Below are 57,671 nucleotides of genomic sequence, written 5' to 3'. Positions count from 1 at the left end.
AATAACATTTCAAAAACATACGGAACTACACAAGTCTTAAATCTAGAAGAATTAAAAATTCCTAGCGGACAATCTTTTGGGTTAGTAGGAAATAATGGAGCAGGAAAAACGACGCTATTTAATCTGCTGTTAGATTTAATTAGACCAACTACAGGAGAAATTATAAATAATGAAGTTACTGTAAATAAAAGTGAAAATTGGAAGACGTTTACAGGGTCGTTTATAGATGAAACTTTTTTAATAGGGTACTTAACACCTGAAGAGTATTTTGATTTTGTTGGAGACTTACGTGGAATGAATAAAGCTGATGTAAAAGCTTTCTTAGCTCAATTTGATGAGTTTTTTAATGATGAAATTTTAGGAAAGAAAAAGTATTTACGAAGTTTAAGTAAAGGAAATCAGAAAAAGGTAGGTATTGTTGCTGCAATGATGGGGAATCCGCAAGTGATAATTTTAGACGAACCTTTCGCTAATTTAGACCCTACAACACAAATTCGATTAAAAAAAATAATTAAAAGACTAACAGAAAATAATGATGTAACCGTACTAGTTTCTAGTCACGATTTAAGTCATGTAACTGAGGTTTGCGAACGTATTGTAGTTTTAGATAAAGGAAATATTGTAAAGGACATAAATACATCGCAAGAAACCCTACAAGAATTAGAAAGCTATTTTTCTGCATAAAACAAGGTGAAAATCATCTTATAATTATTATTTTTACCTCTTTACGTACAAAAAACACAATTATTACGTTGTTGTACTGTAAAAGTAATAGTATATGAAAAAAGGGGTAAAGATAATAGTATTCAGTGTTTTAGCAGCTATCGTGTATTCGTGTAGTGTTAAAAAGGATGCTTTTTTAAATAGAAATTACCATGCTGTTACCACCAAATACAATGTGCTTTTTAACGGGGAGCAAGCGTATTTAAAAGGACTTGAAGAAATTCAAGAAAAGCACGAAGACAATTTCTGGAAGCGCTTGCAAATAGAGCCTATAACTTTTAATGAAAGTAAATTAACTACAAAAGTACTAACCCCAGGTACAGGTTTTAAAGCAGATGAAGAAGAAGAAAATAAAAATCTAACTCCCTTTGAAAAGGCAGAGGAAAAAGCAATAAAAGCAGTTCAAACTCATTCAATGAACATTAATGGCTATGAAAGAAATAGTCAGATAGACGATGCTTATTTATTATTAGGAAAATCAAGATACTACACACAACGTTTCATTCCTGCATTAGAAGCTTTTAACTATGTAATAGTTAACTATCCAAAGGCTGATTTAAACTATGAAACAAAAATATGGAGAGCGAAAACCAATATTCGTTTAGGGAATGAAAAAAGAGCCATAGAAACATTAATGCTGTTGTTAGATGTTTTAGATGAGAAAGAAAAAATAAACAAATCTGTAAAAGAGCAAGCTTACACAGCTATGGCTATGGCTTATGAACAAACAGATACCATCCAAAAAATGGTAGATTATCTAAAGTTAGCTACTAGAACACATTATAACAGAGAACAATCAGCTCGAAATATGTTTGTGTTAGGTCAGGTTTACAGCGAATTAGACAGAAAAGACTCAGCAAGAATGGTGTTTCGAAAATTATCAGAATTTAAAAGAGCACCAGACAAGTTCCGTATTCGAGCAAATATAGAACTTGCTAAAAATACACCAAATGATTCAACATCAATATTAATGTTGGCGAGGTTAAGAAAACTGATTAAAAATTCTGATAACCGTAAGTTTTTAAACGAATTATACTATCAGGCAGGAGTAATTCAAGAAGGAAGAAATAACCCTGAAGCTGCTACAGAATATTATAAAAAGTCTTTACAAGCAAAGCATAATAACAATTATCAAAAAACATATGCGTATGAACGCTTGGCAAACATGGCTTTTGAAAAAGAGAATTATTTGTTAGCAGGCTCGTATTACGATAGTGTAATGCAAGTGGTTTCTAAAGAGTTTGATCAAGAAAAAAGAATCCGTAGAATTCGAAGAAAAAATAAAGGACTTACAACTCTAAGAAAGTACGAGGAAACTGTTAAAAATAACGACAGTATTCTTGGTTTGGTGGCAATGACACCAGATGAAAGAACTTCTTTTTTTGAAACATATATTGAAAAAATAAAAAAAGAGGACGAAGAAAAAAGACAACAAATACTCAATGCTCAAAACTTTGGAAGTGGTTTTGGTGGAGGAACATCTATAAATAATACCGCAAATAAAGGGAAGTGGTATTTTTATAACACACAGGCCTTAGGGTTCGGAAGAGCGGAGTTTCAAAAAATATGGGGAACACGTCCTTTGGAAGATAACTGGCGATTATCAGATAAATCTATCAGTGTTGCAGATAATGTGTCAAATGACACTGATGCAAACAAGGTAAATAAGAGATATGAACTTTCAACATATCTTGATGCTATACCTACAGATGAAAATGTAATTAATGAGCTAGTAAAAGAACGCAACGACGCACTATATCAACTAGGTTTAATTTATAAGGAGCAGTTCACAAATGAAACACTAGCTATTAAGAATCTAGAGCGTTTAAAAGAAGTAAGTACAGATGATAAATTAGAATTGCCAATAAGTTATCATTTGTATCAGATATATAAAAACCAAGGAGAGGTAGCTAAGGCAAATGAATACAAGAATGTTATCTTGAAAAAGTATCCAGAAACAAGTTTTGCTCAAATAATTTTAAATCCTGAGAAAAAACTTGTGGAAGAGAAAAAAGAAGATGAGGTTTTAAATAAATATAAAGAAATATATTATTTATATAAAGAAAATAAGTTTGAAGAGGTTGTTAATGAGGTAGATAATTTTTCAACGACCCTAAAAAATTCAAATTTAATCCCTAAATTTGCGCTCCTAAAAGCCTTGGCTATAGGTAAATATCAAGATAAAGATACCTATAAAAAAGCATTAGAGTTTGTTGCAATTAGTTATGCAACTACGCAAGAAGGTAAGAAAGCAAAAGAAATCATAGAACAATTAAATAAAACATAAACACCCTTAAATTCCCCGAATATGTTTGGTAAAGAGAGTAAAAAAACAGGAGAAAATAAAGTTGCAGAGAGAAACATTATAGGAAAAAACACTAAAATTACTGGAGAAATCATTTCTGAAGGAGATTTTAGAATCGACGGAACCTTAGAAGGAACTATAGAAACTAATGGTAGAGTAATTATTGGTAGTACTGGTTTAATTAAAGGAAAAGTAGAGTGTACTAACGCTGATGTGGAAGGAGAGTTTTCAGGAGAGTTATTTGTATCAAATACATTAACAGTAAAATCTTCAGCAAACATTACAGGAGATGTAGTTATAGGAAAGCTATCTGTAGAACCAGGAGCAGAATTCAACGCTACTTGTGCCATGAAAGGAGCGGTAAAAGAATTAAACAAGAATGAGCAAGGACTCAAAGAAAAATCCGCTTAATAAATACATACGATTCACAGGAATCGCACTTCAAATGGGACTAACTATTTACCTAGGAAGTTTACTAGGTGAATGGTTAGACCAAAAATACCCAAACGACAATCAACTTTACGTAAAAATTTGTACACTTGTAGCGGTTTTCGGAGCCATGCTTTCGGTAATTATACAAGTAACCAATCTAACAAAAAACGATGATTAAACGAATTTTAATTTTTACTGTAGTTGTAGTTGTATTAGCTACTTTAGGATTCTTTATTAATAATTACTTCATAGAGAAAAACGCTGTAAGTTTATCTTTTTCGTTACTATCAGTGTATACATTTAATTTAGTAGCTTCGTTAGTAATTTATATTGCAGTTGAAATAGTAATAAGCTATTTACCTAATGAAACAGGTTATTTATACCTTGGTTTAATGTTGGTGAAGTTTGGAGTGTTTATTTTATTATATCAAGATTCCATTTTTTCTGAAACAGGTTTAACTAAACCTGAAAAAGTTTCAATACTACTTCCTATTCTTATTTTTTTGTTAGTAGAAGCTATTGGTGTTTCAAAGTTGTTGAATAATAGATAGTTTGCTGTTTTTTGATGTCTTTGGAAGGCTTAGGAAAACTAAATAAAAAAACCGTTTGTAGTTTTAATTTATTGTGTACCTTTGCACGGAAATTTAGAGACCATAATTCTATATTTAGTAAGGTATGATGATAGCAAAAAAACCTATCTATTTTTTAACGGTACTAGCAATAGTATTTAGTTCATTTACAGCATTCGCTGGAGGAGGTGATACTTCAAACGGAGGTCAAATTAATACACGAGAGCAAATTGATGGATATATTAAACATCACTTAGCTGATTCACATGATTTCACATTGTTTTCGTATACAAATGATGCAGGAGAGCGTAAGCATGTTGGTTTTCCTTTGCCAGTAATCGTTTGGACAAGTCAAGGATTAAAAACATTTATGTCTTCAGAATTTCACCACAATGATGACGGTCACGTTGTTTTAGAAAAAGGTGGAGTAAAACTTACTAAAATTCACAGTAAAATATACGAGTTAAACGAAGGAGAAACAGCTGTTTCTTTTGATGAAGCTCATCATGCTACTAATGCACACAGAGTATTAGACTTTTCTATAACTAAGAGTGTGTTTGGTATGTTGTTCGCAGGTTTGTTAATGTTGTTAGGTTTTGGGTCTTTAGCTAAAAGCTATAAGAAAGGAGCAATCCCAACGGGAGTTGGACGTGTGTTAGAGCCTTTAGTACTTTACGTAAGAGATGAAATAGCACGACCAAACATAGGTGAGAAAAAGTATATGAAGTTTATGCCTTACTTATTAACGGTATTCTTCTTTATTTGGATATTAAACTTGTTAGGATTAACTCCGTTAGGATTTAACGTTACAGGACAAATTGCAGTAACAGTGTGTTTAGCATTGTTTACTTTAGTAATTTATTTAACAAATGGTAGTAAAGATTTCTGGGCTCACACATTATGGATGCCAGGTGTTCCAGTAATTCTAAGACCAATATTAGCAGTAATCGAATTGATTGGTTTTATTTTAATTAAACCTTTCTCATTATTAGTGCGTTTATTTGCAAACATTACTGCGGGTCACTTTGTGGTAATGAGCTTAATAGCATTAATGATTACATTAAAAAATCAGTTCGGATCTGTAGGTTCAACAAGTATTTCATTATTGTTAGCATTATTTATTACAGTAATTGAAATTTTAGTAGCGTTCTTACAAGCATTTATTTTTACAATGTTATCGTCATTATTTATTGGTATGGCGGTTGAAGAGCACGAACATCATTAATTTAGAATAAGAATTTGTTTAATTATATATAAATCAATTAGTATGTACAATTTAATTGGAGCAGGATTAATCGTTATCGGAGGAGGATTAGGATTAGGTAAAATTGGTGGTAGCGCAATGGAAGCTATCGCTCGTCAACCAGAAGCAGCTGGTAAAATCCAAACAGCGATGATCATTATCGGAGCATTATTAGAAGGATTAGCATTTGGTGCTTTAATCTTAGGAAAATAATTCCGAAACAAAACAGAAGTAAAACATTTTCCTGTAACGATTGGTTGCAGGAAATGTTTTCAAATTAAACAAAAAACAAAACAGTAAAAAGATTAAATTTCAGATACAATGGATCAGTTAATAAATGATTTTTCTCCAGGGCTATTTGCTATGCAAGCATTAATATTAGTAATCTTACTAGTTTTATTGTTCAAGTTTGCATGGAAACCAATTATGGCTGCTTTAACAGAACGTGAAGAAGGTATTCAAAATGCATTAGATCAAGCAGAAAATGCTCGTAAAGAAATGCAAAATTTACAAGCTGATAACGAGCGTTTATTAAAAGAAGCAAGAGCTGAGAGAGATGCGATGATGAAAGAAGCTCGTGAGATTAAAGATAAAATCATTGCTGATGCAAAGCAAGAAGCTGAAGAGCAAACATCTACTATGGTAGAGAATGCTAAAGCTACTATTAAGCAAGAGCAACAAGCAGCAATCGCTGAGTTAAAGAAGAAAGTAGGAGACTTATCTATCGAAATAGCTCAAAAGGTTGTAAGAAAAGAATTAGCTTCACAAGACGATCAATTAAAGCTTGTTGAAGGAATGTTAGAAGAGGTTACTTTAAACTAATCAGTAGATGAAAGAAGCAAGAGCAGCATTACGTTACGCAAAAGCAATTTTAAAATTAGCTAAAGATTCAGGTAATGAAACTTTAGTAAACGATAACATGAAGTTAATCGTAGATACAATTGCTGAGAGCGCTGATTTAGATGTTATGCTTAAAAGTCCTGTAATCAAAGCTGCAGATAAGAGTAAAGTTTTAAATGCACTTTTTGGTGATAAAGTAGATAACATTGTAAAAGGGTTATTTAACTTATTAGAGGAAAATAAGCGTATGGTGATGTTAGAGCCTATTGCTAAGCAATATGCTGTTATATATGATCACTATAAGAACATGAAAGTTGCTAGAGTTACTACAGCAGTAGCTTTAACAAAAGAGTTAGAAGATAAAATACAAGCTAAAATTGTAGCCCTTACAGGAAACAATGCTAGTATTGAGAATATAGTAAATCCTGATATATTAGGAGGATTTATCTTACGAGTTGGAGATGTGCAATACGATGCAAGTATCTCTAGCCAATTTAATGAGTTAAGGAGAGAGTTTGACAACGGTCATTACATTCCAAAAATTTAATTATACATCAAAAGAAATAAGATGGCAGCAATTAAACCAGCTGAAGTATCAGCAATTTTAAAGGAACAATTAACAAATTTTGAGTCTAAGGCTTCATTAAACGAAGTAGGGACAGTATTACAAGTAGGTGATGGTATTGCACGTGTTTATGGATTATCTAACGTACAATACGGAGAATTAGTAGAATTCGATAACGGATTAGAAGGTATCGTATTAAACTTAGAAGAAGATAATGCAGGTGTTGTATTATTAGGAGCTTCTACTTCAGTAAGAGAAGGATCTACTGTGAAACGTACAGAAAGAATTGCTTCTTTAAAAGCTGGAGAAGGAATCGTAGGACGTGTTGTTAACACTTTAGGACAACCAATAGATGGTAAAGGACCAATTCAAGGTGAAACTTTTGAAATGCCTTTAGAGCGTAAAGCACCAGGGGTTATCTTCCGTGAGCCTGTAACTGAGCCAATGCAAACAGGTATCAAATCTATTGATGCAATGATTCCAGTAGGACGTGGTCAACGTGAGTTAATCATTGGAGACCGTCAAACAGGTAAATCAACCGTTGCTATTGATACTATCTTAAATCAGAAAGAATTTTATGATGCAGGACAACCAGTGTACTGTATCTACGTAGCTATCGGTCAAAAAGCTTCAACAGTAGCAGCTATTGCTAACATGTTAGAAGAAAAAGGAGCGTTAGCTTATACAACTATCGTTGCTGCAAATGCATCTGATCCTGCACCAATGCAAGTATATGCACCATTCGCAGGAGCTGCAATTGGAGAATATTTCCGTGATACTGGTAGACCAGCTTTAATTGTTTATGATGATTTATCTAAGCAAGCAGTAGCTTACCGTGAGGTGTCTTTATTATTAAGAAGACCACCAGGACGTGAGGCTTACCCAGGGGATGTATTCTACTTACACTCAAGATTATTAGAGCGTGCTGCTAAGGTAATTGCTGATGATTCTATCGCAAAAGAGATGAATGATTTACCAGAGTCATTAAAATCTAAAGTAAAAGGAGGAGGTTCTTTAACAGCTTTACCAATTATTGAAACACAAGCAGGAGACGTTTCAGCATATATTCCAACAAACGTAATTTCGATTACTGATGGTCAGATATTCTTAGAGTCTGATTTATTCAACTCAGGGGTTCGTCCAGCGATTAACGTAGGTATCTCTGTATCACGTGTAGGAGGTTCTGCTCAGATTAAATCAATGAAAAAAGTATCTGGTACTTTAAAGTTAGATCAAGCTCAGTACCGTGAATTAGAAGCATTCGCTAAGTTTGGTTCTGATTTAGATGCTGCTACTTTAAATGTAATTGAAAAAGGTAAGCGTAACGTAGAGATCTTAAAGCAAGCTCAAAACGATCCTTATACTGTAGAAGATCAGGTAGCTATTATCTATGCAGGTTCTAAGAACTTGTTAAAAGATGTACCTGTAAACAAGGTGAAAGAATTCGAAAAAGATTATTTAGAGTACTTAAATGCTAAGCATAGAGATACTTTAGATACTTTAAAAGCAGGAAAGTTAACTGATGAAGTAATTGATACTTTAAGAGACGCTGCTAAAGAAGTTTCAGCTAAATTTTCAGGTTAATAAAAACAAAAAAGGCATCCCCGCATAACAATGCGGGGGTTTTATAAATTTTAAGTTCAATTAAATGGCAAACTTAAAAGAAATACGTAACAGAATTACTTCGATTAAATCAACAATGCAGATTACCTCTGCCATGAAAATGGTATCGGCTGCAAAGTTGAAAAAAGCTCAAGATGCAATTACAGCAATGCGTCCGTATTCATCTAAGCTTACCGAATTATTACAAAGCTTAAGTGCTACATTAGATAGCGATGCAGGTGGAGTATATTCAACAGAAAGAGAAGTAAACAAAGTATTGTTAGTTACTGTAACTTCAAATAGAGGTTTATGTGGAGGTTTTAACTCATCTATTATTAAAGAAACGGTTAAAACTATCAACGAGAAATACAATGATGCTGCTGTTGATTTATTGACTATTGGTAAAAAAGGAAACGATATTTTATCAAAAGACTATACAGTTATCGAGAATAGAAGTAATATTTTTGATGACTTAACTTTTGATAATGTTGCTGAAATAGCTGAACAGTTAATGAATTTATTCGTGGATGGTTCTTATGATAAAATAGAAATCATATACAACAGATTTAAAAACGCAGCGACTCAAATACCACAGGTAGAGCAATTCTTACCAATTCAACCTGTAGAAGGAGAATCAAAAGCTAATTTAGATTACATTTTTGAGCCTTCTAAAGAAGAAATCATTTTAGAGTTAATTCCTAAATCATTAAAGACGCAATTATACAAAGCTATTCGTGATTCATTTGCTGCCGAACACGGTGCTCGTATGACTGCAATGCATAAAGCAACTGATAATGCTACGGAATTACGTGATGAGTTGTTATTAACTTATAACAAAGCACGTCAAGCTGCAATTACAAACGAGATCTTAGAAATCGTTGGTGGAGCAGAAGCTTTAAATAACTAGGAAAAGAGAATTTCTCAGAAATATTCTGAGAGTTACCATAAAAAAAGCGAACCAATTTGGTTCGCTTTTTTATTTATATAATTTTATTATTCAAAATCAGATGATAAGTAATAGTTTTCTAATGTTACTGGATATAAATCATTTTCAAAAAACTGATTCATAATTCTTGTGGTAACAGGGCTAATTCCTGTACTTACTCCATCTACTTCATGAGGGTATGTCATATTTGAAGAATGGTTATAACCAATAGTATGCCCTATTTCATGCGCTGTTATAAAACCAGTTTCTTTACGAATATAATCTCTTAGTACATGTTCAGCTAAACCAAAGGTTGCGCCACCACCTAAACCAGAAACATTAACAACCTTACCACAGTTATAGCGAGTTTTGTTTAAAATAATATTATAAGCTCCTTTCTTTTCGTTTTCTGTTAAAGCAGTTGTGCCATCATTTCCGATAATATTTTCATTAATAAATTCATTTTTAAAATTATCAGAAGCAAAAACAACTCCAAGGTTAATCATTAATCCAGTAAACCTACGGATATCTTTTGCAGTAATATCTTCAGCCCAATTGTTATCTGGATTGTTGTCTGTATCAAAGTCATGGTATTTTATCGTCCACTTTAGTTTATGTAAACCTTTAAGCTTTTGGATAATTTCGTTATCACCAGTAAAATCAAAAACAATATTACTAGGGTCAATACCTGTATCTTTAAAAATTGAAAGATCAACTTCTTGATTGCTTGTATTTAAAAACAAGGAAGAGTTGTTTATAAAAGGGTAGTTAATTTCTTGCTTACCATGGGCTCTTATTTTATCAATTTTAAATAATTTAATAGGTTTATGAAAACCTTCAGCCTCAATCGTAGCTGTAATAGTTATATCTTCTAAATCTATTGGAGCAAAATTAGCAACCTCAATAGTTTTATTATCAATTGGCTTAACTCTTATTACTTTACTTATTTCATACACACGAGATTCTGAAGTCATTACTTCTTGAGGTTCTCCGTCTTGAAACATTAAGCTAGAATTGGTTTCAGAATCAAAAGAATAAGTTTTAAGCTCAACGTTAGGGATACTTTCTTTATCACTACATGAAAGGAATAAAAAAATAGAACAAACTAAAGTTTTAAATAATAGTTTCATTTTTGAAAAATTTGGGGGTTATTTTTCGCGAATATAAACCTTACAAATCATTAGTTTCTGAAAGTTAAACAAAACAACTTCAAATTTATTTTACCAAGTGTCATTTACATATTAATTAAGTAAATCAAGCAGAAACCAAACTGTTGTTAGTTCTAGGCTTTTTAGAATTGTTTTTGACTAAGTATAGATAAACCATTAGCGGTATTAATCCGTGAGGAAGTCTATATATTGTTAAGTATAAATACTGATGCATAATACTTAAAGAAAAATCATAATGAAAGCCACTAAGAATTCTTGCTAAAGCAGTTACAATACCCCAAAAGCATGCATATAACAAGGCTGCTTTTGAAAGTTTAGGAATAAATATAGCAATAGCAATAATGAAATCTAAAACACCAGCTACAAATAATAGGTTCTTAGCCATTTCTTCTTGTACAGGAAGTATGTTCAAGGTCATGGTAACGAAATTACCTGGTAATGGATAAAAAACACCAATAGCGTACATTCCATGACAAGTGAAAGCTAATGCAATAAAAACTTTTAGGTAAAAAAGTAAGATAGGTGTGTTTTTGTGTTTTAAGAAATATAATAAAGCGATTGGAACTCCAAACTGAATGGTGTGTTCAAAAAACATTATAAGGTGATAAAACTTATTTTTTGTAATCATTAAAGCTAAAAAAACTAAACTTACCGCGCCTAATTTTAAAATGTTACTCATCCATTTTTTTGAGTTTTCATTTATTAAAATTGAAATAACAGCACAAACTAGATATAAAACACCAATGCTTCTGGTTAAAACTTGGATAGCAAAATCAGTATTTAGGTTAGTGACATATGATTGCCAACTAGTGTTAAAAAGAAAATTAACAACAGGCTCCAATAAATGCTGATCCCAAAAAAAGCTTCGGTACGGCGCATCCCAAAATAAATGCTGGTAAGCTCTGCCAAAAAAAATAAAAAAAGAACAGAATTTTAAAAAAGTAAGAAGGGTTTTAGTGTTCATAAATTAAGGTTTAAACAAAAGTAAAAATAGGGGGTATGTAGTTTGTTAAAATAAGATTAGTAAACTATAAAGCAATAGTTAGGTTAAAGTTAATCAGGTTATTATATAATTAATTATAATAAAAATAACCTATTAAATTGAAAGGGAAAAAATATATTTGTGTAACTAACTATTAAACTTTAAAGTCCCTCACAATGAAAAAAATTATTTTAACACTGTTATTATTAGCAGTTCTTAGTACTTATGCCTCTAATGATAAGTACCGATTAATCATCACAGACAATCCGGCAACAACTATAATGATTGGTTGGAATCAAATTTCAGGATCTAACCCAATTGTATACTATGGAACGACTGATAATGGAACTAACTGGTCAAATTATCCAAATTCCAAATCTGTAGATCGCTCAGTTTCTTATAAAGGAATGAGTAATACTTTTGCCAAATTAACCGGATTAAGTCCTAATACTAACTATTATTTTGTAATTAAAGATAGCCAAGGGGTAAGTAGCCGTTTTTGGTTTAAAACAGCTCCAAATACCAACGATAAAATGTCTTTTATTGCTGGAGGAGATTCAAGAAACAATAGAACACCGAGAAGAGATGCTAACTTGTTAGTTTCTAAATTAAAGCCAACCGCAGTGTTTTTTGGTGGAGATATGACTAACGGAGACTCTAGTTCTGAATGGCAAGACTGGTTTAATGATTGGCAATATACCACAGCAAATGACGGAAGAATGTTTCCTATAGTGCCGACAAGAGGAAATCACGAAGGTTCCAATAATAGTATTTATAACCTGTTTAATGTTCCATCAACAAGTGTTTATTACGATATAACTTTTGGAAACAACTTGTATACAATTTATACACTGAATTCAGAAATTTCCGCTGGTGGTACTCAGTATTCATGGTTAAGTCAAAAATTGAATGCAAATAATTCTATTTGGAAGTCTGCTCAATATCACAAACCGATGCGTCCACACGTATCATCAAAATCAGAAGGAAATGATGAATACTCTAGTTGGTCTCAATTATTTTATGATAAAGGAGTGAATTTAGTATTCGAATCAGATTCTCATACAGTAAAAACAACATGGCCGGTAAAACCTTGTGCCGGAGGAAGTAATTGCGATGAAGGTTTTGTTAGAGACGATGTTAACGGAACCGTTTATGTAGGAGAAGGTTGTTGGGGAGCACCTTTACGATCATCGAATGATTCAAAAAACTGGACAAGAGACGCGAGTACCTTTAATCAGTTTAAATGGATTTTTGTTGAAGAATCTAAAATAGAGATTAGAACAATTAAGGTAGATAATGCGAGTAGCGTTGGTTCTGTTTCAAACCAAAATCCATTCACAATACCATCTAATTTAGATATATGGAATCCATCTAATGGAAGTGTAGTAACAATTATAAGTAGTAATGTTAGCTATCCAGAAGTTGCAATTACAAGTCCATCATCAGGCTCATCACATACCGTAAATACTCCAGTAACAATTTCCGCTACTGCTACAGATAGTGATGGAACAATTTCAAGTGTTAAGTTTTATGTAAATAACACTTTAGTAAGCACAGATACAAATACTCCATATTCTTATAACTGGATACCTACAATTGATAACCAATCGTATACCATTAAAGTAAAGGCTACAGATAATGGCGGATACGAAACTACTTCTGAAGAGGTTTCTGTTTTTGTAGGAAATGTTTCTAAGACGGTTACATCAACAATTAATAGCACCAATGATGATGCAGAACAATATGAATCCTCAGGACAAATGTATATGAACAGTTCTGATTTAGAATTGGTGTATGATGGAAGTTCGAAAGGAAATCAACATGTAGGAATGTTATTTAGAAACTTAAATATACCTGCAAATGCTACGGTAACGAATGCATACATACAATTTACCACAGATGAAACAAATTCGGGAAGTACATCATTAGCAATAAAAATTCAAGATTCATCAAATGCACCAGACATTACTTCACAAAGCTATAATATAACCTCAAGAAGTTATTACAGTCAATCGGTTACTTGGAATCCTAGTTCTTGGAGTTCTGTAGGAGCATCTGGTACAGCACAAAAAACACCAGATTTAAAATCACTAGTACAATATATTGTGAATAAATCCAATTGGAATTCTGGTAACTCTATGATGTTTTATATTTCAGGAACAGGAGAACGCACAGCAGAATCGTATGATGGAACTAGTGCAAGTGCGCCAAAATTAGTAGTTACTTATAGTACTGGTAACCCTGATGATGGAGATGGAGGAGGAGAAATCCCAGAATGTGAGGATGTAAGCGTGACAATTATTTTCGATAAGTATTCTTCAGAAACTTCTTGGAGTTTAAAGGATAGTACAGGGCAAACTGTAATGAGTGGAGATAATTATACTCAAGGAAATGGAGAATCTATTACTGTATCAAAATGCTTGCCGGTAGGATGTTATGATTTTACAATTAATGATACATATGGTGATGGCATTTGCTGTAGTTATGGAAGCGGTTCATATAAAATAACTAATAATAATGGAGATGTATTAGCTTCAGGAGGAAGCTTTGGGTCTTCGGAGACTAAACAGGTTTGTTTAAACACTACCACTTCTGCAAAAACACAATTAAGAAGCCAAGAAAAAGAAGAAACAAATACTTCAGGAATGAGTATTTATCCAAATCCAGCTGTTGATAGGATTTATATTAAAGGAGGAAAAAATACAGTTTTGTGGATTGCGAAAATAATAGACGTATCAGGAAGAAAAGTAATAGAAGCACCTGTAATTAATAATTCGATAGATGTTTCTACAGTTTCAAGTAACTCAATTTACATTGTTGAAATATATGATGAATTAGGACAAAAGAAACTTTCTGAAAAGATAATAAAGAGATAAATTTTGAAATAAAGAGTTAAAAAGCGAACCAATTTGGTTCGCTTTTCTTTTATAGTAGACTTTGAATTACTTTTTGAATTGAGGCTGTATCAATTCCACATACTTCTTGCAACTGTTGAATCGTACCATGATGAATAAATTCATCAGGAATTCCTAATAGTTTAATTTTACCTTGATAGTTTACTTCGGAAGCATACTCTAATACTTCACTCCCAAATCCACCTTTGATTGTGCCATCTTCAACAGTGATAATAGCATCAAATTTTTTGAAAATAGCGTCTAAAAGTTGTGTGTCTAAAGGTTTTACAAAACGTAGGTCGTAATGTGCAATGACTTCTTTATTTTCAAGTTGATTGATTGCTTCTGAAACATTATCGGTAATAGTTCCTATAGATAACACTGCTACTTGATTACCTTCTTTTAAACAGGTTCCTTTTCCAACTTCTATGGTTTCGAATGGAAGTTGCCATTGCTCTAATTTGCCTTTCCCTCTTGGGTAACGAATCGAAATTGGATGCTCCAACCCTTGTTGAGCGGTATACATCATATTACGTAACTCAATTTCATTGCGAGGAGCAAAGACAATCAGATTAGGGATACAGCGTAAATACGCCAAATCAAAAATTCCGTGATGCGTTGCTCCATCTTCACCTACTAACCCAGCTCTATCTAAGCAAAAAATTACAGGTAAGTTTTGTAAGGCTACATCGTGAATTACTTGGTCGTATGCACGTTGTAAAAAGGTAGAATAAATATTACAAAATGGAACTAGTCCTTGTGTAGCCATACCTGCAGCTAAAGTTACTGCATGTTGTTCGGCAATACCTACATCAAATGTTCTATCAGGAAACTCATGCATCATAAATTTTAAGGAACTTCCAGTTAACATAGCAGGCGTAATTCCTACAATTTTTTCGTTTTGCTGTGCTAGTTCAACTATAGTTTTCCCAAAAACATCTTGAAATTTAGTGTATTTGCTTGCTTCTTTAGGTAGGACATCTCCAGAAACTTTGTCAAACTTCCCAGGAGCATGATACCTTACTTGGTCTTGTTCAGCTTGTCGTAGCCCTTTCCCTTTTGTAGTTATTACGTGTAAAAACTTAGGGCCTTGAACACCTTTTAAGCGTTCTAGTTCACGTAACAACTCTTCAAAATTATGTCCGTCAATAGGTCCAGAATAATCAAAGTTAAGAGCTTCAAAAATATTGTGTTGTTCGATTTCTAATCGAGGAGCTTTAATTTTTGTTAAATAATCTTTTAAAGCACCTACCGATGGGTCAATACCAATCGCATTGTCATTTAAAATAACCAACAAATTTGCATTTGTATCCCCAGCATGGTTTAATGCTTCAAAAGCCATTCCGCTGGCAATAGAAGCATCGCCAATAACAGCAATATGATGTTTTTCAATGTCTTGTAATTTTGAGGCAATTGCCATTCCTAAAGCAGCTGAAATAGCAGTAGAAGAATGCCCTACACCAAAAGTGTCGTACTCACTTTCTGAGCGTTTTGGAAACCCAGAAATACCATCAAATTGACGATTGGTATGAAAAACGTTTTTTCTTCCTGTTAAAATTTTATGCCCATAGGCTTGATGCCCAACATCCCAAACTAATAAATCGTTTAGAGTATCAAATAAATAATGTAGTGCAATAGTGAGTTCAACGACTCCTAAACTCGCACCTAAATGACCTTCTTTTGTGGAAACTACATCAATAATAAACTCACGCAATTCTTTTGCTAGTTGCGGCAGTTTTTCAGGTGTTAACTTCCTTACATCTGAAGGGAAATCAATATTTTTTAACAGCTTTTCTGGCATAGGACAAATGTAAGAAAACTTTGTTGTAGCTTTGTTGTATGAGTAAACTGTATTTGGTACCTACACCGATTGGAAATTTAGAAGATATTACGCTAAGAGCACTAAATATTTTAAAAGAAGTAGACTATATTTTAGCTGAAGATACACGTACAAGTGGAAAACTGTTAAAGCATTATGATATTGCCACACCAATGCAATCGCACCATATGCATAATGAGCATAAAACAGTAGAAACAATTGTAAAACGTTTGCAAAGTGGTGAAACGTTTGCGTTAATTTCAGATGCAGGAACTCCCGCAATTTCAGATCCTGGGTTTTTGTTAACACGAGCTTGCGTGCAAAACAATATTGAAGTGGAGTGTTTACCAGGAGCTACTGCATTTATACCAGCGTTGGTAAATTCTGGCTTACCTAATGATAAATTTGTTTTTGAAGGCTTTTTACCTGTAAAAAAGGGACGTCAAACACGTTTACAGTTCTTAGCAGAAGAAACCCGTACTATGATTTTTTATGAGAGTCCGCATAAATTATTAAAAACACTTACAAATTTTGTAGAGTATTTTGGTGAGGATAGACAAATATCAGTTTCTAGAGAACTAACAAAATTATTTGAAGAAACCAAACGAGGAAGTGTAAAAGAAGTACTAGCATATTATACTGAAAAACCAGCTAAAGGTGAAATTGTTATTATTGTTGAAGGTAAAAAGTAAGTAAGTTAAAGTTTTATAATAACCCTAACTTTTCTTCTTCTTGAGTTTCTTATTTTTGTAACTCTTTAAAAAGATCACATGTCTACATTTCATAAACTACGTATAGAAAAAATAATAAAAGAAACGGCAGATGCTGTATCTATTTTATTTGATATTCCAGCAGAACTAAAAGATAACTACACTTTTGTTGCTGGTCAATATATTACCATAAAAGCTATCTTAGACGATAAGGAAATAAGAAGAGCTTACTCTATTTGTGCTTCTCCAAACAGTAAGCAAATTAAAGTTGCTGTAAAAGCAGTTGATCATGGAAAATTTTCAACCTATGCAACTACTAAGCTAAAAGAAGATACTTATTTAGAGGTTTCTGAACCAGAAGGTAAATTTATTTTAGAGCCTCAAGCACAAAAAAACTACCTTGCTTTTGCCGCAGGAAGTGGAATTACTCCAGTTTTATCAATGGTAAAAACCGTGCTAGAGAATGAACCTACTTCAACAATTACACTAGTTTTTGGAAATAAAAAAGCAGAAAGCACAATTTTTTATGATGAGTTAAATGAGTTAGCTGAAAAGTATTCTTCTCAATTAAACTTACACTATGTGTTTAGTCAAGAAGTAAGAACTGACTGCAAATTTGGTAGAATTGATAAAGGGCATGTAAATTATTTTGTAAATAATATTCACAAGGATATTTCTTTTAATTCTGCATATTTATGCGGTCCTGAAGAAATGATTCAAACAGTTTCTAACACACTTCAAGAAGATGGATTTGATGAAAGAGATATTTATTTTGAATTATTTACCGCTACCATTTCAGATGAAGAAGCAGCATTAAATATTCCTGATGGAAAATCAGAAATTAAAGTAGTGTTAGATGATGAAGAACACACTTTTATGATGGAGAAAACCGATACGGTTTTAGCAGCTTCTTTACGCAACAAGTTAGACGCTCCATATTCTTGTCAAGGAGGAGTTTGTAGTAGTTGTATTGCAAAAGTTACGGAAGGAAAAGCTGTAATGGCAAAAAACTCTATTTTAACTGATGACGAATTAGAAGAAGGTTTGATACTTACATGTCAAGCACACCCAACTACACAGAAAATAGTGGTAGATTTTGACGATGTTTAGGTAAAAGCGTAACTTTATAGAATGGATTTTTACGACTTTAAAAACGCATTTTTTGTAGGTGTTTTCATGGCTTTTATGATAGGCCCCGTGTTTTTTATGCTGATTAAAACCAGTATTTTAAAAGGAGCTAGAGCAGCTATAGCCTTTGATGTGGGTGTAATCTTAGGAGACATCTCTTTTATGTTAATAGCTTATTTTGGAAGTAGGAGTCTGCTAGAAAAAATAAAAGATGACCCGCGTTTATTTCTTATCGGAGGGTTGGTGTTAATTGTTTATGGATTAATTACTTATTTAGATAAAAACAATAAGAAAGAAGCAAAAGCTCCCGATGTTGTTTTACCTGAAAGTAATAATTATTTAAAGCTCCTTTTTAAAGGCTTTTTCTTAAATTTTATAAATATAGGAGTATTAGCTTTTTGGTTGGGGTTAATTGTGGTTATAGGACCAACGTATGATATGAACCCGAAGTATTTGGTTTGGTATTTTGGTACTGTAATAGCAGGTTACGCAATTACAGATTTAGGAAAAATATTACTAGCTAAACAACTAAAGAGTAGGTTAACTCCATTAGTTATTTATCGAATAAAACGTGGAATGGGAGTGTTATTAATCGTTTTTGGTGCTGTGTTAATGCTAAAAGGATTTATTCCTGAAAGTAAGATTGATAATCTGATTGAGAAAGTAGAATCGCTAGATTAAAAGCCAATAATCATTTTTGCTATCCAAAAATAGATTAAAATCCCAAAAATATCGTTACTCGTTGTAATAAATGGTCCAGTAGCAATTGCAGGGTCAATACCTCTTTTATCTAAAAACAATGGAATAAAAGTACCCACCAAACCAGCTACAATAATTACTGTAAATAGTGAAGATGAAATAGCAGAAGCAATTGTTATATCTCCTTTCCAAATCCAAATAAAGAAAAACAAGATAACAGCCAAAACAAGTCCATTTACAGCAGCTAAAGACATTTCTTTTAATAGCCTATTAGTAACACTTCCTTTTACATCATCATTAGCTAAACCTTGTACAATAATTGCTGAAGATTGTACCCCAACATTACCAGCCATGGCTGCAATAAGAGGTGTAAACATAAAAAGAATAGCATTTTCTTCTAATGCACCTTCAAAAAAGCCCATAATTCTTGCAGCTCCAATACCTCCAATTAAACCTAGGAACAACCAAGGTAATCGAGCTCGGGTTAATTGTAAAATGCTATCTTCTGAATCAACATCTTGGGTAATACCTGCTGCTAATTGATAATCTTTTTCAGCTTCCTCTTTAATTACATCAACAATATCATCAATAGTAATTCTACCCACTAAAACACCTAATTCATCCACAACAGGAATAGCTTCTAAGTCATATTTACGCATAATGTTGGCTACATCCTCTGCCTCATCGTGTACATGAACAAAATCTACTTTAGGAATATAAACATCCGAAATTTTAGAACGAGTAGAAGCCATTAACAAGTCTTTTAACGACAAACGCCCTTTTAACTTACCTTCATCATCAACCACATAAATAGAATGAACTCTAGTAACCTCTTCTGCTTGCTGACGCATTTTTTTAACACAGGTAAGCACATTCCAATTCTCATTTACTTTTACAAGCTCTTTTGCCATTAACCCACCAGCAGAATCTTCGTCATATCGTAGTAATTCTACAATTTCTTTGGCATGTTCTCGGTCTTCAATTTTCCGAATTACATCTTGTTTTCGCTCTTCAGGAAGTTCAGCAATAACATCGGCAGCATCATCGGTATCAAGTTCATTAACCTCTTCGGCAATTTCTTTGGCAGATAGTTGTTCAAAAACTTTTTCACGAACTTCTTCATCAACTTCCATTAATACATCCGAAGTTGTTTCACTATCTAATAAACGTATAATGTAAACTGCTTCTTCAAAAGTGAGTTCATCTAAAACTTCTGCAATATCAGCGTAGTGAATATCTGAAAAAACCTCAGAAAGAGCTGTGTCTTTTTGTTGTTGAATCAGGTTTTGTACGTTTTCTAATAAGTCTTTTGTGATTTCTAATGCCATTGCTTGCAATTTTGCTCGATAATCGAGGTTTTGAATATGTTGAAATCTAATTCAAAAAGAAGACTTGTTCTTATCTAAAAAAGGACTCTTAACTATTGTTTTGAGCTATCTTTTGTGTCAACTCAATGAATTTTTGTACCGACAACTGTTCCGGACGCATCGCAAATATAGGGTCTTCTTTTAAGGTATCCGAAAGATTAAAAGATTTTAAACTGGAACGTAACATTTTTCTTCGTTGATTAAAAGCTGTTTTTACCACTCTAAAAAATAATTTTTCATCAACAGGAAGTGTGTAGTTTTCTTTTCTGATAAGTCTAATAACTCCAGAATCTACTTTTGGCGGTGGATTGAATACAGAAGGAGGTACGGTAAATAAGTATTCAGCATCATAAAAAGCTTGCGTTAATACCGAGAGTATTCCGTAAGTTTTACTTCCTTCTTTTTCAGCAATTCGCTGAGCAACTTCCTTTTGAAACATTCCTGAAAATTCTGGAACAAATTCGCGGTTTTCAATAGCTTTAAAAACAATTTGTGATGAAATGTTGTATGGAAAGTTCCCGATAATTGCTACTTGCTGATTATTGAAAATTTCAGTGAAATCCTTTTTTAAAAAGTCACCTTCAATAATGGTAAACTTATCTTTTGAAGTATTTAGTTTTATGTGCTCAACAGGAAATGTTTCTTGTAAATAGGTTACTGATTCTGAATCTAACTCCATCACCGTAACTTTTGGTTTTTTCTCTAACAAATATTTAGTTAGAACCCCCATACCAGGACCAATTTCTAATACGTTATCGTATCCTTTTTCGGTTAACGAATCAGCAATTTTCTTAGCGATGTTTTCATCGTTTAAAAAATGTTGTCCTAAATGTTTTTTTGCTCTTACGGTCATGGATTCAGGTTGATAGATTTTTCTAGATGTAATACGTTTAGAATCTTGGTTTTGGGTCTTAACTAATTACTATTTACTGTAGGAAAAAACTCATTTACTACTTTTAATTCAGTACGGAAAGCTAGCATTTTATCAGCAAACTTTTTTAATCCGTCGTTACGTAGTTTGTCTGCACTATGTTTATAATAGTTATCTAAATCTTCACGTGTTTTAGCAGTATATTGAATAGAGTAGGTAATGCCTCCCATTTCTTCTTCAACCAGCACTTGTGTCATTTTAGCACTTAAAAAGTGTCCTGTTGCCAATACTTCAGGTATATGGCTTTCAATCCAAGTTAACCATTCAGCATGTATACTTTCGTCTATATTTATTGTTACGTTGTATATGTACATAGTTTTTAATTTTAAAAATGAAGTAATAGGAACATCTTCAGTTTTTTAAATGTCGTCTCCTCTTAATTTTCTAAACTTTTTTCGGGCTTCTACTAGGTAGATGCTCGATGGGTGGTCAAAAATAATCTTTTGATAGTATTCTTTAGCCTTTTCTAGATTATTTAATTCATTGTTGTATAATTCAGCCATGTGATAACACACATCGTCAACATAAATTCCTTCTTTATCTAAAGCTATTATTTTGGCATAATTTAAAATGGCTTCATCATATTGTTTCTTTTTAACAAATAATTGAGCTTGTTTAAATAATGCTTCATCTTCAATAGATTGCCCACCGTAATTAGCAATTATATTACTTAAAATAGCAATTGCTTCGTCATTTTTATTTTGATAAGCTAACAGATCAGCTTTAGCATACTCTTTTAAACCAGTACCAATACTATCTTTAGGCTCATTATCTGAAATTGTCAAGAACAAATCGGCAGCATCGTTAGCAATAAGTTGTGTTGCTGATCCTTTTAAAACTTTTAGCTGAGCCTTTGCCCAAGTAAAATCATTTTTAAAATAAGAAGCTTGTGCTACTTTAAAGCGGGCTTCTTGACCTATATAATTGTTTTTGAATAGCGTTTGAACTTGAGAAAAATAAATTAATCCTTTGTTAAATTTACCCATATATACAAAAACATCACCAAGCTTAAGCTTTATAGTTGCTTTTATAAACTTTGAATTGGTAAAATTTAAGGCATTCTTTAAAATAACAGATGCTTCTTGTGGATTGTTCTTTGTAAACGTTAAATAATTAGCGTACTCTATTTGTGTGAAAAGTGTTTTGGAGTTAATTCCATATTCTTTAAAAATAGAATTAAAACGTTCATCTACATCAGGTTGTTTTGTCTCAATTGCTATTTTAAGGTTATTATTTATAGCTTTAAACTTGTCTCTAGGGTAATTCGTTTTTTCAATTATAAGATCAAAACACTCTTTTGCAGTTTCGTAGTCTTTGTTCTCTAGAGCTATTTTACCTAAATCATTAATTTTACCTAAATTATCAGGGTCTCTTGCAAGTAATGCCTTGTTTTGAATAAGGGCTTTGCTGTATTGTTTTTGTCTAATAAATAACCAAGAAAGTAAATCATTCCAAATGTCTTTAGGGTTACTTATAGATTTTCGTAATAGAGCTTTTTTGAACAAAATATTGTTCTCATCTTCGCTATCATCAGTTAAATATTTACCAGCATAACGTTTTACATTGTTGAGGTAGCCACTATTTTTGTCAACCAAATCAATGTAAGATTTGAACATTTGTTCAAAATCTCCTTTTTCACCATAAATTTGTGCTAATTGAAACCCATAATTAGCTTTTGGGTTAATTTCCATTACTTTATTAAAAGCTTCAATAGCTAAATCTAATTTACTATAGTTTTTAAACAAGCCAGCGATTAAAGAACCGTAATTTGCTTTTTTATTGATGGATTCAATTGCTTTTTGATAATATTTATTAGCGTCTTCTATTTTTTCTTGTCGTTCACTATTATAACCTAGAATTACATATAAGTAAGATAAATTAGGTTTTTCTTTTAGTTTTTGAGTGAGTAAATTTTCAGCAGTAGTAAATTGTTCTGTCTCCTGATAACAAGTGATTAACTTTTTTAAATAAGTTGTGTTATATGGGCTTTGATCGTATAATCTTTTATATAACTGAATTGCCTTTTCATATTCATTATTTCTAAAATAATTTTCAGCAATAATAAATTCGTTTTGCTGTGCTTGGCAAAACAAACTTAAGATCAGTAAATTAAATAAAATAATGGCTTTTTTCATTTTGAAAATTTTAAGCGTTGTGTTTTTGTGCTTAATTCAGTTAAGAGGATTTTGTCTATCAAAAATACAGAAGATAATTGTTAAAATACTATTAAAAGAGGTGCTTTTTTGAAAAGCAGTGTAACATTTTGGCACGAACTTTGTCTTATTAGTAAAACAACTAAACAATGTAAACTATGAGAAACTTTACGACACAATATGAAATAGCAAAGCAGAATGCAAATGAGTTTATGAGAAAAGGTCAAATAACTCAATATTTTGAGGCATTGCTAGAAATGAATAAATACAAGAGATTAATGGTAGCGGTAGTTGCCAACTAAACATATTTTTTTCAATGGGGATTGATTAATTAAAAATCCCAAGCATCGTAATTGAGGCTTGGGATTTTTTCATTTTTATATTTAAGATTGATTAATCAATCATATCAAAACCACAATAAGGAACTAATACTTCAGGAATTTTAATTCCGTTTTCAGTTTGATAATTCTCTAAAATACCAGCAAGTACACGAGGTAATGCTAAAGAACTTCCGTTTAAAGTGTGTACTAATTGACTTTTCCCTTCTTTGTTTTTAAAGCGTAACTTTAAACGATTTGCTTGAAAAGTTTCAAAGTTTGAAGCAGAACTAATTTCTAACCAACGTTCTTGAGCTGTAGAATATAATTCAAAATCAAATGTTAGGGCAGAGGTAAAACCAGTATCTCCACCACATAGGCGTAAAATACGATATGGTAATTTTAATTCACGTAAAATTTCTTTGATATGTTCAACCATTCCATTTAAAGCATTGTATGAATTATCTGGGTGCTCAACACGAACAATCTCAACTTTATCAAATTGGTGTAAACGATTTAATCCACGAACATGTGCTCCGTAACTTCCAGCTTCACGACGGAAACAAGGAGTATAGCCTGTGACTGCAATAGGTAAGTCAGCTTCTTTTACTAAATCACCTCTAAACATATTAGTTACTGGAACTTCAGCGGTAGGGATTAAGTATAAGTTATCTCCAGTTACATGATACATTTGTCCTTCTTTGTCAGGTAATTGACCTGTACCAAAACCTGAAGCTTCATTTACTAAATGAGGAACTTGTACTTCGTTATATCCAGCTGCTGTGTTTTTATCTAAGAAGTAATTAATTAAAGCACGTTGTAAACGAGCTCCTTTTCCTTTATACACAGGAAAACCAGCACCCGTAATTTTGGCACCTAAATCAAAATCAATAATATCATACTTCTTCGCTAATTCCCAGTGGGGTAATGCTTTTTCTCCTAAGTCAGGAATAATTCCTTCTTTAAAAATTTCTTCGTTATCTTCTTCACTTTTTCCTGCTTTTACAGAAGGATGAGGTATATTAGGAATTTGGTATAACAATTCGTTTAACTTTTCAGCAGCAGAATTTAATTCTTCTGTTAATTGTTTAGATTGCTCTTTTAATTCACCCGTTTTTGCTTTTAGCTGGTTTGCTTCTTCAACTTTGCCAGACTTAAAAAGACCTCCAATTTCTTTGGATATTTTGTTCGATTCAGCTAAAACATTATCTAAAGAAACTTGTGTAGCTCTACGCGTTTCATCAGCAGTTAATACTTCTTCAATAATTGTTTCGGCATCAGCAAAATTACGTTTTGCTAATCCGTCTAAAACAGTTTGTTTGTTTTCTCTAATAAACTGAACCTGTAACATCTTTTTAATTTTTTAAGAAAAGCAAAGATAAAAGAAGCTATAGACTTAAGCAATGTGTTTTGTATACTAAATTTCTTCAAGCATCATAAAGAAGTCAGATAAAGTGATGTTGAAATAATCACATATTTTCTGAAGAGTGGTAATAGTGACATTTGTTTTTCCTTGTTCTATTCTTGCCAAATGTATTCCAGTATCAATATAAAACTCATTTGAAGTAATATGATACTCTTCTCTTAAAGTTTTTACGCAAAGGGCCACCTTTTTTAAGGTTACCTCATTTTTTGACAGCATTATTCTTTTTCGATACAAAATCTTAAAAACATATGAAATACATAATGACATACTTGTCATTATGTGGGTTTTAAAAAAATTAACTTTGTATGCAGTTACGTCAATAATACTAATTCTAAAGCTATTTGAAACCGGGGGGCTTTGAGTATGATTTTAAGGTTAGACTTTGGCGTAACTTTTTAAAAAGAGCATTGAATTTTGCTTGTCTTTTTTTAATTGAAAAATTAAGCCAGAAACAGAATCGAACTTTTGTTCGTCTCTTAAATAGTAAAGTAGCTCAATAGTTAACTCTTTACCATATAAATTTTGGTTAAAATTGAAATAATGTACTTCAATTGTTTGGTGCTCTCCATCAACTGTTGGTCGATTACCAATATTCATCATTCCATAAATAGTAGTGTTATCAATAGTAGACTTTACTACATAAACACCTGTTTTAGGAATTAACTTATAATCTTCAGGAATGTCAATATTTGCGGTAGGAAAACCTATTTTTCCACCTAGCTGTTTTCCATTCACAACTTTTCCAGTTAGTGAAAAGTTATACCCTAAGTAATTATTAGCAGTTTTTAAATGTCCGTTAGCAAGAGCTTTTCTAATTTTGGTAGAACTAACTGAGACTTCGTCAATGTCTTGGGCAGGAATTTCTTCAACAGTAAAATCATATAAGTGAGAATACTCAGTTAATTGTTCAATATTACCTTCTCTATTTTTTCCAAAATGATGATCGTAACCAATAATCAATTTAGAAATGTTTAATTGATTAACTAAAATATCACGAACAAAATCTAAAGCGGTTAATCTTGAAAACTCTCTACTAAAAGGATGAATGATTAAATAATCTAATCCTAATTTTTCGAGGTGTTGAGCTCTTTCATCAATAGTATTTATTAGTTTAATGGAAACATCTTTTTGTAATACCATCCTTGGGTGAGGAAAAAATGTTAGCAATACCGATTTTTTATTACTAGCTTTTGCTTCACTAACTAGTTTCTCAATAATTTTTTGATGCCCAATATGCACTCCATCAAAAGTACCGATGGTGACCATTGTTTTTTGAGAAGGGGTAAGATCAAAAATAGAATGTATAATTTCCAAGACTACTAATAAGTTTAGGCAAAAATACAATTTGTATAAGATGATAAATAATAAATTAAGAAATAAAATCTAAAATTAGTTTTTGGTAAGTTTTTGTCTTTATAATTACTATAATTACAAAAAAAGAGGGTGAATATTTCGCAAATGAAAAAAAATTGTATTTTGCACTACAGTTAACAAATTATTTTACATTATGATGAAAAAACTATTACTTGTTGCATTTGTGCTATTTGGTACAGCAATGATGGTTGCTCAAACTACCATTACAGGTACGGTTAATGATGCTTCGCTTGGTGGGCCACTACCGGGAGCAAACATTAAAGTTTCGAGAAAAGCAGTAGGAACGTCTACTGATTTTGATGGTAAGTTTACAATGACGGTAACAGATATCCCTCCGTTTACCATTGAAATTTCTTCTTTAGGGTATCAAACAAAAACAGTTGAGATAACAAAAAACAACCAAGTTGTTGAGGTTAGCTTAACAGAAAATGCAACATCTTTAGATGAGGTAGTTGTATCGGCTTCGAGAACTCCAGAACGTGTTATGGAATCACCTGTAACAATTGAACGTTTTGATTCTAGAGCGATTAAGAATACAGCTTCTGCTTCATATTACGATGGATTAGAAAATTTAAAAGGAGTTGATATCAACTCAGGAGGTTTAACATTTAAAACAGTAAACACACGTGGTTTTGCTACGTTTGGTAATGAGCGTTTTGTACAGTTAGTTGATGGTATGGATAACGCTTCTCCAGCACTTAACTTTGCTATTGGAAACTTATTAGGAATTTCTGAAGTAGATGTAAAAAGTGTTGAAATTTTACCAGGAGCGGCTTCGGCTTTATATGGGGCTAATGCATTTAACGGTATTATGTTAATGCGTAGTGAAAACCCATTTAATGAACAAGGTATTAGTGTTGGTTTAAAAACTGGCTTAACTAGTCAAGAAGCAGCAGGAGATAATGGATATTATGATGCTACAATTAAAATGGCACATGCTTTTGATGATTACTTTGCAGTTAAAGCTAGCTTTTCTTATTTGAAAGGAGAAGAATGGCATGCAACTGATTATAGAAATACAACAGGTATTGGAGGTACATACATTCCAGGAATGAGTCATAATGATGATCCTAACTATGATGGTGCAAATGTATATGGAGATGAGGTTTCTGTTGATTTAGGAGGAGCTATTGGAAAAGTTAGTAGAACAGGATATAGAGAAGTAGACTTAATGTCTAACGAAGCTAAAAGTGTAAAATTCAATGGAGCTATTCATTACCGCCCTCTAGGTAATGACCGTGTTGAAATTATTTGGAATTCTAAATACGGTAGAGGTAATACTATCTATCAAGGACAAAACCGTTACAACTTAGCTAACTTCTTTATGGAGCAACATAAATTGGAAGTAAGAGGTAAAAACTTCTTCATAAGAGGGTATTATGCAGGAGAAGATGCAGGTGATTCTTATGATACTCGTTTTGCTGCAATTAATATTAATAGCAAATGGAAATCTAACACAGATTGGTTTGGACAATATGCAGCAGCATACTTAGGTGCTATACCAGGTGTTCCTGCTTCTAATCATGCAGCGGCAAGAGCAGTAGCTGATAGTGGAAGACCAGAACCGGGTTCTGCTGAGTTTACAAGATTATTTAATGAAGTAACAGCTGACCCAGATTTATTAACAGGGTCAAAGTTTAGAGATAATACAAGCTACTATCATGCAGATGGTAACTTAAACTTACGTGATTATATCGATTGGGCAGAGGTTCAAGTAGGAGGTTCATATAGACAATATAGATTAAACTCTTATGGAACTATTTATACTGATAGTGACGGTCCAATTAAATATGGAGAGTATGGATTATATACTCAAATTCAGAAAAAAATGATGGATGATCGTTTAAAATTTACAGGGTCTATTCGTTATGATAAGTCTGATAATTTTGATGGAAACGTTACACCTAGAGTTTCTTTAGCTTATGCAGCAGGAGAAAACAAAAACCATAACTTTAGAGCGTCTTTCCAAACAGGTTTCCGTAATCCAACAACGCAAGACCAATATATAGGTTTAGCAACAGGAGCAGGATTTATTTTAGGAACAGCTCCAGATAATATTGGGCGTTTTTCTGCACCAGCAATTACAACAACAGGAAGTTTTGTTTTAACAGGACAAGATGTATTTGATAGAGGTTATTCTGCTAACTCTATAGCAAACGGAAATCCTACTTTGGCAACTACAGATTTAGTAGAGCCAGAAAAAGTAAAATCTTTTGAAGTTGGTTATCGTGCAGCAGTTCCTTTAGGAGAAAATAAGTTGTCTATTGATTTTAGTACATACTATAATATGTATTCTGACTTTATTTCTAATAAAGATGTAGTTGTATTGGTAGATCCAAATACACCAGTAACCGTAGGTAACTTAACGAATAGAGATTTAGTTAGAACATTTAGTGTAAAAACTAATTCAACAGTTGATGTAGATTCTTATGGAGTAGGTTTAGGGTTAAACACGAAGGTATTTAATGGGTTTGATGTTGGATTAAACTATACATGGTCTAAGTTTGATTTTGATCAAGCTGCTGACCCTGATTTTGAAGCCGGATTTAATACGCCAGAACATAAAGTAAAAATGCAATTTGGACACACAAATTTATTTGAAAACTTTGGATTTAATGTAAGTGCTCGTTGGCAAAATGAGTTCTACTGGCAGTCTACTTTCTTAGAAGGTACTGTAGAGGAAAGAACAGTTCTTGATGCTCAAATTAACTATTCTGTTCCTTCAATTAAGTCGGTGTTTAAAGTAGGAGGGTCTAATTTAACAGGTGAAGAATACTTAAGTGCACCTGGAGTAGGAGCTGTAGGTTCTCAATACTACATTTCTTGGACTATCAACAACTAAAAAAAGAAACAATGAAAAATACAATTAAATATACTTTTTTGTCTGCATTATTTCTAGGTTTAGCCGCCTGTGATGTAGATAATACATTACCTGAAATTAAAGGAGAAGCAGAAAGTACTGTAGCATTGCAGGCTGGTAGCGTAGATTTTTCTAATTATGTCGCTGTAGGAGCTTCCTTTACAGCAGGCTTTTCAGATGGAGCTTTATTTAAAGCTTCTCAAGAAAATTCTTTTCCAAATATATTAGCTAGTAAGTTTGCTATGGTAGGCGGAGGAGATTTTACACAGCCTCTAATGAGTGATAACATAGGTGGTTTTTTAATAGCCGGGGTAGAAAAAGCTGAACCAAGGTTTTATTTTAATGGAACTGGACCTACAAGGTTATCAGCAACTCCAACTACTGAAATAGGAAATATACAGGCAGGGCCTTATAGTAATATGGGTGTGCCAGGAATAAAAAGTTTTCATTTAGGAGTAGAAGGTTATGGAGCGTTAGCAGCTTTACCAAATGCTAACCCTTATTATGTAAGAATGGCATCTAACCCTATGGCAAGTGTTATACAAGATGTGTTAATGCAACAACCAACATTTTTTACATTATCTGAAATAGGAGGAAATGATGTTTTAGGTTATTCTATTGCTGGTGGTGTAGGTGAAGATCATAATGAAACAGGAAATGTAGATCCAACAACTTATGGAATAAATGATATTACAAACTCTAATGTTTTTGCTTCAGTTTTTTCAAGTACTGTAGACGCTTTAGCAGCAGGAGATAGAAAAGGAGTTGTAGCTAATTTACCATATATAACATCGTTACCTTACTTTACTACAGTACCTTATGCACCATTAGATCCTAGTAACCCTGATTTTGGAGCACAAATTCCGACATTAAATAATGTTTTTGGGGCAATTAATGGAGTTTTTGAAGCAATTGGTGTTCCAGAACGATCAATAGTTTTTGCAACAGATGCTGCAAGTGCAGTTGTAATTAAAGATGAGTCTTTAGAAGATAAAACAGCTCAAATTGTTGGTGCTTTATTAGCAAGTCCTACCTTCCCTCCTTTTGTGGCAAGTTTCGGATTACCTACTGATGCAACTACATTACAAAAAGTAGCAGGTTTATTAGGTACTTATTACGGTCAAGCAAGACAAGCAACAGAAGAAGATTTATTAGTATTGCCAAGTAGTACTATAATAGGAGAGGTAAATACTGATTCTGTAGAATTTTTAATGTTACAAGGTCTACCAGAACAGTTAGCAGGAATGTTTTCTGTAGAAGGAGTTTCATTACCTCTTGAAGACAAATGGGTGTTAACTCAAGATGAAGTAAGTAGAGTTAAGAGTGCTACAGATTCATATAATGCAACTATTAAAGCGGTAGCCGAAGCTAAAGGTTTAGCTTTTGTAGATTTTAAAGCTATTTTACAAGAAGCCTCTACTTCTGGGTTAGAGTTTGGGAATTATAATATGAATACTAGTTTAGTAACTGGTGGTTTAGTTGGTTTAGACGGAGTTCATTTAACTGGTAGAGGGTATGCATTAATGGCTAATAAAATGTTAGCAGCTATTGATGCTACATACGGATCTAATTTTACTGTAGGTAAAGACGGTTTAGCTAAACCGGATGATTACCCAACAAATTACTCACCTACTTTACAATAGTGAGCAAAATATAAAATAAAAAAAGCTGAAGATTAATCTTCAGCTTTTTTTTTGTCTTTATCAGAGTTCATAACATACTTTTTATACTTACCATCTTTATATCTATAGTAAATAAATAAAGGCATTAATATAAATGACATGTATAAAACACCTAGGCCCATTACTACTTGTGATTTAGGGTGCTCTGTGTTTAAAAGATAAGCTCCTGCTATCATCCAAAGTAAAAAGATGATGAATAATATTTTAAGTACAGTTTTCATCTGTTTTCTATTTTATCGGTTAGTTAAAACTCTTACTTGATATTAAGGTTTGTATGTAAAGTTATTTACTATTGCAAAAATAAAAATCCTAAACAGTTACGTTTAGGATTCTTGCTTTATTTTGTCGTTTTAAGATTTATGCTTCCATTTTTTGTAACCAAGAACGTACATCTACCTCTTGTTTAATAATGTTGCTTAATTCTTCTATTTTAACACGTTTTTGTTCCATAGTGTCTCTATGACGAATGGTAACAGTATTGTCTTCTAAAGTATCATGGTCTACTGTAATACAGAAAGGTGTACCAACAGCGTCTTGACGACGATATCTTCTTCCAACAGCATCTTTTTCATCATAAACAACATTAAAGTCCCATTTTAAATCGTCAACAATTTTACGAGCGATTTCTGGTAAACCGTCTTTTTTAACCAATGGTAAAATAGCTGCTTTGGTAGGTGCTAAAACTGCAGGTAATTTTAAAACTGTTCTTGTTGAACCATTTTCTAGCTCTTCTTCTTGTAAAGAGTTAGAGAAAACCGCTAAGAACATTCTGTCTAAACCAATTGAAGTTTCAATTACGTAAGGAACATAACTAGTATTGTCTTCGTGATCGAAGTACTGTAGTTTTTTTCCAGAGAATTTTTCATGCTGACTTAAGTCAAAATCAGTACGAGAATGAATTCCTTCTAATTCTTTGAATCCAAAAGGAAAATTAAATTCAATATCAGCAGCAGCATCAGCATAATGAGCTAATTTATCATGATCGTGGAAACGGTAGTTTTCTTCTCCCATTCCTAACGACATATGCCACTTTAAGCGAGTTTCTTTCCACCTCTCATACCATTCCATTTGAGTACCTGGCTTTACAAAAAATTGCATTTCCATTTGCTCAAACTCTCGTTGTCTAAATATAAATTGACGCGCAACTATTTCGTTACGAAAAGCTTTACCTGTTTGTGCAATTCCAAAAGGAATTTTCATACGTCCAGTTTTTTGTACATTTAAGAAGTTTACAAAAATACCTTGTGCTGTTTCAGGTCGTAAATATACTTCTGTTGAACTGTCAGCAGAAGCTCCAAGTTGCGTTCCAAACATTAGGTTAAACTGCTTAACTTCTGTCCAGTTTTTAGAACCAGAAACAGGACATGTTATACCTAAGTCTATAATTAAATTTCTAAACCCTTCTAAGTCGTTTTCTTCTTGAACCCTAGTTAGTTCAACTGTTATTTCGTCAATTTGCTTTTGACGTCTTAAAACGTTAGGATTTGTACTTCTAAATTCATCTTCATTAAAAGCATCACCAAAACGCTTTTTTGCTTTGGTTATATCTTTTTGAATTTTTTCGTTGATTTTTTCTCTAAAATCTTCAACTAAAACATCAGCTCTATAACGTTTTTTAGAGTCTTTATTATCAATTAAAGGATCGTTGAAAGCATCAACGTGGCCTGAGGCTTTCCAAGTAGTTGGGTGCATTAGTATTGCTGCGTCAATACCTACAATGTTTTCGTGCATTTGCACCATTGCTTTCCACCAATAATCACGAATATTTTTCTTTAATTCTACTCCATTTTGAGCATAATCATACACCGCGCTTAAACCATCATAAATTTCAGATGATTGGAACACATAACCGTATTCTTTTGCGTGCGATAATACTTTTTTAAATTGATCTTCTTGTTTTGCCATGTTGCAAAAATAAAATAAGGATTTAAACTAAGGGTATGGAAAAAGAAAAAAGTGAAGAATTAATTAAACTCTTCACTTTTTAGTTGCGTTTTGTGCTTATTATCGTTGTTTATCTTAGTTTTATTATTGTGTTTCCAGAGTAAACACCATCAACAAATGCGCTAATTACATATTTTCCTTTTTTAATATCGTCTCTGTTTACTAATACTAAAGACACAAGGCTTAAACGATTGTTATTATAGTTAATCTCAAGAGAGTCTGTATATTGAACTTTTTGTCCGTTTTTTAGGTCAGTTTTCCCTTTTGGAGCAACTACATTTTTATTTTCATCAGCAATTTGAATATATACGCGTTTTTCACCTGCCGTAGTTATTGGGTTTTCTAACAAATCAAAATTGATTCTAAAAGCATCAGTTCTGCTAGATCTACTTGTAGATGTTAGTTTTCCGCTGCTACGCTCTTTCATAGCAACTGCTTTTACGGGGCTTGTTTTAATAATTCCACCAATAGCAACTTTAGCTTCTAATTCTTTGTTCTTTTCCGTTAAAGTTTCATTTACACTATCTTTTTGTTGTAAAATTTCGTTAGCGATAACATTTTCTTGTGTTAAAGCATCATTAGCACTATTTAGAGAGTCTATTTGAATGAAAAGCTTTTTATTTTCACGCTCTAAGCTTGCAATTCTACTTCTGTATTTTCTTATAAGTCCAAAATTGTCAGATTTTAAGAGTTTGATAGAGTCTCTTAGATTTTTCATTTTTATTAGCTCTACTTCTAATCTGTCAGCTAAACGTTTTTTTCCAACAACAACATCAGTGTAGTCTTTAATCATTTCATCAAGATCTTGTTGTAATTCAGCTTTTTCTTCTAAGAAAATATTTTGAAGGTTCTCATTTTCACTTGATTTTTGAAACGAGTAATAAAAAAGGAAAAGAGATAGGATAATTAATACTAAAATTAAAACATTCTTGGTTTTTTGTTGATTCATGGTTTAGGGGGATTGATTTATATTAAGTTTTATTAATTTAAGGGGGTTATTTTAATGCTAGAGATTTATTGCCAGCTTGAATACCATTTACAAATGTATTAATGTGATAGGTTCCAGCATCAATTTCGCCATCTACATTAACAAAAGAAATCATAGATAGCTGTTTGTTATTATATTCGGCAGTTAAAATATCACTACACCATATTTTTTTATTGTTTTGCAAACTTACTTCTTTAAATGGGGTAATAACTTTTTTATTTGTATCTATCACTTGGATATAAACTTTTTTAGGGCCAGGGGAGGCCACTTTGTTTTCTAGTAAATCGAATTCTATTTTAAATGCATTTACCTTATTAGATCTTGTTGTTGAGGTGAATTTTCCATTTCTTTTCTTTTTCATAGCCTCTGCCTTAATAGTAGAAATTTCAATAATTTCAGCAGTAGCTATTTTTCTCTTTAAGTCTTGCTTTTCTTTACTTAAAAAACGGTTTATGTTAGTAAGTTTAGTGTTTTGTTTTTCTTTTACGAACAAAGCTTCTTGTACACTATCGTTTTTTGTAATTAATTCGTTGTTAATTATATTAAGATGATTTAATTGAGTGAAAAGCTTTTCATTTTCCTCAATAAGTATTCCTGTTCTTTTTCTGTAGTATCTAATAAACTTATAGTCTACTTCCTTTAAGTTTTTAACAGAATCTCTAAGTTGAATTACTTTATGAATCTCATTTTTTAGTTTTAATGAGTATTCACTTTTTTTATAATTTGTTTCTTCATAATCTTCTATAATATTTGTTAACTCACCTTCTAACTCTTTTTTTTCTTGCTCAAAAACAGCTTTGAGCTCAGAGTAATCTCTGGCATTTTCGTAGGATAAAAATCCAATAACAAGTATTAGTAAAATTAAAAAGGCAATGAAGCCGTTGTTTTTTATTCTTGAGGCAGGCATCATTTTAGGGGTTATAATGAGGGTTATGCTCCGTGCTAATATACTATTTATTTTTTAACACATTTGTAAATAAAAGCAGGAGGGAAATTTAGAGGTTCAAAGCTTAAATCGATAGCGTTACCAAAAACTTCTTTTAGTTTTTTGTAGTAAGTCAAACTATATTGATATTGAATAAAAAGCCCTGTGGTAGTTAAAAAGTTATAGCTTTTTGTTAAAATAGAGTGCGATATTTCTTTAGGAATTATCGTTAATGGTAAACTAGAAACAATATAGTCTGCTTTTGCATATCCTAATTTTTCTATTTCAAACTTTATATTTTCAGCAGAAGCTTTTAAAACAACTAATTGTGGGTGTTTTATTTTTTTAAGCTCTTTGTAAAAAGCATTGTTTATTTCAAAACATATTAATATGGTATTAGGCTGAAGCTTTTTTAATATGTATTGTGTGATGGCTCCATTTCCAGGTCCTAGTTCTACAATGACTTCAGCAGTTTTAAAATCAATTTCTTTTAGCATTTTATTTGCCAAGTATCTAGAACTTGGAACAACTGTACCAGATGTTTTGTAGTTTTTTACGGCTTCTTTGAAAAAATTAAACTTTTTACTCAAAATATAACTTCTGTTGTTTTTTGTATCTTTCTGTTAAAAAAGGCTTGTAAAGATGCAATTTTTAAAAGAGATATTCTATTTATTTTACCCCAATTTATGTGTTAACTGTGAAAAGACGTTGTTACAAAATGAAACATTCGTATGTACTTTTTGTAAAAACGACTTACCAATTATAGACGATAATGGGCATACAAATGTTACATTAATGTCAAATTTTTATGGAAAAGTGCCAATACAAGCTGTACGTTCTTTTCTTTTTTACAGAAAGAAAGGAGTAACCCAAAAACTTATTCATCAGTTAAAATATAAAAACCAACCAGAAATAGGAATATTTATAGCAGACTGGTTTGGAGAAAAATTAAAGAAATCAAGTATTTTTGTAGATGTAGATTACATTATTCCTGTGCCACTACATTCAAAAAAGTTTAAAAATAGAGGGTATAATCAAGTAACTATGTTTGGTGAACGATTGAGCGATATTTTGAATATTGAGTATAAATCAGATATTTTAATTAGAACTTCTAAAACTAAAACACAAACTCTAAAACAACGATTTGAACGGTTTTCTAATAACAAAACAAAGTTTAAACTTGTTGATACTACTTTTTTTGAAAATAAACACGTCTTGCTTATTGATGATGTTATTACTACAGGAGCAACATTGGAAGCTTGTGCAAACGAACTTTTAAAAACGCAAAATATAACTATAAGTGTAGCGACAATGGCTTATACACAAAAAGACTAATACCATTCCATCTTAATTTACTACTTTTGAAAATGGATTTTAAACCATTAATTTGTGAAAAATAAACACTTTATTTTAGTAACTCTTTTCGCTTTTTTAATAAGTAGTTGTGCACGTAAGGGACGACCAGAAGGAGGTCCAAAAGATGAAACTGCACCAATAATGGTTACTGCAAATCCTCCTTATGAAACTATTCATTTTGATGATGATAACATTCGTATTTATTTTGATGAATATATTGTTTTAAAAGACTTACAAAAACAGTTGGTAGTTTCTCCTCCAATGAAAAATCCACCATTAATTACACCTCAAGGAACACCAAGCAAGTATATAAATATTAAAATATTAGACACATTACAACCGAGCACTACTTATACCTTTAATTTTGGAAACGCAGTTCAAGACAATAATGAAAATAATAAGTTAGAGAGTTTTAAATATGTATTTTCAACGGGAGATTATATTGATTCTTTAAAAATTAAAGGGACAGTAGCTGATGCTTTTGATAAAAAAGAGGTAAAAGAAATTAGTGTTTTACTATATAAACTAGATAGTACCTATAATGACACTATTATTTTTAAACAGAAACCAAACTATGTAACAAATACACTAGATTCTACAAATTTTGAGTTTAGTAATTTGCGAGAAGGAAAATATTTAATGTTAGCATTAAAAGAACCTTCAAACGATTATATTTTTAATAGTCGAACAGATAAAATTGGGTTTGTAGTAGATACAATTACGTTGCCTCAAGATACTTTAATAAGTATGCCTATCCGTTTCTTTAAAGAAATTCAACCGTATGAGTTTAAAAGAGGAAAAGAAGTAACAAAAGGGAAAATTCAGTTTGGTTTTGAAGGTAGGCAGAAAAATATGAATATTGAATTGCTGTCAGAGGTTCCACAAGATTTTAAGTCGTTTACTCAATTTGAAAAAGATAAAGACACGCTAAATTATTGGTATACGCCTTTAGAAAGAGATTCATTGAATTTTATAGTAAATAATGAGAATTTTAAAGATACTGTTACAGTGTTTTTAAGAAAAAAGAAAATTGATTCTTTATCTGTGTCATCTAGTGTAAGTGGAGACTTGAATTTAAAAGATACAATGTTTATCAAAACAAACAACCCAATTGTTTCTTTTGATAAATCTAAATTCTCATTAATTGATAAAGATACTGTTGATGTACCTTTTGAATTGAAAAAACAATCAATTAATAAAATAGCAGTATTATTTGAAAAGAAACCCAAATACGGTTATATTTTTAAAGGGTTACCAGAAGGGATAACTGATATTTATGAAACTACAAACGATACATTAGATTATAAGTTTTCAACACGAACAGTAGAAGATTATGCAAGTATTGTGTTGGATGTTAAAAACGAAACAGAATCTCCTGTTATTATTGAACTATTAAGTCAAGATAAGGTAGTAGAAAAAAGATATATTACATCGTCTAAAAAAATAGAATTTACTCTATTAGAGCCTAAAGAATATAGTGTTAGAGCGATAGTTGATGAAAATAACAACCGTATGTGGGATACTGGTGATTTCTTATTAAGAAAACAGCCAGAGAAAATCATCTATTATGGAACAGTGTTTAAGTTAAGGGCTAACTGGATAGTACAAAATGAAACATTTGTAATTAAGTAGATAATATAATATCATCTTGAAAGAATAAAGAAACCGAATACAGAAACTAATTGATTCTCTATTCGGTTTCTTGTTACATTATATTTTATTGTTTTTACAACAATTCTTCACAATAAAACCCATGATGTTGTATTGCTTTTAAAACGTCATCAGCTTTAACCATTTGAGTCTCTACTCGAAGGATATTATCACAATCTTCTAAGTCAAAATTCCAGCGGTCATTTTTGGTAATCAAACGATTTAAAGTAGGTTGAACAATTTTAATTTCTTTGTTTTTTGTAACTGATGTTTTAAATACCAAAACTGTTTTCATTTTAGGTGCTTTTTTATTAACGTTCATAAAAATAAGGAGGCTCAATACCTAAAGCACGTAGATAAACATATCCCTGTCCGCGATGATGGATTTCATTATCAATAAAATAAAAAATCGATGACCAAACTGTACCTTCATATTGACCAAATATTTTAATGTTCTGCTGGAATTGTTCTGGTTTAATTTGTGCCCAATAGGTGTTTATTTCATCAGTAGCTTTATCCCAAAGTTCAAGAATTTTTGCTTTTTTGTTACCGTGGTCAACCTTTTCAATTAATTCCTGAATTTCTCCTGTAGCAATTTCTTTAATACCTGGAGCTGCTATACCTAAAAGCTCCATTACCATATCAGCAAAAGGACGCATACCTCCTATAGAGTAATTAAAAAAGGCTTCCTCAGGAAAAGCTTCAATAGTTCTTCGGGTTAAACCTCGATGCCCTTGCCAATGTGTTAATAACTCAGAAGGTGTGATTACTTGTTCTAATAATGTGTTCGTTGTTGATTCCATAATTGTAATTTTTATTATTTGAAACCAAAATTAATACTAGGTGGTGACAGCTTTATGTCAGCAGGAAAAAATAAATTTTAAAAATGTCTATTGACAAGCGGTTGTCACTTACTGTATGTTTATTTGTATAAAGTATAGTTATTATGTTGAAGCGAAAATTTAAAAAATACTTCAGCCTGAAATCCTATCTTTGGGAAATATGTTATAGCATTATGAGTTTAGACACGGTAAAACGTTTTGATAGAATTGTGGCAATACTTATTCAGTTACAATCTAAACGTATAGTAAAAGCACAAGAATTAGCTGATAGATTTCAAGTAAGTTTACGTACTATTTATCGTGATATACGAACACTTGAAGCTTCGGGAGTACCCATTATAAGTGAGGCAGGAGTTGGTTATTCTATTATGGAAGGATACCGTTTGCCTCCTGTTATGTTTACTAGAGAAGAAGTAGGAAGTTTTGTGGCTGCCGAAAAACTAATGCAGAAGTTTGTAGACAAATCATTAGGAAACTACTATGAGTCTGCTATGATGAAGTTAAAATCAGTGTTGCGTGGTCGTGAAAAAGATTGGATTTCTGCTTTAGAATCACAAATATTGGTGGATCCTACAAATAAATTGTTTAATGATAGTCTGCCAAATGCACTTGAAACCTTGTTTGAAAGCATTGCTGAAAAAAGACAGGTATTTTTAAAATATCAAGCATTAAATAGAGAAGCACCTTCTGAACGTTTTGTGGAACCTGTGGGTATTTATCACGAATCAGGATTTTGGTATGTATTAGCTTTTTGCCATTTAAGAAGTGACTACAGGCAATTTAGAACCGATAGAATGTTAGCTATAAAATCAACTCAACATAGTTTTACTAGAGAACACATTACGTTAGATGAATACCGTAGTCAGTATGAAAATATACCAAAAACAAAAGTTGTTATTTCTGTTGATAAAAGTGTGGTTCGATATATTAACAATAGCAAAATGCAACATGGTTTTGTCTCTGAAAAAGTAAAAGGAAACCAAGTAGAAATGACATTTATGACTTCCTATGTTGAACACGGCTTTTCCAGATGGTATATTGTGTTTTCTGACTATGCTAAAATTATTGAACCTGAAAGTTTAAAACTTCAGGTAAAAGAGATTTTAGAAAAAGCAATTACTAAACTTTAATGCGCCTCTAACCAGTTTGCTCCTGTATCAATTTCAACATCTAATGGAACAGTCATTTTAAAGGCATTTTCCATTTCTTGTTTAATGATAGGCTTAATGATGTCCACTTCATCTTTATGTGCATCAAAAACCAATTCATCGTGTACTTGTAATAACATTTTCGACTTAAAATTTTCTTGCTCAAATCGCTTATAAATATTAATCATGGCAAGCTTTATAATATCCGCAGCAGAACCCTGAATTGGCGCATTTACGGCATTTCTTTCCGCAGCACCACGAACAATAGCGTTACGAGAATTAATGTCTTTTAAATAACGGCGACGATGTAATACAGTTTCTACATATCCGTGCTCACGAGCAAAATCTACCTGCTTAGAGATATAATTTCTTAGTTTCGGATAGGTAGCATAATAGGTGTTAATTAACTCTTTTGCTTCTTTACGAGATAAATCGGTTTGATTACTTAATCCGAAGGCAGAAACACCATAAATAATTCCAAAGTTTACTGTTTTAGCATTACTACGTTGCTCACGAGTTACGTCTTCAATAGGAACGTTAAATACTTTTGCAGCAGTAGAAGCGTGAATATCTTCCCCATCTTTAAATGCCTTAATCATGGTTTCTTCTTCACTTAAAGCAGCAATAATTCGTAATTCTATCTGGCTATAATCTGCTGCTAACAACACATAATTTTCATCTCTTGGAATAAATGCTTTACGTACTTCCTGTCCGCGCTTAGTACGAATAGGAATGTTCTGCAAGTTCGGGTTGTTAGAACTTAAACGCCCAGTAGCAGCAACAGCTTGAGCATATACAGTGTGTACTCTTCCTGTTTTTGGATTGATTTCGTTAGGAAGCGCATCAACATAGGTACTTTGTAATTTTTTATACTGACGATATTTTAAAATATCTGCAACAATTTGGTGGTCTTTAGCTAAGTAAGAAAGCACATCTTCCGCAGTAGAATATTGCCCCGTTTTGGTTTTCTTAGGTTTGTCAACCAGTTTTAACTTGTCAAATAGAATAGGTCCTAATTGCTTTGGTGATGCAATGTTAAATTCTTCACCAGCTTGTTCGTATATATTTTGTTCAAGTTGAGAAATATCTTTAGATAATGCTTCAGAAAGAGTTTTTAAGAAGTCGACATCTAAATTAATACCTTCAATTTCCATAGCTGTTAATACAGAAACTAACGGAGTTTCTACTTCGTTAAATAACTTGGTAACATTACCACTTTCTAGTTCTTTAGAAAAGTGCTCTTTTAATTGATAAGTAATATCTGCATCTTCAACAGCATATTCAGTTTGTTTAGGTAGTTCAACTTGTCGCATTGAAAGTTGATTTTTACCTTTTTTACCAATCAACTCTGTAATAGGTTGTGGTTGATAGTTTAAGTATGTTTCTGCAAGTACATCCATATTATGACGCATATCTGGATTGATAAGGTAATGCGCAATCATGGTGTCAAACAATTTACCTTGTACAGGCATGTTGTAGTTTGACAGTACTTTAATGTCGTATTTTAAATTATGACCAATTTTTTCAATGGTTTCGGCTTCAAAAAATGATCGAAACTCTTCTAGAATAGTCTTTGTTTCTTTTTGGTTTTCAGAAAAAGGAACATAATAGCCTTTGCCAGCCTCCCAAGAAAATGCAATTCCAACAAGCTCAACTTCTAAGGCTTTTAATCCTGTAGTTTCAGTATCAAAACAAACAGAGTTTTGTTGCATTAATTTCTCTAACAATAATTTTCTTGAAAGAGGTGTATCTACTAATTGATAGAAGTGATTAGTATTTTCAATGGTTTTAAACCCGTTGATATTTGTGTCTTTAGAGGCACTTCCACTACCAGGAGCAGCAAATAAATCGAACTGTCCAGCTGCACTAGCCTTTGTTGCTTTTGGTTTTTCAGTCGTGGTAGTACTTTCTTCAGTAGGAGCAAATGTTTTTAAGAAGTTTTCTGTTAAACGACGGAACTCTAGCTCCGTAAAAATTTCTTTGGTAGCTTCTATATTAGGTTGTTCAAAAACTAATTTATCCAACTCTAATTCAACAGGAACATCTAGCATAATAGTAGCTAGCTTTTTAGAAAGCAGACCTAATTCTTGATTAGCTTCTACCTTTTCTTTCATTTTTCCTTTTAGCTCATGTATATTTTCAAACAAGCCTTCCATACTTCCATAAGCAGCAATGAATTTTTTGGCTGTTTTTTCACCAACACCAGGTAAACCAGGAATATTATCAACAGCATCACCCATCATTCCTAAAAAGTCAATTACTTGCAAAGGGTTTTCAACACCAAACTTTGTTTTAACTTCTTCAACACCCCATTTTTCGTAACCATTTCCCATACGAGGCGGACGGTACATAAAAATATGTTCAGAAACTAGTTGGGCAAAATCTTTATCAGGTGTTACCATATAGGTGTGAAGCCCTTCTTTCTCGGCTTTTTTAGCAAGTGTTCCTATAATATCATCAGCTTCATACCCTTCTTTTACAATGGCAGGAATGTTCATGGCTTCTAATATTTTTTCAATATAAGGCACAGCTAAGCGAATGGCTTCAGGCGTTTCTTGTCGGTTTGCTTTGTAATCTTCAAAAGCTTCAACACGATCTACACTTCCGCCTCTGTCAAAACATACCGCTAGGTAATCAGGCTTTTCACGCTTTATTACATCTAGTAAAGAGTTAGTAAACCCCATAATTGCAGAAGTATCTAATCCTTTAGAGTTGATACGTGGGTTTTTAATAAAGGCATAATATCCTCTAAAAATTAAAGCGTATGCGTCGAGTAAAAAAAGTCGTTTATGATCTGCCATGTTTTGTCTTAAGCCTATTGAAATAAAATGTTGATACCGATTTGTTTACAGAAAAAAGTAGAAAACTATAGTTTCTTTGAACTTTGGAGGTAAAGCTACAAAACTTTAACAAGATGTTAAAAATCAATTTTAAGAATCGCTGTATCTTTGTTTCTCCTTAAAAATGAAATAGATGTCTCGTTGGTTAGTAACAGTTATTATAATATCAGCAATAATTATTGTGTTTGAAGCATATGCTTTTCAGGCAATAAAAACACTTACTAAAAGTAAGATTATTCGTTATGGGTGGTTGTTTATTGGACTGCTAGCTTATGCAAACTTTTTTTATGTGATATTTACTTCTGATAGAAGTTCAGGTCAAACAAGAGAGTTTCAATGGGCAATGGGGATGCTTTTACTTGTTTTAATTCCTAAAGTGGTAGTTTTTATATTAATGTTTGGAGAAGATGTGGTGAGATGGATTCAAAAGGGAATTTCATTTTTATCTAAAGAAGAAACTAAAGATTTGAATGGAAGAAGAGCTTTTATATCGAAAATAGCCTTAGGGTTGGCAGCTTTACCATTTGCAAGTTTGTTGTATGGTATGGTTAGAGGAAAGTATAATTACAAGGTGTTAAAATATCAATTAAGTTTTAAAGATTTACCAGAAGCTTTTGATGGTTTTACCATATCTCATATAACTGATATTCACTCGGGAAGTTTTGATAACAAAGAAAAAATCCAGTATGGAGTAGATTTAATTAACGAGCAGGAATCAGACATGATTTTGTTTACAGGTGATATCGTTAATAATTTTGCTCATGAAATGGATGATTGGGTACCAATGTTTTCTGAACTAAAAGCACCTATGGGTAAATACTCCATTCTTGGAAATCATGATTACGGAGATTATTCTGATTGGAAAACTCCAGAAGATAAAAAGGCAAATTTTCAAGCGGTAAAAGATATTCATCCAAAAATAGGGTTTGAGCTATTGTTGAATGAAAATAGGTATATAGAAAGAAATGGAGAGAGAATTGCTTTAGTTGGTGTAGAAAATTGGGGAAAAGGACGTTTTAGCAAAGCAGGAGACCTTAAAAAAGCATCAGAAGGGGTAAGTAAAGGAGATTTTAAAATTTTACTATCTCATGATCCTAGTCATTGGGAACATAAGGTAAAGCAAGATGATTTTAATTATCATTTAACCTTGAGCGGTCATACCCATGGTTTACAGTTTGGTATTGAAATTCCTGGTTGGATTAAATGGAGCCCTTCTAAATATGTGTATAAACAGTGGGCAGGATTGTATAAAGAGTTTGATAGATATATTAACGTAAATAGAGGTTTTGGGTATCATGCTTTCCCAGGTAGAGTAGGAATTTGGCCAGAAATTACCGTAATTGAGTTAAAAAAAGCTTGATTTTCAGTATTTTTAAGATTTTCATAATAATTACCTAACAAAAAATTAGTAATTTTAGGCTCTTTAGTGATTAAACGTATGCAAAAGATGACAAAGTTTGGTGAAATTATAAGCATTAACAAACCTGTGTTAATCGATTTTTATGCAGATTGGAGTGAACTAGAACCTAGTTTAGATACACTTCGTGATGTAGCTGCTGCATTAGGTGATAAAGCCAAAGTAATTAAAATAGATATTAAAAAGAATGAAATTCTTGCCGATGCCTTACGAGTTAAGGGGAATCCTACTTTTATGATTTATAAAAACGGTGAGATGAAATGGCGTCAAACAGGAGAGCAAGATGCTAATACGTTAATAGGATTGGTTCAGCAGTTCGTTTAAGTTATTGCTTTAAAGTCATACCCTTTTTGCGAAAATTCTTTTAAAACTTTTGGAAGCGCATAATACAATTTGTCGCTAGCTTTTATACTATCGTGAAAAACGATGATACTTCCGTTTTGTACATTTTCAAGTACGTTTTGCAAACATTTTTCCTTTGTGACGCTCGAATCAAAATCTGCGGATAATACGTCCCACATAATAATTTTATAGCCACTAGCAAGAAGTTGTTTAGCTTGTTTTCTTTTTATTTTTCCGTACGGAGGACGAAATAATTTTGTTTTTTGATCAGGTAATAAGCTTTCACATTTACTCGTGTTTTCAATATAAACTGTATTACTGTTTTTCCAGCCGTTTAAGTGATTAAAAGTGTGGTTTCCTACCGAATGTCCTTCGTTAACTATTCTTGAGAAAATAACAGGGTGTTTTCGAATATTATCACCAATACAAAAAAAGGTAGCTTTTGCATTAAAATTATGTAGTTGGTCTAGTACAAATTCAGTAACCTGAGGAATAGGTCCATCATCAAAAGTGAGGTATATTTCTTTCTTATTGGTGAAAAAAGACCACGTATACTTAGCAAATAAACGTTTAAGTATACGTGGTGTCTTTATAAAATATAACCTCATTAAATTAAGGTTTAATGGTGTCGAGTTCTTGAGGTAACTCAGTTTCTTCTTCAGGCATTAAATGACTAAATAAGCGAGCGTGTGTTATATAATTTTCAAAAAACTTTTTACCGTACTCTTCGTCTTTGTCGTATCGAGTAATTTGTTGAACTAAGTTTTGATACATGTATAAACTAGTCTCTAAATTATCGATGATTAAATCAATATCCTGAGTATTAAATGTGCTGTAATATTTTAATTTTTGTTGAAAAATATCAGCTAAAGTTTCTGCAGTTTCTCTAGCTTTTTCAATATCACCTATGCGATAATATAACTCTGGATAACCTAAAGAGAAATTGTAATGATCAAAATCTTTAATAGGCATTTTGTGTAACGATAAATCTAATACATCTTTTGCGTTTACAGAATCTCCTTTCTGTAAAAACTCTTCTGATAGACGAATTAAGTTATTACGTAATGAAATTGCGTTACGTTTACTTTGCTCATCTAGGTAAATTTCTCCGTTATTGATTGTTTTCCAATCCCATTTTTTAACATTATCATACATTTTTTCAGGATCTATACGTCCCATATCAAAAATTGTACGACCTTTATTAGATGTTTTAATAGGTACTAATTTGTACGCCATTCCATCTAATTGTAAGTAATCTTTTAACCAAATGTATTCTTCATCTGCATTTGCACCGCCAGTGAAGTAAATAGGTCGCTTCCAATCAAAATTGTTCAAGATATCTAGCATTAAAAGTCTTGCTTTTGATAAGGCTCTGTCATCAACAGTAATGTCAATATAATCTACCATTTTATCAGCATCTTTTTGAGCCACTAATCCAGTTTTTAACGCATTTTCTTTGTTAACAGGAATGCGAATTTTGTTAGTTGGGTAAAATTTTTCTTTAGCGCCATCACCAGCGTCTAAATAGGTAGCATCGTTATCACTGTCAATCCAACGCATAAAATCTTTTATAGTAAGTAGAGAATCTTTTAATTGTGGAAGAGGGTAGTAATATGCCATATCTAAGGTTCCGTACTTGTACTGATCGTGTGTTAACTGTGACGGAATAGGATCTGCATCATAGGTTTTCTTTTTCATTTGGTCGATGTACCAATCTGTTTGAAAAAGACTTGTATTTACTATTTTAATATCTCTACGAACACCTTCTACTTGTTGCATATACCAAAGAGGAAAAGTGTCATTGTCTCCAATTGTAAAGATGATTGCATTTGGGTCACAGCTCTCTAAATAGGTTTGTGCATTTAATTGAGCTAAATAACGGTCAGCTCTATCATGATCGTCCCAGTTTTGGAAGCCCATTAAAGTAGGAACAGCTAGCAATGAAACTACTGAAACAGCAATAGCAACTACTTTTTTACTAGCGTACTTTTTAAAGTAATCATAAAGGGCAAGTACTCCAAAACCAATCCAAATAGCAAAAACATAAAACGAACCAACTACCGCATAATCACGTTCACGAGGTTCAAAAGGTTTTGGGTTGGTGTAAAATATAATTGCTAACCCAGTAAATAAAAAGAATAGTGTTAATACATAAAAATTCTTTTTATCCTTATTTAGTTGATATAATAAACCAATAAGACCTAAAATAAAAGGTAAAAAGAAGTAAGTATTACGTCCTTTATTATTTTTAATATCGTCTGGTAAGTTTTGTTGAGAGCCTAAGCGGGCTTCGTCAACAAAATTAATACCGCTTAACCAGTTTCCATTTTCAACATCCAAATGCCCTTGAATATCGTTTTGTCGACCTACAAAATTCCACATAAAATAACGCCCGTACATATATCCAAATTGAAAATCAACCATGAATTTTATGTTTTCTAAAAACGTTGGACGTCTTTTACTACGAGCAGGAATTCCAGCAATACTTTTGTATTGTTGCTCAGAAGCAGGATTTACCATACGAGGAATAAATCCTTTGTGTTTACTTGAATAATTTGGAAGTACGTTTTTGTATCTGTTTACAATAACATATTTACCATCTATTTTTTCGTACTTAGGTTTGTCGTCTTTATAAGGATTGTCAGCATCTTGTTCTCTATCATAAGCTACAGAATAGTAATTATCATAAAAAACATTAGAGTCACCGTATTGTTCACGGTTATAATATGCTAATAATTCACGTGCACTTGATGGATTATTTTCATTGATAATAGTATCAGCATTTGCACGAATTGGTAACATTAACCAAGACGAGAATCCAATCATAATAAATAATACTGAAAGTACTAAAGTATTTGCCGTAACTAGGTTCTTTTTACGAGTGTATTTTAAACCGTAAAAGAACAAACCTATTAAAACAATTCCAGCAATGATGGTTCCTGAGTTATAAGGCAATCCTACTTGGTTGATAAAGAACAGTTCAGCAGCACTAAAGAATTTTAAAGTAAAAGGAAATAAAAACTTAAATACAAAAGCTAATACTAGTATTGCAACTAGGGTAGCAATTGCAGTTGTTTTTATGTTGATGTCTTTATATGTTTTGAAGAAATATACTAAAACGATTGATGGAATTACTAATAAAGAAAGTATATGAACCCCAAAAGATAGTCCAACTACAAAACTGATTAATACTAACCATTTATTTCCTCTAGGAGTATTTAACTCACTTTCCCAACGTAATCCTAACCAAAATAGTAGCGCCATTAAGAAAGAAGACATGGCATACACTTCACCTTCAACAGCACTAAACCAAAAACTATCAGAAAAAGTATAGGCTAAAGCACCAACTAATCCGCTTCCTAAAACAGCAATAGCTTCATTATTACCTAACTTTCCATTTTTAAAGGCCATTTTTCTGGCTAAATTGGTAATTGTCCAAAACATGAAAAGAATGGTAAAAGCACTTGCTAACCCAGACATAAAGTTGACCATTTTTGCTAACTGACTAGGGTCACTAGTAAACATAGCGAAAAAAGCACCCAACATTTGAAATAAAGGAGCACCTGGAGGGTGTCCAACTTCTAAATTTACAGCAGTTGCAATGTATTCTCCACAGTCCCATGAACTCACTGTAGGCTCAAGAGTTAAGGTATAGGTAATTAACGCTACTGCAAACGAAACCCATCCTAAAATGATGTTCCACTTTTTATAGTTAAACTCAGTCATAGTTTTTTATCTAGATATAAAGTACGAATGTATTAATTACTAATGATTTTTTAGTTGAAAACAAAAATATAATTTTAACAGTTTCTCTAAAATAACCTCCTATATAAAGTTCTGTTAAATGAATTTTAAGGAGTAAAAAAGATGTAAACGAAAAAAAGTGTAAAAAATTTGCTAAAATAAAAGTTTGTTTTATATTTGCACCCGCAATAAGCAATTGGCCTATGGTGTAATGGTAACACACCGGTTTTTGGTACCGATATTCAAGGTTCGAGTCCTTGTAGGCCAACAAAATCCTTACGAACTTCGTGAGGATTTTTTTATAAAAAGTGTTTAATGATTTCTAAATATAAAACTTTGTTTTTATATTTGCACTGTAAACATTGGCCCATGGTGTAATGGTAACACACCGGTTTTTGGTACCGATATTCAAGGTTCGAGTCCTTGTGGGCCAACTAAAAAGTCTTAACTGAATAAGTTAAGGCTTTTTTATTTGTAACAAATGCATAAAGCAATCGTCTTCAATTAAAACACTATTATTATGAAACGAATTGCAACCATCTTTTTCTGCCTTTTTGTGTTAAGTTCTTTTGCACAAAAAGAAGATTTTAAAACATTTTACCAATCTAATAAAGATAGAGCTGAGGTATCTTTAAATATTCCTAGTTTTTTTGCTAATATGTTCATCTCTGATGAAGACACTGATGAGTTTGGAGTTTTCTTAAAGAAATCAAAAAACTATAAAATTATGGTGTTCAATAACAACATGGCTTTAGTACAAAAGGATTTTAAAAAGTTTGCGCGAAGAAATAATTTAAAAACTTTAGTAAGAGTAAAAGACGGTAAGGAAAGGGTAACGGTGTATTTTAGAGAAACAAAAGACCGTATTAAAGAAATTATCGTCAATGTTCATGATAAAAGTGACGAAATGGTATTATTAGGAATTAAAACCAACCTTACCATGGATGAATTATCCGCTATGGTAGAAGCATCTACAAAAAACAAAAGTATAGCTTCAAATTAAAAGACATTTATGTTCCCAAAGCGTAGTCGAAGGGAAGTATATAAAGTAGCATTATAGAAAACTCCGACTGAAATGTCGGAGTTTTTTGTTATTTAACCCACAAGTTCTTTTAAGTTTTCTACTACTTTTTTGCTGTTTCCAATAAAAATTTGGTCATCAACAATAAAAACAGGACGTTTTAAAAATGTGTACTCATCTAAAATATATTGTTTATAATCAGCTTCCGTTAAATTCTGATTTTTCAAATCCATTTCACGATATAGTTTTGCGCGTTTGTTAAACAAGCTTTCGTAGCTATCTGTCAATTTGCGCATTTCTTCTAATTGAGGAACGGTAACCGGATTTGCCTTTATTTCTTGCTTTTCAAATCCGTCAAGATTTACTTCTTTTAAAATTCGTCGGCAAGTATCACAGGTTTGTAAAAAATAAACTTTCTTCATTTATATAAGTTTTATTGTATTAGCTATAGATTAGTTTTAACCATTAAATAACAAATACTCATTATAGGTTTTCATGGCTAAATAGGTATCTTTGATGTAGCTAAAATAAGTAGAAAAATGAATAAACAGTTTGAAGTTTTAAAAAGATCAAGAGACTTAGTTTTAAAAAGAATAGAAGGATTATCATTAGAACAATTGCACATAACTCCTGAAGGATTTAACAATAACATTGCATGGAATGTAGCTCATTTAGTAGTTACACAACAATTATTACATTACAAGTTATCAGGATTAAATTGTTTAGCACCAGATGAGTTAATTGAAGGTTATAGAAAAGGAACTTTTCCAACGAAAGATTTTACCGAGGAAGAATTTGAAGAGGTAAAAGAACTATTAATTGGTTTACCAGAAACCTTAGAAGAAGATTTTGAAGCAGGTATTTTTAAAGAATATGAAGAATATGAAACAAGCACAGGTTTTGTGATAGATTCTTTTGAAAGTGCTGTAGCTTTTAATAATTTACATGAAGGAATGCACTTAGGAATTATCATGAACCTGAGTAAATTAGTTTAGTTCTCTAATAATATAATGTTGCTTTAAAGTAAAGGAACAATAAATGTTAACAGATGAAATTCAACACAAAAACTATACATGGAGGTCAACAACATGAAGAAGCTACTGGAGCAGTAATGCCTCCGATTTTTCAAACGTCAACCTATGCGCAATCAAGCCCAGGAGTGAATAAAGGATATGCTTATTCACGTTCAGCGAACCCTACACGTACTGCTTTAGAAAATGCATTTGCATCTCTTGAAAATGGAACACACGGATTTGCTTTTTCTTCTGGTTTATCGGCGATTGACTGTGTGCTTCGCACATTAAATCCAGGTGATGAGGTTATTGCAGGCGATGATATTTATGGGGGGACATACAGAATGTTTACCAACATGTTTGAAAAATATGGATTGAAGTTTCAGTATGTTGACATGAATGAAGTTGCCAATGTAGTTAATGCGATTTCAGAAAAAACAAAACTAATTTGGATAGAAACACCTACGAATCCGTTAATGAAAATTGCGGATATAGAGGAAATCACCAAAGCGGTAAAAACAAAAAAATCTGATGTTGTAGTAGCGGTAGATAATACCTTTGCAACACCGTATTTACAGCGTCCGTTAGATTTGGGTGTAGATATCGTAATGCATTCAGCAACTAAGTATTTAGGAGGACATTCCGATTTAGTAATGGGAGCTTTAATGACTAAAAATACTGAGTTAGCAGAACAATTACACTTTATTCAGTTTGCTGCAGGGGCTATTGCAGGACCTATGGATTCGTTTTTAGCACTTCGTGGAGTAAAAACCTTGCATTTACGTATGCAGCGTCATTGTGAAAATGGAAAAGCAGTAGCTAAATATTTATCAGAACATCCAAAAGTAGGAGAGGTATTTTATCCGGGATTAGAAAATCATCCAAATCATGAAATAGCCAAAAAGCAAATGGATGATTTTGGAGGTATGGTTTCTTTTAGATTGAAAGATGAGAGTAAACAAGCTGCTTTAACTTTTTTAGAAAATACTAAAATTTTCACCTTGGCTGAATCGTTAGGTGGTGTAGAAAGCTTGGTAAGTCACCCAGTAACAATGACACATGCTTCTATTCCTGAAGCTGATCGTTTAAAAATAGGAATTACAGATTCTTTAATTCGTTTGAGTGTTGGGGTAGAAGATATAGACGATTTACTGGCTGATTTAGAACAAGGACTTTCTAAATAGCTAATAAAACTATAATAACTTTTTTCTTATTAATAAACTAATTACAAAAATTAATAAATTGTCTCTACGTTATCTAATTCACTTATTTCTATAAACTCTAAACTCATAAAGTGGTTATTTTTAAAGACCTTTTGTAAAACATTGTTAACTATGATATAATCTAGTTTTTTATGCAGTTTTCGCAATAGGTATTTCTTAAGTATGCATTTTCTAACAACTGAAAAGTTACTCCTCCGTCTAAAGATGGATTAAATAGCTTACAAAAGCGTTCTTTGTTCTTTGTAATAGCATTTAGCATAATGGTTCGGTATTCAGAGGTAGCTGTCAATTTTTTATTAATAATAGTTAAATTAATATAGTAAAAAAGCAAATCTTCATCTATAGTAATATTTCTTGCTTCTTTATCTAATATACTCACAGCTTCGTCCATATTAGCATAGTACGTTAAAAATTGTGCTAAGCTTAAATAATCGTAGTTTGATAAGTTAAACTTTTTATAATTGTTAGTTATGTATTTTACAGCTGTATCTTTTGCTTTATAATTTCTTTTTTGCATTTCTTTTTGAGCCTTTATAATATGAAAATTTACTAACATTCTATCAATTAATGGTTGAGCTATTCCGTAACTTTTTAAGTTTAATATTTCTTTTTTAAATGTTTTTTCATTGATAGGTTGTGCATTGTTACGCCAAATAATAAATTTTAAAACAGCTAAATTGTATTTAATTCTTTTATTCTTAGGATCTAATTTTTCAAGTTGTTGTAATTCTTGAGTAACAATAAGTGTTTGACTAACATTCACTAAATATTTTATTATACTATTTTTGGTTAATAGTGTAAGGTATTTTTTCTGCCTAGGAATTTCCATTTTTTTCAAGGTTTCAGGAGAAAAATGACTTTTAACTTTTTCTAAAATGGAATTTTGTATAGCTGAGGCTTCTTCTATATTATCTTTAGTGATGTTTTCGTTAAAGAGGGTAACCAGTTTGGTTACTGGCATATCTTTATACTTATCTACCTTATCTAATTTCAAGATTACCACAGCTTTTCTATGCTTTTGTAGGTATGGTTCTAATTGTGCAACTGTAGTACCTACTAATTTACTTTTTACTTCTTTTTTAGAAAGTGCTGCTAAATGAGTATAGTTAGTATTTTTAATATCATTTAAAAACTCTACCCAGTTTTCTGAGCTAGAGATTTGGGTAACTATTTGAGGTTTTTGAAAAGATTGTAAAGCAGTTGCGATACTACTAGCTCGTTGTTCTTGTAGTTCTTTATTCCTTTCTAAACTTCCTTCAACAGAAGCATAGGCTTTAATATTAATTTTTTTAATGTTAAAATCTGTTAAACGTAACGAATCATATAAAGGTTTGATATCTTCAGGTGAATAGGTTGCTTTATTTTTTTCGAAAGGAATGGTGAACTGTAACGTTTTATATTTTTTTATAAATGTATCGTTGGTAGTTGTAATTGCTTTTGTTTTATACACTAAAGAATCTAAATATACCCCCATATCTAGTAATTCCCAAGGATATGATTGTAAATTATAGATAGTATAGTATTGGCACAATACTTTATTGCTTAAAAATAAAATATTAAACTCTAAATCATCTTTAGCTAAGGGCTTAGGAACTTGACCTACATATACTCTAAAGTTATTTTTAAACGGTTTTAAGTTTCTACGCAACTCTTTAGCATATATAGGTTGTAATACCAACCCTTTTATTTGTTGTGGTTTTACTTCTTCATTACAAGCATATCGAGTTTTCGGTACAATATCTACAGCAATACCATCCCCTGACTGTTTAAATAATTGTGTAAACCATTGTTTGTTGCTTATTTCGAAAAACAATTTATTACCTTCTCTTTTAATACCAAATCGAACTTCCTTTGGTTTTTGACGAAACATTTGTAAGAAATATCCACATTTTGTGTTTCGTTCATTATTAGTGGGTATAACTATACCATGTTGGTTTTGTGATTGTACTAAACTAACTATAAATAATGTTACTAAGATCACTAATTTATTTTTCATATATTTTAATTTTTAAAACAGCCTGCTATATACAGGCTGTTTTTAAGTGGTTTTTAGCTATTTTGTTTTATAACTTCAGTTTTTAAATCTTCATAAATTGAAAATAAATCAGCTAAGATTTCTCTTAGCTCTTCTTTACTAGAATAAAAAAACAAATTGTATTTATGTCTTTCAAACGGAATACCTACCTTTTCTGGTAAAAAATCTAGTCTACCATTTGGTTCTATGAATTCCTCATCTATATATATATATATAAGTGGTTCCACCATTCCTCTTTTCAGTACAAGGTGTAGCTGAAAAGTAATATTGTTTTCTTGTTCCTTTATTTGATAAAAACTACCATTCGAAAAATATTTATATTTATAGTTAAATATGTCTAAAATTTTCTTTTGATTTTTTTTTTCTACATTTTTATCTCTACCATCAAAATCATTATGATTTTCGCATATTTTTTGATATCTATTAACAAAATCTATTTTCTCTAAAACTGTTTTTAAGTCCATATCTTATTCTGCCAAATATTTAATTTTTTCTTTAATGAAGAAATCTATCATTTCTTTTGAGTCAAGAACCATTAGTTTTTCTTGAGCAAAAGAATAAGTAAAAGAAAAAATTAATATTATTGAAATAATTTTTTTCATTCTCCACTGTTATTTATTTTCTACTTACTCATCGGCAGTATAATCTATAGTAACTTCACGAACCAATATTTTACCATTTTTAGTATCAGCAGTATTGATTAAAAAAATGGTTTTATTAGTGCTATCAGAATACAATAAATCCAACATTACCTTTTTTCCCATTTTTTCCATAAAATCTCTTGTAATAATAATGTCTTTATTTTTTCTGAGAAAGCTTTTGTTTAATCTGAAAAAAGGGGTTCTATTTATTTTATTGTAATAGTCATCGATATCTTTATAGGCATGGTAAGAAAATGAATACTCAAAAAGTTCTTTGTTTTCTTTTAAAAAAGTATACATACAGCCAGGATTATCTCCACCGCTGACACATCCGTAACCAGATAGTTTATCATTTTTATTTAATAAAATAAAAAAGGTGTTTTGTTGTTTTATTTTTTCTAAATCTTGTGATTTTACAGTAATTGTAAAAATAAAACAGAATAATAAAATAATGTATTTCATACTCTTTAAGTGTTAATTACAGCTTTTGCTTAATTTGTTTTTTCCTAACCATTTATAAGCCCTAAATAATTCGTGTTTTTCAATGTTATTTTCTATCTCATCTTTAAATACTTCCGTATTGTGTAAGCCTGGTAATGTATTGTAAAAATAAAATTCATCCCAGTTAAATATATGAGAATTGGGTATATTAAGTCCTCCAGGTTGTGAGGGATTGTGTAGATAATGTAAGTCATAATCACTTAATCCATCAACACTAGCTTGTGAGGTAAAATTCGTTTTTCCAATTTCTTCATACACTGTTTTAAAGGTGGGGAGCATATAGTCGAACATAAACTCGTGTTGGCTTTGACCTCCATTACAACTTAAATTATTGTAATAGGTGTTTATGGTTTCACAAATATCTTCGTTATTATAAGCACCAAAAGAAACCGACTTATTACAATCATATTTTTTTAGGTTTAAATATGCGTGTATAGATTCGTGCAAAATGGTTTTTATACCATTAAAATTAGAATTATTGTTAAGTAAGTTTTCGTTTATTTCTATTAACATATTTAGTTTTGTTATAACCCCATCAACTTTCGTGCCTCCTGGTAAAACAGTACATAAACCGTTTAATTCATTACCACTATCGCCCTTTAAATCTTTGGTTACTTTAAATTCTACATTTAATACATCTTGTGTACCTCCAAATATGTTTGTAAATAAATTTTTATATGTGTTGGTTTCTGCTAATTTATTATATAAACATAGAAATTTTTCGTTAGCAATTTTGAGAGAGTCATTTTTTGGCAGCTGTATAGAATCTAGCACCTGAGTCATATCTACTTTAAATGGAGATTTTAGAGTAAGATTAAAATTTTCTTTAATATATTTTATAGACTTGTTTTTAATAGCTTCCATAGCAAAAGCTTTAGCTTCTGGAGAGGTATTTTCAAATAAGAAAGCATCAATTTTAGTAGCTTCAGTAAAATTAGTTTCTAGCCATTGTACTTCTTCTTTAGTTAAACTATAATTTAGTTCAGCATTAATTTCTAAAGCTAATGCTTTTTCTACTGAGGTGCTAGGCTCTGAACCATCTTCATTTACAGGCGAGGTATAGGTAGTGTCTCCAGAAGTTGTATCACCAGTAGTGCTTCCTCCAGTTGTAGGGTCTGAAGTGGTTGACCCTGATCCTGATGTATCTCCTCCAGAGGTTGTTGATCCACTAGGTGGTGTATAAGTACCTTCTTCACAATGAGAAAAATCTATAATGGTAATAATTTCCGTTCCACTACACGGGTTGTTACATGGGGTATTACTCATACCATGGATAGGAGGATAATCTTGACATGCATATTTTAATTCATGATAACCTCCTTGATTACAGGGTTTTACCTCTTTATACACGACACCTTCACATTCACCGTCTGATCCTTCCTCTGGCGGTGCCCAATCAATAAATTCATCTTTGGAAGCAAGGTTTAAGTTATTTAATTCTAAGTATTTTTCAGGTATTTGATATGAAACAACTTTATTATATGGTTTGTCTATGTTAAAGTCACCTTGCTCTAGTTTATAAGACACTAAAAAATAAGTAAATGAATCTTGACGTTTTTTTACTAGAAAATTTTCAAAAATAGAAGACTTTAAAATGGGGGTTTTTGTTTTAAATGTCCATGTTATAACATTGTCAGTGGTTATCTTATTAACTTTTTCTGTAAAAATAATTAACCCCTCAGCAAGTTCTTCTGTTCCTTTATGATGAGAATTTTGCTCGTTTGTCGAAAATTTACTTTCTATAAACTTTAAAGTACCTTGAATTTCTTTATCATTATTTAGGTCATCATAGGTGAGTTTTTCTAACGTATAGCTTTTAAGTTTTTTTTCTTCTTGCGAAAAAGTAACTTCCTCTTTCTCACAATTCCATAGTAATAGCGAAAACCCAAACAGGAAAACGCCTAATTTTAAAAGTCTAGTAATTTGTTTTTTTCTTTTTTTCATCATATATAAATTTGAATTAATTACAATTTTTAATGAGTGCAAACTAGGTTGCAAAACATTGGTGTAAAACTAAAAGGAGAAAATGAAAAAAGACTGCGACTTTCCGCATCTTAAAATGTAGATTTCCGCAGGATTTGTACGGTTTATGTACGAAACGACCTGAAAAACAGGTGTTTTTTAGTAAAAAAATATAAAATGAGATTATTATATAGGGTGGTAACCTGTAGGTGTTTTAAATGTTTTTCTATATGAATAAGCTTAATTATCGGTAATAAAGAGAAGAGTTTTTATACTCTTTTTACTCGTAGTTTCTCCATTTCCTCTATAGTTAAACCAGTAGCAAGAACAATCGTTTCATTATTAAAATCTTTCCTTTTTTTATGTTAGCCCACATACAATATACCGTCCGGTATATTTTTACGTATATTTGTATCTCAAACTTTTTTAAAAAATGTCTAAATCAGAAAGAACAAAGGCTTATATAATTGAAACAGTAGCTCCTATTTTTAATAGAAGCGGTTTTTCTGCGATGAGTTTATCAAAAATAACAGAAGCGACTGGTTTAACCAAAGGAGCTATTTATGGACATTTTGAAAATAAAGAAGAGCTAGCTATAGAATCGTTTGAGTTTTCAGTAAGAAAGGTGCTAAAGGACTTAAATAAGACTGTAAACAAAGGAGAAACACCTTTAGAGATGCTGAAAAACATAGCAGTTTTTTATGAAGATTATTATGAGTATAATAAACAGTTTGGTGGATGTCCTATTTTAAATATTGGTGTAGATGCTAACAATCAAAATAAGGTAATTACTCAATTGGTTCAATCGTACAATCACAGAATTTTAGAGCGGTTTTCTCAGCTAATTGAAAAAGCAAAAGAAACCAATGAAATAAAAAAATCAATAGATAGTATGTTGTACGCTAAACGCTTTTTTTACATGATTGAAGGAGCGGTGTATATGACACATATAATGAAAGATGACAGTTACTTAAAAGATGTATCTACAGTATTACAACAAATTATAAAACAAGAATTACAGAAATAACTATTTTTTTAATCAAAAATATACCAAACGGTATATTTTAAATATAACACCATGGAAATACCAAAAATTTTAGAAAGTAAAACAAAAATCAGATTTCAAGATTGCGATCCTTTCAATCATTTAAATAACGCATCCTATTTCAATTATCTTATCAATGCTAGAGAAGATCAATTAATAGCCAATTATAATTTAGATATCTACCAACACGGAAAAGAAAGAGGGAAAAGTTGGGTGGTAGGCTCACATCAAATAGCGTACTTAAAACCAGCAACCTTAATGGAAACTGTAACGATAGAATCGCAATTAATTAATTATAGCGATAGAAATTTGTTAGTTG

54 protein-coding genes and 2 tRNA genes (2 of these 56 only partly in view) are annotated in these 57,671 nt (G+C 31.7%); 30 read left to right on the top strand and 26 right to left on the bottom strand.

What is annotated here, in order from left to right; translation table 11 throughout:
- The 11 genes from VCM48_RS09560 to atpG all read left to right on the top strand — a co-directional run.
- On the top strand, positions 1-684 hold the 3' portion of the coding sequence (locus tag VCM48_RS09560; protein ID WP_482270360.1) for an ABC transporter ATP-binding protein. 12 nt of this gene lie to the left of the window's left edge; 684 of the gene's 696 nt are visible here — the last part of the coding sequence; the start codon falls outside the window, past its left edge; the stop codon is at positions 682-684.
- A gap of 94 nt (positions 685-778) precedes the next feature.
- Complete coding sequence (porW, locus tag VCM48_RS09555) at positions 779-3,010, top strand: type IX secretion system periplasmic lipoprotein PorW/SprE (protein ID WP_482270359.1); 2,232 nt, start codon at positions 779-781, stop codon at positions 3,008-3,010.
- Positions 3,011-3,031: 21 nt separating this feature from the next.
- Positions 3,032-3,439: a bactofilin family protein gene (locus VCM48_RS09550; RefSeq protein ID WP_099215020.1), complete on the top strand. Its 408-nt coding sequence runs from the start codon at positions 3,032-3,034 to the stop codon at positions 3,437-3,439.
- On the top strand, positions 3,408-3,638 hold the full coding sequence (locus tag VCM48_RS09545; RefSeq protein ID WP_099215021.1) for an AtpZ/AtpI family protein: 231 nt from the start codon (positions 3,408-3,410) through the stop codon (positions 3,636-3,638). The genes VCM48_RS09550 and VCM48_RS09545 overlap by 32 nt, the downstream gene beginning before the upstream one ends.
- The gene (locus VCM48_RS09540) at positions 3,631-4,011 is read left to right on the top strand and encodes a DUF6168 family protein (protein ID WP_274638757.1); all 381 of its coding nucleotides are present in this window, start codon (positions 3,631-3,633) and stop codon (positions 4,009-4,011) included. Before VCM48_RS09545 ends, VCM48_RS09540 begins: the two co-directional genes overlap by 8 nt.
- Before the next feature lie 124 nt (positions 4,012-4,135).
- Positions 4,136-5,254, top strand: a complete 1,119-nt coding sequence (atpB, locus tag VCM48_RS09535; protein ID WP_274638756.1) for a F0F1 ATP synthase subunit A — start codon at positions 4,136-4,138, stop codon at positions 5,252-5,254.
- Between the two features lie 42 nt (positions 5,255-5,296).
- A complete protein-coding gene (locus tag VCM48_RS09530) occupies positions 5,297-5,485 on the top strand; it encodes a hypothetical protein (protein ID WP_125066429.1) in 189 nt (62 codons plus the stop codon).
- Between the two features lie 108 nt (positions 5,486-5,593).
- Positions 5,594-6,094, top strand: a complete 501-nt coding sequence (locus VCM48_RS09525; protein WP_099215025.1) for a F0F1 ATP synthase subunit B — start codon at positions 5,594-5,596, stop codon at positions 6,092-6,094.
- Between the two features lie 7 nt (positions 6,095-6,101).
- The gene (atpH, locus tag VCM48_RS09520; RefSeq protein ID WP_274638755.1) at positions 6,102-6,659 is read left to right on the top strand and encodes an ATP synthase F1 subunit delta; all 558 of its coding nucleotides are present in this window, start codon (positions 6,102-6,104) and stop codon (positions 6,657-6,659) included.
- Positions 6,660-6,680: 21 nt separating this feature from the next.
- A complete protein-coding gene (gene atpA / locus VCM48_RS09515) occupies positions 6,681-8,261 on the top strand; it encodes a F0F1 ATP synthase subunit alpha (RefSeq protein ID WP_482270358.1) in 1,581 nt (526 codons plus the stop codon).
- Positions 8,262-8,325: 64 nt separating this feature from the next.
- Positions 8,326-9,186 carry an ATP synthase F1 subunit gamma gene (gene atpG / locus VCM48_RS09510; RefSeq protein WP_482270357.1) on the top strand — a complete coding sequence of 287 codons (861 nt, stop codon included), beginning with the start codon at positions 8,326-8,328 and terminating at the stop codon, positions 9,184-9,186.
- Between the two features lie 86 nt (positions 9,187-9,272).
- Here the strand turns inward: atpG and VCM48_RS09505 are convergent, their stop codons facing one another.
- Positions 9,273-10,334: a zinc metalloprotease gene (locus VCM48_RS09505; protein WP_482270356.1), complete on the bottom strand. Its 1,062-nt coding sequence runs from the start codon at positions 10,332-10,334 to the stop codon at positions 9,273-9,275.
- A 124-nt stretch (positions 10,335-10,458) separates the two neighbouring features.
- Positions 10,459-11,052 carry a hypothetical protein gene (locus VCM48_RS09500; RefSeq protein WP_482270355.1) on the bottom strand — a complete coding sequence of 198 codons (594 nt, stop codon included), beginning with the start codon at positions 11,050-11,052 and terminating at the stop codon, positions 10,459-10,461.
- Positions 11,053-11,531: 479 nt separating this feature from the next.
- On the opposite strand from VCM48_RS09500, the gene VCM48_RS09495 reads away from it, so the two are divergent.
- Positions 11,532-14,231, top strand: a complete 2,700-nt coding sequence (locus VCM48_RS09495; protein WP_482270354.1) for an Ig-like domain-containing protein — start codon at positions 11,532-11,534, stop codon at positions 14,229-14,231.
- A gap of 49 nt (positions 14,232-14,280) precedes the next feature.
- Here VCM48_RS09495 and dxs read toward each other — a convergent pair whose 3' ends face one another.
- Entirely contained in the window at positions 14,281-16,050 is a 1,770-nt protein-coding gene (dxs, locus tag VCM48_RS09490) for a 1-deoxy-D-xylulose-5-phosphate synthase (RefSeq protein WP_482270353.1), read from the bottom strand.
- Positions 16,051-16,088: 38 nt separating this feature from the next.
- Here dxs and rsmI point away from each other — a divergent pair, with 38 nt between their 5' ends.
- The 3 genes from rsmI to VCM48_RS09475 all read left to right on the top strand — a co-directional run bounded on the left by rsmI (position 16,089) and on the right by VCM48_RS09475 (position 18,587).
- A complete protein-coding gene (rsmI, locus tag VCM48_RS09485; RefSeq protein ID WP_482270352.1) occupies positions 16,089-16,760 on the top strand; it encodes a 16S rRNA (cytidine(1402)-2'-O)-methyltransferase in 672 nt (223 codons plus the stop codon).
- Positions 16,761-16,838: 78 nt separating this feature from the next.
- Entirely contained in the window at positions 16,839-17,888 is a 1,050-nt protein-coding gene (locus VCM48_RS09480) for a 2Fe-2S iron-sulfur cluster-binding protein (RefSeq protein WP_482270351.1), read from the top strand.
- A 21-nt stretch (positions 17,889-17,909) separates the two neighbouring features.
- A complete protein-coding gene (locus VCM48_RS09475) occupies positions 17,910-18,587 on the top strand; it encodes a LysE family translocator (protein ID WP_099215035.1) in 678 nt (225 codons plus the stop codon).
- Here VCM48_RS09475 and mgtE read toward each other — a convergent pair.
- The 4 genes from mgtE to VCM48_RS09455 all read right to left on the bottom strand — a co-directional run bounded on the left by mgtE (position 18,584) and on the right by VCM48_RS09455 (position 23,038).
- Positions 18,584-19,933 carry a magnesium transporter gene (mgtE, locus tag VCM48_RS09470; protein ID WP_482270350.1) on the bottom strand — a complete coding sequence of 450 codons (1,350 nt, stop codon included), beginning with the start codon at positions 19,931-19,933 and terminating at the stop codon, positions 18,584-18,586. The two genes, VCM48_RS09475 and mgtE, sit on opposite strands and share 4 nt — an antisense overlap.
- Before the next feature lie 88 nt (positions 19,934-20,021).
- Entirely contained in the window at positions 20,022-20,825 is an 804-nt protein-coding gene (gene rsmA / locus VCM48_RS09465) for a 16S rRNA (adenine(1518)-N(6)/adenine(1519)-N(6))-dimethyltransferase RsmA (RefSeq protein WP_482270349.1), read from the bottom strand.
- Between the two features lie 62 nt (positions 20,826-20,887).
- Positions 20,888-21,217, bottom strand: a complete 330-nt coding sequence (locus VCM48_RS09460) for a DUF4286 family protein (RefSeq protein ID WP_099215038.1) — start codon at positions 21,215-21,217, stop codon at positions 20,888-20,890.
- 45 nt (positions 21,218-21,262) lie between these two features.
- Positions 21,263-23,038, bottom strand: coding sequence for a tetratricopeptide repeat protein (locus VCM48_RS09455; RefSeq protein ID WP_482270348.1), 1,776 nt, complete (start codon positions 23,036-23,038; stop codon positions 21,263-21,265).
- 176 nt (positions 23,039-23,214) lie between these two features.
- Here VCM48_RS09455 and VCM48_RS09450 point away from each other — a divergent pair, with 176 nt between their 5' ends.
- Positions 23,215-23,358 carry a hypothetical protein gene (locus VCM48_RS09450; RefSeq protein WP_176550555.1) on the top strand — a complete coding sequence of 48 codons (144 nt, stop codon included), beginning with the start codon at positions 23,215-23,217 and terminating at the stop codon, positions 23,356-23,358.
- 91 nt (positions 23,359-23,449) lie between these two features.
- On the opposite strand, the gene serS is transcribed toward VCM48_RS09450, so the two are convergent.
- From serS to VCM48_RS09435, 3 genes are all read right to left on the bottom strand, one after another.
- Positions 23,450-24,724, bottom strand: coding sequence for a serine--tRNA ligase (gene serS / locus VCM48_RS09445; RefSeq protein WP_482270347.1), 1,275 nt, complete (start codon positions 24,722-24,724; stop codon positions 23,450-23,452).
- 66 nt (positions 24,725-24,790) lie between these two features.
- The gene (locus VCM48_RS09440; protein ID WP_099215041.1) at positions 24,791-25,075 is read right to left on the bottom strand and encodes a helix-turn-helix domain-containing protein; all 285 of its coding nucleotides are present in this window, start codon (positions 25,073-25,075) and stop codon (positions 24,791-24,793) included.
- A 99-nt stretch (positions 25,076-25,174) separates the two neighbouring features.
- Positions 25,175-26,113, bottom strand: coding sequence for a bifunctional riboflavin kinase/FAD synthetase (locus VCM48_RS09435; RefSeq protein ID WP_482270346.1), 939 nt, complete (start codon positions 26,111-26,113; stop codon positions 25,175-25,177).
- Between the two features lie 193 nt (positions 26,114-26,306).
- On the opposite strand from VCM48_RS09435, the gene VCM48_RS09430 reads away from it, so the two are divergent.
- Together VCM48_RS09430 and VCM48_RS09425 are read left to right on the top strand one after the other, a co-directional pair.
- Positions 26,307-29,015 (top strand): TonB-dependent receptor, encoded by a 2,709-nt coding sequence (locus tag VCM48_RS09430; RefSeq protein WP_440120231.1) that lies wholly within the window; start codon positions 26,307-26,309, stop codon positions 29,013-29,015.
- An 11-nt stretch (positions 29,016-29,026) separates the two neighbouring features.
- On the top strand, positions 29,027-30,676 hold the full coding sequence (locus tag VCM48_RS09425; protein WP_482270345.1) for an SGNH/GDSL hydrolase family protein: 1,650 nt from the start codon (positions 29,027-29,029) through the stop codon (positions 30,674-30,676).
- A 32-nt stretch (positions 30,677-30,708) separates the two neighbouring features.
- On the opposite strand, the gene VCM48_RS09420 is transcribed toward VCM48_RS09425, so the two are convergent.
- From VCM48_RS09420 to VCM48_RS09400, 5 genes are all read right to left on the bottom strand, one after another.
- Positions 30,709-30,936, bottom strand: coding sequence for a hypothetical protein (locus tag VCM48_RS09420; protein ID WP_099215044.1), 228 nt, complete (start codon positions 30,934-30,936; stop codon positions 30,709-30,711).
- A gap of 136 nt (positions 30,937-31,072) precedes the next feature.
- The gene (locus VCM48_RS09415; protein ID WP_482270344.1) at positions 31,073-32,620 is read right to left on the bottom strand and encodes a glycine--tRNA ligase; all 1,548 of its coding nucleotides are present in this window, start codon (positions 32,618-32,620) and stop codon (positions 31,073-31,075) included.
- A 109-nt stretch (positions 32,621-32,729) separates the two neighbouring features.
- The gene (locus VCM48_RS09410; RefSeq protein ID WP_440120227.1) at positions 32,730-33,608 is read right to left on the bottom strand and encodes a hypothetical protein; all 879 of its coding nucleotides are present in this window, start codon (positions 33,606-33,608) and stop codon (positions 32,730-32,732) included.
- 46 nt (positions 33,609-33,654) lie between these two features.
- Entirely contained in the window at positions 33,655-34,554 is a 900-nt protein-coding gene (locus VCM48_RS09405; protein ID WP_482270343.1) for a hypothetical protein, read from the bottom strand.
- A 47-nt stretch (positions 34,555-34,601) separates the two neighbouring features.
- Entirely contained in the window at positions 34,602-35,162 is a 561-nt protein-coding gene (locus VCM48_RS09400) for a class I SAM-dependent methyltransferase (protein WP_482270342.1), read from the bottom strand.
- Positions 35,163-35,214: 52 nt separating this feature from the next.
- On the opposite strand from VCM48_RS09400, the gene VCM48_RS09395 reads away from it, so the two are divergent.
- Complete coding sequence (locus VCM48_RS09395) at positions 35,215-35,907, top strand: ComF family protein (RefSeq protein WP_482270341.1); 693 nt, start codon at positions 35,215-35,217, stop codon at positions 35,905-35,907.
- A 54-nt stretch (positions 35,908-35,961) separates the two neighbouring features.
- Entirely contained in the window at positions 35,962-37,560 is a 1,599-nt protein-coding gene (locus VCM48_RS09390) for an Ig-like domain-containing domain (RefSeq protein ID WP_482270340.1), read from the top strand.
- Positions 37,561-37,654: 94 nt separating this feature from the next.
- Here VCM48_RS09390 and VCM48_RS09385 read toward each other — a convergent pair whose 3' ends face one another.
- On the bottom strand, positions 37,655-37,873 hold the full coding sequence (locus tag VCM48_RS09385; RefSeq protein WP_099215051.1) for a hypothetical protein: 219 nt from the start codon (positions 37,871-37,873) through the stop codon (positions 37,655-37,657).
- A gap of 16 nt (positions 37,874-37,889) precedes the next feature.
- On the bottom strand, positions 37,890-38,381 hold the full coding sequence (locus VCM48_RS09380; RefSeq protein ID WP_482270339.1) for a DinB family protein: 492 nt from the start codon (positions 38,379-38,381) through the stop codon (positions 37,890-37,892).
- 212 nt (positions 38,382-38,593) lie between these two features.
- Between VCM48_RS09380 and VCM48_RS09375 the strand changes: the two genes are divergently transcribed.
- A complete protein-coding gene (locus tag VCM48_RS09375; RefSeq protein ID WP_482270338.1) occupies positions 38,594-39,550 on the top strand; it encodes a helix-turn-helix transcriptional regulator in 957 nt (318 codons plus the stop codon).
- Here the strand turns inward: VCM48_RS09375 and polA are convergent.
- Complete coding sequence (gene polA, locus VCM48_RS09370; RefSeq protein WP_482270337.1) at positions 39,547-42,369, bottom strand: DNA polymerase I; 2,823 nt, start codon at positions 42,367-42,369, stop codon at positions 39,547-39,549. The genes VCM48_RS09375 and polA overlap by 4 nt on opposite strands.
- A 172-nt stretch (positions 42,370-42,541) precedes the next feature.
- Here polA and VCM48_RS09365 point away from each other — a divergent pair, with 172 nt between their 5' ends.
- Together VCM48_RS09365 and VCM48_RS09360 are read left to right on the top strand one after the other, a co-directional pair.
- Positions 42,542-43,768 carry a metallophosphoesterase gene (locus VCM48_RS09365; protein WP_482270336.1) on the top strand — a complete coding sequence of 409 codons (1,227 nt, stop codon included), beginning with the start codon at positions 42,542-42,544 and terminating at the stop codon, positions 43,766-43,768.
- A gap of 87 nt (positions 43,769-43,855) precedes the next feature.
- On the top strand, positions 43,856-44,149 hold the full coding sequence (locus VCM48_RS09360; protein ID WP_099215056.1) for a thioredoxin family protein: 294 nt from the start codon (positions 43,856-43,858) through the stop codon (positions 44,147-44,149).
- Here VCM48_RS09360 and VCM48_RS09355 read toward each other — a convergent pair.
- A complete protein-coding gene (locus VCM48_RS09355; RefSeq protein WP_482270335.1) occupies positions 44,146-44,775 on the bottom strand; it encodes a polysaccharide deacetylase family protein in 630 nt (209 codons plus the stop codon). The two genes, VCM48_RS09360 and VCM48_RS09355, sit on opposite strands and share 4 nt — an antisense overlap.
- A 4-nt stretch (positions 44,776-44,779) precedes the next feature.
- On the bottom strand, positions 44,780-47,893 hold the full coding sequence (locus VCM48_RS09350) for a glycosyltransferase family 117 protein (protein WP_482270334.1): 3,114 nt from the start codon (positions 47,891-47,893) through the stop codon (positions 44,780-44,782).
- Between the two features lie 215 nt (positions 47,894-48,108).
- Here VCM48_RS09350 and VCM48_RS09345 point away from each other — a divergent pair.
- From VCM48_RS09345 to VCM48_RS09335, 3 genes are all read left to right on the top strand, one after another.
- Positions 48,109-48,179: transfer RNA gene (locus tag VCM48_RS09345), tRNA-Gln, on the top strand.
- Positions 48,180-48,274: 95 nt separating this feature from the next.
- Positions 48,275-48,345: transfer RNA gene (locus VCM48_RS09340), tRNA-Gln, on the top strand.
- Positions 48,346-48,431: 86 nt separating this feature from the next.
- Positions 48,432-48,914, top strand: coding sequence for a DUF4252 domain-containing protein (locus VCM48_RS09335; protein ID WP_482270333.1), 483 nt, complete (start codon positions 48,432-48,434; stop codon positions 48,912-48,914).
- Between the two features lie 92 nt (positions 48,915-49,006).
- Here VCM48_RS09335 and VCM48_RS09330 read toward each other — a convergent pair whose 3' ends face one another.
- Complete coding sequence (locus VCM48_RS09330; RefSeq protein ID WP_482270332.1) at positions 49,007-49,354, bottom strand: arsenate reductase family protein; 348 nt, start codon at positions 49,352-49,354, stop codon at positions 49,007-49,009.
- Positions 49,355-49,471: 117 nt separating this feature from the next.
- On the opposite strand from VCM48_RS09330, the gene VCM48_RS09325 reads away from it, so the two are divergent.
- Positions 49,472-49,927: a DinB family protein gene (locus VCM48_RS09325; RefSeq protein WP_482270331.1), complete on the top strand. Its 456-nt coding sequence runs from the start codon at positions 49,472-49,474 to the stop codon at positions 49,925-49,927.
- Between the two features lie 53 nt (positions 49,928-49,980).
- The gene (locus VCM48_RS09320) at positions 49,981-51,129 is read left to right on the top strand and encodes a cystathionine gamma-synthase (RefSeq protein ID WP_482270330.1); all 1,149 of its coding nucleotides are present in this window, start codon (positions 49,981-49,983) and stop codon (positions 51,127-51,129) included.
- A 160-nt stretch (positions 51,130-51,289) separates the two neighbouring features.
- Here the strand turns inward: VCM48_RS09320 and VCM48_RS09315 are convergent, their stop codons facing one another.
- The 5 genes from VCM48_RS09315 to VCM48_RS09295 are packed head-to-tail and all read right to left on the bottom strand — an operon-like array spanning position 51,290 to position 56,289.
- Positions 51,290-53,164: a hypothetical protein gene (locus VCM48_RS09315; RefSeq protein WP_482270329.1), complete on the bottom strand. Its 1,875-nt coding sequence runs from the start codon at positions 53,162-53,164 to the stop codon at positions 51,290-51,292.
- 53 nt (positions 53,165-53,217) lie between these two features.
- Positions 53,218-53,667, bottom strand: a complete 450-nt coding sequence (locus VCM48_RS09310; RefSeq protein ID WP_482270328.1) for a hypothetical protein — start codon at positions 53,665-53,667, stop codon at positions 53,218-53,220.
- A 3-nt stretch (positions 53,668-53,670) separates the two neighbouring features.
- On the bottom strand, positions 53,671-53,805 hold the full coding sequence (locus tag VCM48_RS09305) for a hypothetical protein (RefSeq protein WP_482270327.1): 135 nt from the start codon (positions 53,803-53,805) through the stop codon (positions 53,671-53,673).
- Positions 53,806-53,829: 24 nt separating this feature from the next.
- Positions 53,830-54,306: a hypothetical protein gene (locus tag VCM48_RS09300; RefSeq protein ID WP_482270326.1), complete on the bottom strand. Its 477-nt coding sequence runs from the start codon at positions 54,304-54,306 to the stop codon at positions 53,830-53,832.
- A gap of 12 nt (positions 54,307-54,318) precedes the next feature.
- A complete protein-coding gene (locus VCM48_RS09295; RefSeq protein WP_482270325.1) occupies positions 54,319-56,289 on the bottom strand; it encodes a hypothetical protein in 1,971 nt (656 codons plus the stop codon).
- Between the two features lie 451 nt (positions 56,290-56,740).
- On the opposite strand from VCM48_RS09295, the gene VCM48_RS09290 reads away from it, so the two are divergent.
- Positions 56,741-57,334, top strand: coding sequence for a TetR/AcrR family transcriptional regulator (locus tag VCM48_RS09290; RefSeq protein WP_482270324.1), 594 nt, complete (start codon positions 56,741-56,743; stop codon positions 57,332-57,334).
- Between the two features lie 51 nt (positions 57,335-57,385).
- On the top strand, positions 57,386-57,671 hold the 5' portion of the coding sequence (locus VCM48_RS09285) for an acyl-CoA thioesterase (protein WP_482270323.1). Its footprint extends 200 nt past the window's final position; the window shows 286 of its 486 coding nt (coding positions 1-286); its start codon is at positions 57,386-57,388; its stop codon lies off the right edge, out of view.

It is taken from the genome of Tenacibaculum sp. DPLXC6, from assembly GCF_056815515.1.
This window is presented reverse-complemented; position numbering and strand designations above follow the sequence as displayed.

Coding starts and splice junctions, on each gene's coding strand:
- VCM48_RS09500 (WP_482270355.1), bottom strand. CDS start 11,052: ATGAGTAACATTTTAAAATTAGGCGCGGTAAGTTTAGTTTTTTTAGCT.
- VCM48_RS09350 (WP_482270334.1), bottom strand. CDS start 47,893: ATGACTGAGTTTAACTATAAAAAGTGGAACATCATTTTAGGATGGGTT.
- atpG (WP_482270357.1), top strand. CDS start 8,326: ATGGCAAACTTAAAAGAAATACGTAACAGAATTACTTCGATTAAATCA.
- VCM48_RS09335 (WP_482270333.1), top strand. CDS start 48,432: ATGAAACGAATTGCAACCATCTTTTTCTGCCTTTTTGTGTTAAGTTCT.
- VCM48_RS09420 (WP_099215044.1), bottom strand. CDS start 30,936: ATGAAAACTGTACTTAAAATATTATTCATCATCTTTTTACTTTGGATG.
- dxs (WP_482270353.1), bottom strand. CDS start 16,050: ATGCCAGAAAAGCTGTTAAAAAATATTGATTTCCCTTCAGATGTAAGG.
- VCM48_RS09450 (WP_176550555.1), top strand. CDS start 23,215: ATGAGAAACTTTACGACACAATATGAAATAGCAAAGCAGAATGCAAAT.
- VCM48_RS09425 (WP_482270345.1), top strand. CDS start 29,027: ATGAAAAATACAATTAAATATACTTTTTTGTCTGCATTATTTCTAGGT.
- VCM48_RS09530 (WP_125066429.1), top strand. CDS start 5,297: ATGTACAATTTAATTGGAGCAGGATTAATCGTTATCGGAGGAGGATTA.
- rsmI (WP_482270352.1), top strand. CDS start 16,089: ATGAGTAAACTGTATTTGGTACCTACACCGATTGGAAATTTAGAAGAT.
- VCM48_RS09330 (WP_482270332.1), bottom strand. CDS start 49,354: ATGAAGAAAGTTTATTTTTTACAAACCTGTGATACTTGCCGACGAATT.
- VCM48_RS09375 (WP_482270338.1), top strand. CDS start 38,594: ATGAGTTTAGACACGGTAAAACGTTTTGATAGAATTGTGGCAATACTT.
- porW (WP_482270359.1), top strand. CDS start 779: ATGAAAAAAGGGGTAAAGATAATAGTATTCAGTGTTTTAGCAGCTATC.
- VCM48_RS09385 (WP_099215051.1), bottom strand. CDS start 37,873: ATGAAAACAGTTTTGGTATTTAAAACATCAGTTACAAAAAACAAAGAA.
- VCM48_RS09305 (WP_482270327.1), bottom strand. CDS start 53,805: ATGAAAAAAATTATTTCAATAATATTAATTTTTTCTTTTACTTATTCT.
- VCM48_RS09440 (WP_099215041.1), bottom strand. CDS start 25,075: ATGACAAGTATGTCATTATGTATTTCATATGTTTTTAAGATTTTGTAT.
- VCM48_RS09290 (WP_482270324.1), top strand. CDS start 56,741: ATGTCTAAATCAGAAAGAACAAAGGCTTATATAATTGAAACAGTAGCT.
- serS (WP_482270347.1), bottom strand. CDS start 24,724: ATGTTACAGGTTCAGTTTATTAGAGAAAACAAACAAACTGTTTTAGAC.
- mgtE (WP_482270350.1), bottom strand. CDS start 19,933: ATGGCATTAGAAATCACAAAAGACTTATTAGAAAACGTACAAAACCTG.
- VCM48_RS09295 (WP_482270325.1), bottom strand. CDS start 56,289: ATGAAAAAAAGAAAAAAACAAATTACTAGACTTTTAAAATTAGGCGTT.
- VCM48_RS09505 (WP_482270356.1), bottom strand. CDS start 10,334: ATGAAACTATTATTTAAAACTTTAGTTTGTTCTATTTTTTTATTCCTT.
- VCM48_RS09310 (WP_482270328.1), bottom strand. CDS start 53,667: ATGGACTTAAAAACAGTTTTAGAGAAAATAGATTTTGTTAATAGATAT.
- VCM48_RS09410 (WP_440120227.1), bottom strand. CDS start 33,608: ATGAATCAACAAAAAACCAAGAATGTTTTAATTTTAGTATTAATTATC.
- VCM48_RS09540 (WP_274638757.1), top strand. CDS start 3,631: ATGATTAAACGAATTTTAATTTTTACTGTAGTTGTAGTTGTATTAGCT.
- atpB (WP_274638756.1), top strand. CDS start 4,136: ATGATGATAGCAAAAAAACCTATCTATTTTTTAACGGTACTAGCAATA.
- VCM48_RS09545 (WP_099215021.1), top strand. CDS start 3,408: ATGAGCAAGGACTCAAAGAAAAATCCGCTTAATAAATACATACGATTC.
- VCM48_RS09415 (WP_482270344.1), bottom strand. CDS start 32,620: ATGGCAAAACAAGAAGATCAATTTAAAAAAGTATTATCGCACGCAAAA.
- VCM48_RS09460 (WP_099215038.1), bottom strand. CDS start 21,217: ATGTACATATACAACGTAACAATAAATATAGACGAAAGTATACATGCT.
- VCM48_RS09495 (WP_482270354.1), top strand. CDS start 11,532: ATGAAAAAAATTATTTTAACACTGTTATTATTAGCAGTTCTTAGTACT.
- VCM48_RS09480 (WP_482270351.1), top strand. CDS start 16,839: ATGTCTACATTTCATAAACTACGTATAGAAAAAATAATAAAAGAAACG.
- VCM48_RS09315 (WP_482270329.1), bottom strand. CDS start 53,164: ATGAAAAATAAATTAGTGATCTTAGTAACATTATTTATAGTTAGTTTA.
- VCM48_RS09365 (WP_482270336.1), top strand. CDS start 42,542: ATGTCTCGTTGGTTAGTAACAGTTATTATAATATCAGCAATAATTATT.
- VCM48_RS09300 (WP_482270326.1), bottom strand. CDS start 54,306: ATGAAATACATTATTTTATTATTCTGTTTTATTTTTACAATTACTGTA.
- VCM48_RS09455 (WP_482270348.1), bottom strand. CDS start 23,038: ATGAAAAAAGCCATTATTTTATTTAATTTACTGATCTTAAGTTTGTTT.
- VCM48_RS09430 (WP_440120231.1), top strand. CDS start 26,307: ATGATGAAAAAACTATTACTTGTTGCATTTGTGCTATTTGGTACAGCA.
- VCM48_RS09325 (WP_482270331.1), top strand. CDS start 49,472: ATGAATAAACAGTTTGAAGTTTTAAAAAGATCAAGAGACTTAGTTTTA.
- VCM48_RS09550 (WP_099215020.1), top strand. CDS start 3,032: ATGTTTGGTAAAGAGAGTAAAAAAACAGGAGAAAATAAAGTTGCAGAG.
- rsmA (WP_482270349.1), bottom strand. CDS start 20,825: ATGACCGTAAGAGCAAAAAAACATTTAGGACAACATTTTTTAAACGAT.
- VCM48_RS09395 (WP_482270341.1), top strand. CDS start 35,215: ATGCAATTTTTAAAAGAGATATTCTATTTATTTTACCCCAATTTATGT.
- VCM48_RS09320 (WP_482270330.1), top strand. CDS start 49,981: ATGAAATTCAACACAAAAACTATACATGGAGGTCAACAACATGAAGAA.
- polA (WP_482270337.1), bottom strand. CDS start 42,369: ATGGCAGATCATAAACGACTTTTTTTACTCGACGCATACGCTTTAATT.
- atpH (WP_274638755.1), top strand. CDS start 6,102: ATGAAAGAAGCAAGAGCAGCATTACGTTACGCAAAAGCAATTTTAAAA.
- VCM48_RS09475 (WP_099215035.1), top strand. CDS start 17,910: ATGGATTTTTACGACTTTAAAAACGCATTTTTTGTAGGTGTTTTCATG.
- VCM48_RS09360 (WP_099215056.1), top strand. CDS start 43,856: ATGACAAAGTTTGGTGAAATTATAAGCATTAACAAACCTGTGTTAATC.
- atpA (WP_482270358.1), top strand. CDS start 6,681: ATGGCAGCAATTAAACCAGCTGAAGTATCAGCAATTTTAAAGGAACAA.
- VCM48_RS09405 (WP_482270343.1), bottom strand. CDS start 34,554: ATGCCTGCCTCAAGAATAAAAAACAACGGCTTCATTGCCTTTTTAATT.
- VCM48_RS09380 (WP_482270339.1), bottom strand. CDS start 38,381: ATGGAATCAACAACGAACACATTATTAGAACAAGTAATCACACCTTCT.
- VCM48_RS09355 (WP_482270335.1), bottom strand. CDS start 44,775: ATGAGGTTATATTTTATAAAGACACCACGTATACTTAAACGTTTATTT.
- VCM48_RS09525 (WP_099215025.1), top strand. CDS start 5,594: ATGGATCAGTTAATAAATGATTTTTCTCCAGGGCTATTTGCTATGCAA.